A 55,775-nucleotide genomic window follows, 5' to 3' on the forward strand; every position below is an offset into this window, starting at 1 on the left:
CCCTTGCACGGGCGGGTGGGTGGGCGAACCCCCGGGGGCTGGGGCGGAGCCCCAGGAGGGCGGAGCTGGCCTGGGTGGAAATCCGGGCCCGCACGGCCCTTACCTTCCGCGGAGCGCGTGGCTACCATCCGGTAGCCCTCGTAACGGGCCCCCACAACACCCCCGCTGGAGCCGCCATGCGCCTCGCCACCGCCGCCACCGCGCTCGCCCTGCTCACCGGCACGATCGCCCTCGGCCCCGCCGCGCAGGCCGCCCCCGCCCCCGCCCCCATACCCGTCGTGTTCGTGCACGGCCGCAACGCCGACCCCGGGGTGTGGGGCACCATGAAGGACCGCTTCAGGCAGGCCGGTTACCCCGACGGGGACCTCTTCGCCTGGGGGTACGACTCCAGCCAGTCGACGAATGAGGTGCTGGCCGGCCAGTTCGCCGCGTACGTCGACTCCGTGCGCGCCCAGACCGGCGCCGCGCAGGTGGACATCGTCGCGCACAGCCAGGGCAGCCTCCCCACCCGCTGGTATGTGAAGTTCGGCGGCGGCGCGCAGGTGGTGCGGCACTGGGTCTCGCTCGGCGGGCCCAACCACGGGACGAGTCTGGCGTGGGCGTGTTCGATCTGGGACCAGGGGTGCCGGGACATGACGCCGAACTCGTACGTGGAGAGCCGTCTGGCGAGCGGCAACGAGACGCCGGGCCCCACTCAGTACGCCACGTTCTGGTCGGACTGCGACGGCTTCATCCTGCCCAACAGCAGCGTGCCGCTGTCCGGCGCGGTCAACACCGACGTCGGCTGCCTCGCCCACAACGACCTGCTCACCGACGCCCCCACCGCTGAGGGAGTCCTCAACTTCCTTGAACAATAAGAAAATTGATGTCACATCAGACCAGATCAGATCAGGTGCTTCGACTTCAGATAGTTCCTCGCCACGTCCTGCGGCAGCCGGCGCCAGCTGTCGACCTGTTCGTTCAGGGAGGCGAGGTCGGCCGTGGTGAGCACCGTGTTGAGCTTGTCCAGCGCGCCGGTCACCCCCGTGCTGCCGGCGCGTGAGCGGTTCACCACCGGCACGATGTAGTCCGCGTTCTGGAGGTGCTTGTCGTCGGCGAGCAGCACCAGGCCGAAGGCGGAGAGCGTGGCGTCCGTCGTAGTGGTCAGGACCATCTGGTCCTGACCACTCTGGACGGCCTGCTTGGCCTGTGTCGTGCCGACCCCCTTGGGGTCGACGGCGGTGACATCGATGCCGTACGTCCTCTTCAACCCCGGTTCGCAGTAAGGGCGTTGGACACATTCGTCGCCCGCCGCGAGCCGTACCGGAAGCTTCGCCGCACCGAGGTCGCTCAGGGTCTTGAGGTGGTGTTCGCGTGCGTACGGCTCCGCGACGGCGAACGCGTTCTGGTCCACCGCCCTGCCCGGGTCAAGGACCGTGAGGCCGCGCGGGGTGGCCAACGCCCGCAGCGCGGTCATCGTCCGGTTCAGGTCGGGTGAGCCGACCGGCTTGGCGTCGGGCCCATGGGCCTTGGCATTGAGCCAGTCGGCGAAGGTGGCCGCGTACTCGGGCACCACGTCGATCTGCCCGCTCTCCAGAGCGGGTTCATAGATCTCCCGGTTGGTCACGGAGAGGATCTTCGTGCTGTAGCCCGCCTCGCCGAGGAGCAGCGCGTACATCTGGGCGAGGACGTCGCTCTCGGTGAACCCGGCGGTGCCGATCGTCAGGTGCTTGCTGTCGCCGGGCGGTGCGGTGACCGAGCCCTGCTTCTCCAGGCTCGGTCCGGTGGTGCAGGCGGCGACCGCCGTCAGGGCGAGGGCGGCCATCAACAGGCGCGACCTCGACAGCCGCTGCCTCATCCGAAGCCGCCCCTCGCCCACTGCGGCGCGAACCGCTGGACCACCTCGAAGATGCCCTCCACCACCAGCGCGAAGACCGCCACGAGCACGGCGCCCGCCACCACTTGGGGCGTCGAGGCGAGGTTGAATCCGGCCGTGATGATCCGGCCGAGCCCACCGCCTCCCGCGAGGGCCGCCAGCGTGGCGGTGGCGACGAGCTGGACGGCGGCGATCCGCACGCCGGTGAGGACCAGCGGCAGCGCGAGGGGAAGTTCGACGCGGAGCAGGAGTTGGCGTCCGGTCATCCCCATGCCCCGGGCCGCCCGCACCACGTCGCGGTCGACCTCGCGCATGCCGACGTAGGCGTTGGTAAGCAGCGGCGGCACGGCGAAGAGGATCAGTGCGACGATGGTCGGCCACTCGCCGTAGGTGCCGAGCGGGGTCAGCAGGAGCAGCACGAGAACGGCGAAGGTGGGCACGGCCCGGCCCACGTTCGAGATGTTGACGGCGAGCGTCCCGCCCTTGCCGAGGTGACCGAGCACGAGCGCCACGGGGAGCGCGATGAGGCAGCTCAGGACGAGGCACAGCGCGGTGAGCCAGAGGTGTTCGCCGAGCCGGTGCCAGATGCCGTTCTCGCCGGACCAGTGCGCTGCGGAGGTGAGCCACGACCAGGCGTCGGAGAGCGTGTTCATGCGGGTTCCGCCCTCGTCCAGGGCGTAAGGAGCCGCTGGATGCCGAGCAGCACCAGGTCGGCGGCGACGGCGATCACCACGCACAGCACGGAGGCAGTGAGCACCTGTGCCTTGAAGTAGGTGTTCATCCCGGAGTAGATCAGGTTGCCGAGCCCGCCGTAACCGACGATGGCACCCACCGTCACCAGGGACACCGCGGAGACGGTGGCGATGCGAAGACCGGCCATGGCGGCGGGCACGGCGAGCGGGAGTTCCACGGCCAGGAGCAGCCGTACCGGCCCGTAACCCATGCCCCGGGCCGCCTGCCGGGTGTCCTCGGGGACGGCGCGCAGCCCGGCCAGGATGTTCCGGACGAGCAGCGTCAGCGAGTACAGGACCAGGCCCGCGATGACGATGGACGCCGAGAGCCCGTACACCGGGAGCAGCAGCGAGAACATGGCGAGGGACGGGATGGTGTAGAGCACCGTCGTGATGCCCAGTACCGGACCCGCGGCCCAGCGCCAGCGGCGGGCCGCGACGGCCAGTGGCACGGCGATGACCAGGCCGAGCAGCACCGAGACGGCCGTGAGGTGGAGGTGCTGGAGCACCGCGTCCCAGAGGATCTGCCGGCGGCTCGACAGGTAGGCGCCGCAGATCCATTCGTTGCGCGCGAGGCAGTCGTCGGGAGGCGCGGTCACCCGTTCATTGGAGCCCGCGGCCCGGGCCGGCCGCGCGTCCTGCTGGGCTGTCCGGGGCATACGCTGTGATACCTGGCCAAAAGGGGGACGCTTGGAGTCAGTGCGGCCTGGAGCCACCGGTGCGTCGAGGCCACCCGCCCGGTCGGGAACGGGGTGCGTTTCGCGAGGACCTGGAGCAGGGGCTCGCCGCCCTTGGCTGATCAGCGCCCGGCTTCCTGAGGCCGGACCACTGGGGTGGCCCGGCCCGCTCGGTCTAGAACCCCGCGTCGCAGCAGCCGTCGCGGCGCATCAGTCGGCCCACCCCCAGCCAGTCCTCGGCCTTCGCCGCCGCATGCCGCTCGTGCGGCTCGTAGGCGGAGACCAGATCTGCGGTCGTGTACGGCACGCCTCCCCTGAGCACGCCGGTGGTGCGCACCAGCGAGTCGAAGTCGGTGAACGGGTCGCCGTCGACCAGCGTGAGGTCGGCGAGCTTGCCGCGTTCGACCGTTCCGAGGTCCTTGTCGAGCCCGAACAGCCGGGCCGGTAGTACGGTCGCGGTGCGCAACGCCGCGGCTGGGGAGAGGCCTCCCAAGTGGAGGGCGCGCAGGCCCAGATGGAGGGAGAGTCCGACCGGGACGAGGGGCTGGTCGGTGCCCAGCGCCACGAGTCCGCCCCCTTCGAGCACGCGGCGGTAGACGTCGGTCTCCGTGCGCAGGGTGGCCAGTTGGGCGGGGCTCGGCGGCGTGCCCGCCGCCTGCTTAACGGCCGCCGAGTCCCATGGCGGCATCACGGTGGCGACCCGCGGGTCGTCGGCGAGACCGGGGTCCGCGCCGAGCAGCGGCGCGGAGGTGAACGGTGTGACGATGAGCGCGAAGTTGACGCCTCGGGCCGTGTAGATCTCGATGACGTCCTCGTAGGCCTTGCCCGTCGCGGAGGTGGCGTGGCCGAACTCGGCGCGCTGGGTGGCCAGTAGATGGGTCGTCAGATCCTGGCCGACCTCGACGCCCGGGGACACCAGGTGGCTGCCCGAGCGCACGCCGAGCCGTTCGTGGGCGAACCGGGCGGCCTTCTGCATGACCCAACTGGGCGCCCGTACATAGGTTTTGACGAAGTCCCAGTCGAGTGCGGCGCCACGCTCCAGCGATCGCTGGAGCCCGGCCTCGGTGCGGTGGGCGCGGCCCATGCTGTAGGCGACCCGGGATCCGTCGAGCAGCTCCCCGGTGGTCAGCAGACGTGGCCCGGCGAGCTGTCCGGTGGCCACGGCCTCACGGATGCGGGCCTGTTCGTAGGCGAACCCGCCGAGTGACACAGCGGTGGTGATCCCGTAGCTGAGCTGGCCGACGGTCTGGCGGCCGCCGTACGTGCTCTGCCACGGGTGGGTGTGGGTGTCCCAGAGCCCGGGGAGGACCGTGCGGTCGGACGCGTCGACGGTGCGCAGGGCGCCGCGCTTGCGGTGGGGTTCGACGGAGGCGATGCGTCCCGCGCGTACGACGATGTCGACGTCGTCCCGCACCGATTCGCCCGTGCCGTCCCACAGCCGTCCGGCGTGCACCACGGTGTCGGCGGGTGCGGGCCTGCGCTGGTCGAGCGCCACGCGCACGGTGCGGGCGGCGCCGCCGTCGACGCCTATGAGCCGCAGCTTGGCGCCGGACAGGTACAGGAGCGTCTTGGAGTCGCCGGACCAGGAGGGGTGGTCGGCGGGTTCGGTGGTGAGGGTGCGTGGCGGGCCTTGCGGGGTGCCGTCGGGGGCGACGGGCAGCAGGCACAGCGCGGATTCGACGACGACCGCCATCCAGCGGCCGTCGGGCGACCAGACGGGCCCCGAGTCGTAGCGGTCGGCGACGGAGACGTGCGGGGCCACGGCGTGCAGCCGGTCGGCGCCGGTGGTGGTGTCGACGACGCGGATGACGTTGTAGCCCTCGCGGAAGCGCAGGTTGAGCCGGTTGCGGTCGCACAGCGCGACGTAGCGCCCGTCGGGCGACCAGGTCGGGCGGCCGGGCAGCCCGCCCGCGCCGAGCGCGGTCACCAGGACGCGTTCGGTGCCGCTCGCCAGGTCGCGGACGACGAGCCGCCCCGACATGTCGATGGCGGCGAGGCGCTTCCCGTCGGGCGAGGGCGCCGGGTGCACCCGGCCGCCCGTCGCGAGCGCGCTCTCTTCGCCGGTGGCGAGCTCCCGCCGGTAGATGCCGAGCAGTCCGTCGCGGTCGTCGGCGTACAGGAGCGAGCGGCCGTCGCGGGCCCAGACCGGTCCGAGCAGATAGCGGGTCGCGGGTGACTGGCGCAGTCGCTCCGGCGGCCGCGAGCCCGACGTGTTGGCGATCCAGAGCGAGTTGAGGGCGGCGAAGGCGATGCGCCTGCCGTCGGGGGACAGTGCGGGCAGGTGGATGCCGCGCACCGGGCGCACCCGTTCCTCGCCGAGGTCGTACGACTTGACCTGGTAGCGCGGGCGGTCGACGGGCAGCTCGCCCGTGAACGGGATGACCTTGGGCTCCGCCGGGCTCTCAGGGCGTACGAGGGTGAACTGGCCGTCCAGGGTGAGGAGCAGCTCGCCGTCGGCGGTCCAGCGCGGGGGCATCGGGGCGATGTCCCCGGCGACCGGGACGGGCTTGCCGTCGACGACGAGTGTGCAGGAGGCGTTCGGTGCGGCGGTCGTGCGCAGGTAGGCGAGGCGGTGGCCGTCGGGTGCGAGGGCCGGGGTCATGACCTGGGCGTTCTCGGCTTCGGTGTGCTCTACGGTGACCGCGCCGGCGCCCTCGGCGGGGACGGCGGCGACGGTTCTGGCGTCGACGCCGAGTCCGAACGGCGTGGTGACGGCCTTGGCCCGGACGAACAGGATGCGCTTGCCGTCGGGCGACCAGGTGGGGTCGAAGTCCTCCCACCGGCCGTCCTGGAGCGGGCCGTCCTGTCCGGGCAGCCCGGTGAGCTTGGTCAACTGACCCGTGCGGAGGTCGAGTTGATGGATGCGGTACGGGCTGCCGGCTACCGGGTCGCCGCCGCGTTCGGAAGCGAAGACGATTCGGGTGCCGTCGGGCGACCAGGCGGGGCCGCGATCGTCCCAGGGGCCTTCGGTGCGCTGGCGCACGTCGGTTCCGTCGGGCCGCATGGTCCAGATGTGGTAGCCGCCGCCCTTGTACGCGCAGAACGCGACGAGTTCGCCATCAGGGGCGTACACGGGCCGGGTGGGTTCGAGTCCGGCCGGGGTGAGCGGCTCGGCCTTGCCGCCGGCGCGGGGCAGCGACCACAGGACGTCCTGGATCTCGGCGATCAGCTGGTCTCCCCCGGGCGAGAGGCTCGCCGCGCCGTTGGTGGAGGCCGTGAAGGAGAGCGAGAGTCCGGTACGCGGCGCGGCGAGGGCGGGGCCGGGCACGGCGCCGACGGCGGTGACGGCCCCGGCGGCGCCCGCGGCGGCGAGGAGTTGACGGCGGGAGAGGGAGAGGGGGGTGGCGGTGTTGTCACGGTCCATGACACAGCACGCTCGCGCACCGTGTGGCGCAGGGGCAACACCGCCTTTCCCGCCAAATGGGTACGACCTCCCGTCAAACCCCGTTGGAATCAGTCCACTTGGGCAGCCCGTCAGCCGGTGTGCACCTCCAGGACCGTTACCGAGTACGGCACGAAAGTCGCGGTGAAGGTGGGCGCCACGCCGTTGACGGTGCGGCCGCGCGGGACGACCGCGAGCGGGTCGGTGAGCGTGTTGGTTGCCTGCGGATTCGCCCCGGCGAGCACGGTGACGGCGGCCGAGGCATCGGTGCGGGCGACACCTTGCAGCGTGACGGTGGTCTTGCGGGCCGTGCCGCCCGTGTTGACGACCGCGAGGTAGATGCGGCGGGCGCCCGGGTCGTGGGTGGTGACGGCGATGAGACCCGGCAGAGCGCGCACCGCGGTGGGCAGGACGACGGTGCCGCGCCGCGTGAGCAGGAGCTGCTGTGCGTAGTAGCTCGGCGAGTTGTAGCTGGTCAGCGCGTCGTAGGCGATGAGGTTGGTGGCCCAGGTGTTGTCCCGTACGTGGCTGAACAGCGGGGCGTACGACTCCATCAGGACCTGGTCGGAGTTGCGGATGATCCCGGCGAGCCAGGAGGCGTCGCCCAGCGCGGCGTTGAGGTCGGGGGTCGGCCGGCCCTCCTGCGAGGCCCACTCCCCCACGAACACCTTCGGGCTGCTCCGGTCGCGCTGGTCGTACTTGTGGGAGCCGGCCTGGAAGGCGGACGGCGACTGGTAGTAGTGCTCGTCGATCAGGTCGTACGGGCGGGATGCCACCGGCGTCGTGGCGATCAGTTTCAGCGCGGGGAAGCGAGCCTTGATCGCGTCGTGGAACGCGGCGTAACGCTCCTCGTAGGAGCCGGACTTGTCGAACCAGTCCTCGTTGCCGATCTCGACGTACTTGAGGGGGAACGGCTCGGGGTGGCCGTCGGCGGCGCGGCGGGCGCCCCAGGTGGAGGTGGTGGGGCCGGTGATGTACTCGATCTGGTCGACGGCGTCCTGCACGAAGGGCTTGAGTGCGGCGCCGGTGACGTGGGAGCCCTGGAGCGAGTATCCGGCGTACACGCACAGCAGGGGCGTGCAGCCCAGGTCCTGCGTCATCTGGAGGTATTCGGGCAGGCCGAGGCCGTCCGTGGACCAGTAGCCCCAGGCCGAGTTGTGGTGGCCCGGGCGCTGTTCGACGGGGCCGATCGTCCTCTTCCAGTCGAAGCGGTCGGCGATGACGTTGCCTTCGAGGTAGTTGCCGCCGGGGAAGCGCAGGAACTTCGGTTCCAGGGCGGCGAGTTTCTCCATCAGGTCGACGCGCAGCCCGTTCTCGCGGCCCTTGTAGGTGGGAGGGAAGAGCGAGACCTGGCTCAGCCACAGCGTGCCGGGTGCGGAGGTGGTGACGACGAGACGGGCGTTCGCGGTGGTGGGGGCGCCGGCGGCGGTGCGCAGGGTGAGGTCGTACTTGCGCCACGATCCGGTGAGGGGCCCGGTGGTGCCGGTGGCGTGGGCCTTGCCGTCAGTGCCGGTGATGGCGACAGTCAACCTCCCTGTGGAACCGGCCGACTTGGCGTAGAGAGAGGCGCGGTACGTGGTGGACGGGCGGACCGGGATGCCCCAGTAACCCTCGTTGGCGACGCCGTCGCCCGCCTCCTTCGCGGTCACGCGCAGGGTTTGGGTGAGGGCGGAGTTGAGCGGCTGAGCGGTGTCGATGGCCAGGCATGCGGCGCCGGTGGCGCTCCAGTGGAGCGGGGTGGGCGGCCATGAAGCTGCGGTTGTTGACGAGTTCGGCGTAGAGGCCGCCCTCGCCGCTGTGGTTGATGTCTTCGAAGAAGATCCCGCCGAGTTCGGTGCTCACCTGCGGGCCGGGGTGGGTGGTGTCGACGGTCAGGAGGGGCTGGGTGGAGTCGACGGGTACGCCCGCGAGAGCTGCTGCATCGGCCGCGGTGAGGGCGGAGTCGAAGACCTGGACGTCGTCGATCAGGGCCTGGGCCTGGTCGACCCCGACCCCGCCGAACAGGCCCCGTCCGACCGCGGTCGCGCCAGTGGCGCGCCAGCCTCCGGCGTAGGGCACCTCGCCTTCGAGCACGCCGTTGACGTAAAGGCGTATGACCCCGGCAGCCGTGTCGTCGACGCCGAGCAGGTGGTACCAGACGCCGGTCACGGGCGCGGCAGCCGCCCCGGCGACACCCGCCCCGCCGTTGGCCGAGTTCGAGTCGGCCGACAGTCGGGTGAAAGCGAACGCCCCTGTGTCGTTGCGGAGTTGGAGGTAGAACCCGCTCACCGCGAACCCGTCGACCGACACGAAGGTCTGGTAGCCGGCGGTGCCGGTGAGCCGCACCCACGCGGCCACACTGAAGCTCTTCGACGTGTCCACCACCGGACCGACCGCCGACGCGTTGCCTCCCGCCGAGATGTCGAGGGCGGCGACGCCGGACTTCGCGGCGCCCCACTTCGCGCCGTCCGCGAGGGTGAGCGTACGGCCATGCCCTGAGCTGTCGGCGGCAGTCGTCCCCGCGCCTTCATCGAAGGCCCAGTGGGCAACGGGCGCGGGGAGCGCCGACTCGGCGGCTCGCGCGGGAGCCCCCGCGAGGGCGGGGCCGATCGCGCCGGCCAGCGGCAGCGCGCCGAGCGCGGTCACGATCGCTCTGCGACTGGGCCAGGAGGCCGGGGCTGGGGTGGGCTGTGTCATGCGGGTGCTCCTCAACTCTCGCCGTGGGTTCGAGATTTCGGACGACGTTCTGCATTTCGACGCCGGGAGCATTCCGCCTCCCCCGCCCCCGCGTCAATGCCCCTGGACCAGCTTGGAACGGTTCCTGTCCGACCCATTGACACCTTCGGCCGCACGTCATTACCGTCACGCCAGAATTTCGAACGCATGACGAAATATCGAACAACACGGACAGCGGCACCGGGAGCAACTGCCTTGCGAATCACGGGAATCAGCACCCACGTCGTCGGGACCCCCTGGCGAAACCTCACCTACGTCCAGGTCCACACCGACGAGGGCCTCACCGGCGTCGGCGAGACCAGGATGCTCGGCCGCACCGACGCGCTGATCGGCTATCTCCGCGAGGCCGAGGCCAACCACATCGCGGGATCCGACCCGTTCGCGATCGAGGACCTCGTGCGGCGGATGAAGTACGGCGACTACGGGCGGGCCGGCGAGATCGTGATGTCCGGCATCGCCGTGGTGGAGATGGCCTGTTGGGACATCAAGGGCAAGGCCCTCGGCGTCCCGGTGTGGCAGCTGCTCGGCGGGAAGGTGACCGACCGGGTCAAGGCGTACGCCAACGGCTGGTACACCACCGAGCGCACCCCGGAGGCCTACCACAAGGCGGCGCAGGCGGTCGTCGAGCGCGGATACCGGGCACTCAAGATCGACCCGTTCGGCACCGGCCACTTCGAGCTGGACCGTCAACAGTCCCTGTACGCCGTCTCGTTGATCGAGGCGGTGCGGGACGCGATCGGCCCGGACACCGAGCTGATGCTGGAGATGCACGGCCGGTTCTCGCCGGCCACCGCCGTGCGCCTGGCCCACGAGCTCGCGCCGTTCGACCCGGCGTGGCTGGAGGAGCCGGTGCCGCCGGAGAACCTCAAGGCGCTGGCGAAGGTCGCGGGCAAGGTCGACATCCCGATCGCGACCGGCGAGCGCATCCACGACCGCATCGAGTTCCGCGAGCTCTTCGAGTCGCAGGCCGCCGACATCATCCAGCCGGACGTCGGCCACGTCGGCGGCATCCTGGAGACCAGTAAGCTCGCCGCGACGGCCGAGACCCACTACACGCTGGTCGCGCCGCACAACGTGGGCGGCTCGGTGCTCACGGCGGCCAGCCTCCAAGTGGCGGGATGCACACCGAACTTCAAGATCCTGGAGCACTTCAACGACTTCGCAGACGCCGAGATCAAGAGAGTCGTCAAGGGCGCCCCACAGGTGGTCGACGGCTACTTCGAGCTGCCGGACGCGCCGGGTCTCGGCGTCGAGCTGGATGTGGACGCGGCGGCAGAATTCCCGCAGCAGCAGGCCCGGTTCGACCTGTGGGCCGAGGGCTGGGAGAAGCGCGACCCGTCCGGGGCGCGGGGATGAGCAGCCGCGCGATCGTCGTGGACGCGCCGGGCCGCCACCGCCTGGTCGCGGGCGAGCGCCCCGAGCCGGGCCCGGGCGAGGTCGTGGTGCGGGTCGCCGCCGCGGGGATCTGCATGAGCGACCGCGAGGTGTACGACGGCCACCGCGACCCGGGCTATGTGCGCTATCCGCTCACGCCCGGACACGAATGGGCCGGGACCGTCGAGGCGGCCGGGCCGGGCGTGGACCCCGGGCTCGTCGGGCGCAGGACGGTCGCCGAGGGCTTCCGCACCTGTGGCACCTGCGAGCGGTGCCGGCGGGGCGAGACCTCGCTGTGCACGGCCCCGTACGCCGAGACGGGGTTCACCCACCCCGGCGGCTTCGCCGACCATGTGGTGGTACCGGCGCGGCTGCTGCACCCGCTGCCCGGCGACGCGGACCTGAGCTCCGCCGCCCTCCTGGAACCGGCCGCCGTTGTCGCCGCCGCCGTACGGGCCGGCGCGCCCGAGCCGGGCGAGCGGATCGCGGTGCTGGGCGCGGGCACCCTGGGCCTGCTCGCCGTGCAGCTCCTCTCCAGCTACTCCCCCGGCGAGCTCGCGGTGATCGACCCCCGCTACGAACGGGCCGAGCTGGCCTGTCACATGGGGGCGACCGAGGCCCGTACGCCGGAGCTGTCCCACGACGTGCGCGGTCATTTCGACCTCGTGGTCGAGACGGCGGGCGCACCGTCCACCGCCGCCGACGCGACGCTGCTCGCCCGGCGCGGCGGCCGGGTCGTCCTCACCGGAATGTTCGCGCCGGGTGCCACCGGGATCGACCCCGTGCACCCCTCCCTGAGTCAGCTCACGGTACGCAGCGTCTTCGGCGCCTCGTCCGCGGCGTGGTCCTTCGCGGTGCGGGCGTACGTCACCGGGCAGCTCGATCCGGCGGCACTGATCACCCACGAGTTCCCGCTCGACCGGTACGCGGACGCGCTCGCTCTGGTGGGCGGAGGCGACCCCGAGACCGGAAAGGTCCTGCTGCGCCCGTAGCGACTGGCTTCCTCCTACCTCCATCACGTCATACCCAACGACCCGAACCACGTTCGATATACCGAACATCACGAAGGCCAGCTCACTCAAGGAATCCCGCCTGTGACCGACACTTCAGCCCCCTTCCTCACACCCGCGGGACCCCGCCGCCCCGGCGAGCGTGCCCTCACCGCGCTCGGCCTGGCCGCGCCCGCCGACAACCCCGCCGACTCCTCCCCGCACGTCTTCCCCGACGGCGGCTCCTGGCGCAGCGAGATCCCCTCCGTCGAGGGCCCCGAAGCGCTCGCGATCGTCCTCAAGGAGTCCTTGCGGCTCGACGTGCCGGTGCACCGGGTCAGCCAGGGCAGCGGCGTGTGGATGCTCTCCGACGCCGAGATCACTGAGATGGCCGAGGCCTGCGCGGACCGCGGCATCGAACTCTGCCTCTTCACCGGGCCCCGCGGCACCTGGGACATCGGCGCCTCGTCCCGTACCGCATCGGGCGGCGCGGGACTGCGCGCCCGGGGGCACGACGCGCTCGCCGGATGCGTCGAAGACGCCCTGCGCGCAGCCGAGTTGGGTGTCCAGTGCCTGCTCGTCGCCGACGAGGGGGTGCTGTGGACCCTGCACCGGCTGCGCGAGCGCGGCCTGCTGCCCTCGGACACCACTCTCAAGGTCTCGGCCCTGATCGGCCCGGTCAATCCGGCGTCGGTCTCGGTGTACGAACGGCTCGGCGCCGACTCCGTGAACGTGCCATCCGATCTGACGGCCGCTCACTTCACCGAGATCCGAAGGGTGTCGGGCGTCCCGCTCGACCTGTACATCGAGGCGCCGGACGACCTCGGCGGCTATGTGCGGATGTACGAGGCGGCCGAGCTGATCCGCCGAGCCGCCCCGCTCTACTTCAAGTTCGGCCTGTCCAAGGCGCCCGGCATCTATCCGTACGGCGCGCACCTGCGGGACGCCGCCCTGGACACGGCCCGCGAGCGCGTGCGCCGCGGCCGGCTCGTGCTCGACCTGCTTGCCCGGCACGGCGCCGACGGCGGCATGTCCCCGCTCGGCTCCCGCCTCCCCGGCCCTCTCAACCGCTTCTCCCTCAAGGACTGATGACCATGCGCCGCATCCGCAGAGCAGCACTCGCCCTCGTCGCCGGATCCCTCGCCCTCGCGCTCGCCGCCTGCGGGCAGAGCAGTGAGGGCGGCAGCAAGGACACCAAGAAGGGCGGCAAGGGCTCCACCATCGGCATCGCCATGCCGACCAAGTCGTCCGAGCGGTGGATCAACGACGGCAACAACATGGTCAAGCAGTTCCGGGACCTCGGCTACCAGACCGAGCTCCAGTACGGCGAGGACAACGTCGACCAGCAGGTCGCCCAGATCGAGAACATGATCACCAAGGGTGTGGACGTCCTGGTGATCGCCGCGATCGACGGCCGCGCCCTGAGCGACGTCCTGAAGCAGGCCGCCGAACAGCACATCAAGGTGATCTCCTACGACCGGCTCATCCTCGGCTCGCCCAACGTCGACTACTACGCCTCCTTCGACAACGAGAAGGTCGGCGTGCTCCAAGCGACTTACATCATCGAGAAGTTGGGGCTGAAGGACGGCAGCAGGAAAGGCCCGTTCAACATCGAGCTGTTCGCCGGATCGCCGGACGACAACAACACGCGCTACTTCTTCCAGGGCGCCCTCAAGACGCTCCAGCCCTACCTCGACAAGAAGCAGCTCGTGGTGCGCAGCGGGCAGACGAACCTCAACCAGGTGACAACGCTTCGCTGGGACGGTGCGACAGCACAGAAGCGCATGGACGACCTGCTGACCAAGGCGTACTCCTCGGCCCGCGTCGACGCCGTACTCTCGCCGTACGACGGAATCTCCATCGGCATCCTGTCCGCGCTGCGCTCCGGCGGCTACGGGACCGCGGCCAGGCCCTATCCCGTGGTGACGGGACAGGACGCCGAGGTGGCGTCAGTGAAGTCGATCATCGCGGGCGACCAGACGCAGACCGTCTACAAGGACACCCGGGCGCTCGCCAAGCAGGCCGTGCAGATGGCCGACGCCGTGCTGAACAACAAGACGCCCGAGGTCAACGACACCAAGACGTACAACAACGAGAAGAAGATCGTGCCGTCGTTCCTGCTCGATCCGGTGAGCGTCGACAAGTCCAACTACCGGGCGGAGCTGGTGGATTCCGGCTACATCAAGGCGAGTGACCTGAAGTGACCGCACCCGCACACGAGCCGCCCGCTGTCCTTGAGATGCGTTCCATCGTCAAGACGTTCCCCGGCGTTCGAGCCTTGTCCGACGTGTCGCTGACCGTCGCCCCGGGCGAGGTGCACGCGATCTGCGGGGAGAACGGCGCAGGCAAGTCGACCCTGATGAAGGTGCTCAGCGGGGTTCATCCGCACGGGAGTTACGAGGGCGACATCCTCTTCCAGGGCGAGCCCTGCGCCTTCAAGGACATCCGGGCCAGCGAGGCGCGCGGGATCGTCATCATCCACCAGGAACTCACACTCGTTCCCCATCTGTCGATCGCCGAGAACATCTTCCTCGGCAACGAGCACGCCACGCGGGGCATCATCAGCTGGCACGAGACCCTGGAGCACGCGTCCCGGCTCCTGAAGCGGGTGGGCCTGAGCGAGCATCCGGGGACCCGGGTCGCGGACATCGGCGTCGGCAAGCAGCAGCTGGTGGAGATCGCGAAGGCCTTGTCCAAGGAGGTGAAGCTGCTCATCCTCGACGAGCCGACGGCAGCGCTCAACGACGCCGACAGCACCCATCTCCTCCATCTGATAATGGAGTTGAAGGAACAGGGCATCACATCGATCGTCATCTCGCACAAGCTCAACGAGATCGCCGCGGTCGCCGACTCCGTCACCGTCATCCGCGACGGCCGCACCATCGAGACCCTCGACGTGAAGGACCCGGCGACGACCGAGGACCGGATCATCCGGGCCATGGTCGGCCGCGACCTCGACCACCGCTTCCCCGACCGCACCCCGTACGACGGCGACCCGGGCGCGCACCCCGCTCTGGAAGTGCGCGGCTGGACCGTGCACCACCCCATCGACCAGCAGCGCAAGGTGGTCGACGACGTCTCCGTGCAGGTGCGGCGGGGCGAGATCGTCGGCATCGCGGGCCTGATGGGCGCCGGCCGCACCGAGCTCGCGATGAGTCTTTTCGGCCGCTCCTACGGGCGCAACATCAGCGGCTCGGTGTGGAAGGACGGCCGCGAGATCCGGACGCGAACGGTGCCGGAGGCGGTGGGCCACGGCATCGCGTACGTCACCGAGGACCGCAAGCAGTACGGCCTCAACCTCATCGACAGCATCGCCCGCAACATCACCACGGCCGCGCTCGGCCGGGTGTCCCGGCGCGGAGTGGTCGACGAGCACGAGGAGCGGCGGGTCGCCGAGTCGTACCGCACGTCCATGAACATCAAGGCGCCCACCGTCTTCGAGCAGGTCGGGCGGCTGTCCGGCGGCAACCAGCAGAAGGTGGTACTCAGCAAGTGGATCTTCGCGGGTCCCGATGTGCTGATCCTCGACGAGCCGACCCGCGGCATCGACGTGGGTGCCAAGTACGAGATCTACACCGTCATCGACCGGCTCGCGGCCCAAGGCAAGGCCGTCGTCTTCATCTCCTCGGAACTCCCCGAACTGCTCGGCATGTGCGACCGCATCTACACGATGACGGCAGGCCGGCTCACCGGTGAGGTCCCGCGGGCCGAGGCAACGCAGGAAGTGCTGATGCGCCACATGACCACGAACGACATGACCACGGACAAGAGGTAGTCGCCATGGGTCCGGTCACCACCGACACCCCCCGGAGCGCCCCGCCGGCGCCCGGTTCCCCGCATCCGGCGCCCGCCACGCTGCTCCTTGACGCGGCCCGCCGCAACATGCGCCAGTACGGGATGCTCGTCGCGCTCGGCCTGATCATCGTGCTGTTCCAGATCTGGACCGGCGGGGTGCTGCTCAAGCCGAACAACGTCACCAACCTGGTGCTCCAGAACAGTTACATCCTGGTCCTCGCGATCGGCATGATGATCGTCATCGTCGCGGGCCACATCGACCTGTCCGTCGGCTCGTTGGCGGCCTTCGTGTCGGCCGCGTGCGCCGTGATGATGGTCGAGCACCATGTGCCCTGGGTGCTCGCCCTAGTCGTGGCCCTGATCATCGGGGCGGTCGCGGGCGCCTGGCAGGGGTTCTGGATCGCGTACGTCGGGATACCGTCGTTCATCGTCACCCTCGCCGGGATGTTGCTGTTCCGCGGCGGCACCCAGATCCTGCTCGGCTCGCGCTCGCTCGGCCCGTTCCCCGACGGCTTCCAGAAGATCTCCACGGGCTATCTTCCGACGGTCGGCCCGAACACCAACTACCACAACCTGACAATGCTGTTGGGGCTCGCCCTGACAGCCGTCGTGCTGGTCCAGGAGGTGCGCTCCCGGCGGCGCCAGCAGGCGTACGAACTCGATGTGCTGCCCCAGGGCCTGTTCATCACCAAGTGCGTGGCGATGGTGGCCGCCGTACTCGCCTTCACGATGACGCTGGCCAGCTACCGGGGTGTCCCGGTGGTGCTGCTCCTGCTCGCGGCGCTGCTCATCGGACTCGGTTTCGTGATGCGCAACGCGGTCGTGGGGCGTCATGTGTACGCGCTCGGCGGCAACCAGGCGGCGGCGAAGCTGTCCGGCGTCAAGGACAAGCGGGTCACGTTCTGGGTCTTCGTCAACATGGGTGTGCTCGCGGCGCTGGCCGGCGTCGTCTTCGCGGCCCGCCTGAACGCGGGTACCCCCAACGCGGGCGTCAACTTCGAACTGGAGGCCATCGCGGCCTCCTTCATCGGCGGCGCGTCGATGAGCGGTGGCGTGGGCACGGTGTTCGGCGCCGTCATCGGCGGCCTCGTGCTCGGTGTGCTCAACAACGGCATGTCCCTGGTGGGCATCGGCACGGACTACCAGCAGGTCATCAAGGGGTTCGTGCTGCTCGCCGCGGTCGGCTTCGACGTCTACAACAAGCGCAAGGTCGGTTCATGAGTCCCTCGGATGTCCCCCTCCCCGAACTCCCTCAAGGAGTCGCTCCATGAAGACCAGCAGACGTACGGTACTGGCGGCAGGCGCCGCCGGTCTCGCCGCGACGACGGCGCTCGGCGCCGGGATTGCCCAGGCCGGGCCGCGCCGCTCCCCTACCAAGAGGCATTTCGGCACCCTGGCCGACGGCACCGCGGTGGACCTCTGGACCGTGGCCAACGGCGGCACCCGGCTCCAGGTCCTGTCCTGGGGCGGGGTGGTCCACTCGCTCGAAGTCCCGGACCGCCGCGGCCACTTGGCGAACATCGCACTCGGCTTCGACAACCTCGCCGACTATGTCGCGAAGAGCCCGTACTTCGGCGGCCTGATCGGCAGGTACGGCAACCGCATCGCGGCGGGACGGTTCACGCTGGACGGCCACATCTACCAACTCCCCCTGAACGACGGGGCGAACAGTCTGCACGGCGGCACCCAGGGCTTCGACAAACAGATGTGGCAGGTGGAGCCGTTCACCCACGGCTCGGAGACCGGGCTCGTCCTGACCCGGGTCTCCCCCGACGGCGAGATGGGCTACCCCGGCGCACTGAAGGTCCGCGTCACGTACACCCTCACCGCTCGCGGCGACTGGCGGATCGACTACGAGGCGACCACCGACCGGCCGACCGTCGTGAACCTGACCAACCACACCTACTTCAACCTGACGGGCGAGGGCAGCGGCTCCGTCTACGACCACACCCTGGAGCTGGCCGCCGCGCGCTACACCCCCACCGACGCGGGCCTCATCCCGACCGGCGAACTGGCCCGGGTGGCGGGCACGCCCTTCGATTTCAGGCGTACGAAGCCGATCGGCCGGGACGTCCGCGACGGCGGCGAGCAGCTGGTCCACGCCAAGGGATTCGACCACAACTGGGCGCTGGACAAAGGCATTTCGACCTCGCCCGCCCACATCCTCACGCTCACCGACCCGTCGTCGGGCCGGGTGATGCGGATGTACACGACCGAGCCGGGCCTGCAGTTCTACACAGGCAACTTCCTCGACGGCACCCTGGAGGGCACCTCCGGCCGCACCTACCGCCAGGGCGACGCCCTCTGCCTGGAGACCCAGCACTTCCCGGACTCGCCCAACCACCCGTCGTTCCCGTCGACGGTGCTGCGCCCGGGCACGACGTACCGCACGTCGACGGTGCATTCGTTCTCGACTCGCTGAGGCTCGACGCGTGCGTGTGCCTCAGAGGAATCCCTCTGGGGCACACGGCCTTTGACGGCCCATCACCCAGCGAAAGGTGTGGCGGGCAGGCCACGCCCCGCCCCTGGAAGTACGAGCACCGAACCGGCCAGGGGGTGTGGTGCGGCCTGTCCCGCGCGGGCGGTGGTGATGTACAGATCGGTGAGGTCCGGGCCGCCGAAGGCACAGCCGGTGGGGCGCCGCACGGGCAGCTCGACGACCTGGTCGAGACTGCCGTCGGCCGCGTACCGCCGGATGGCACCGCCGCCCCACAGCGCTACCCAGACGCCGCCCTCCGCGTCCACCGTGAGCCCGTCGGGGTCCCCAGCAGCGGCCTCGACCGAGACGAACTCTCTTCTATTGTGGGCGAGTTGGCCGTCGAAGTCGAACACATCGATGGTCCGGGTCGAGGTGTCGATGTAGTACATGAGCCGCCCGTCCGGGCTCCAGCCGGTGCCGTTGCTGACGGCGACGTCACCGAGGATCTCGGCCGCGGTGCCGTCCGGGGCGATCCTCGTCAGGGTGCCGCCGCCGGGCGCCTCGTCGTAGCGCATGGTCCCGGCCCACAGCGCCCCGTCGGGAGCGACCGCCGCGTCATTGGCACGCCGGCCGTCCACGGGGGCGTGGAGGAGCCAGCGGAACCCGCCGTCGGGGCCGTACAGACCGACGCCGTCCCGGAGGTTGACGACAAGGCCGCCCCCGACGCGCGGCCTGGCCGCACCTACGTGCTGCTCGGTGGCCATGACCGTGCGGCGGCCGTCGGCCGGATCGTAGCTGTGGATCCGCGAGGAGAGGATGTCGACCCAGATCAGCCGTCCCGTCGCCGGGTCCCACGTCGGCCCCTCGCCGAGCTCGGCCCACTCCCGTACCGCGAGCTCGTACCTCACCGCACACCTCGGTGGCCGAGCCGCACGGAGAGGTCGCCCGCGCCCTTCTGAGCGAGTTCGGCGAGCTCGGCCTCGCGGTCGCCGCTCCACCTGATCATGGGAACGGAGATGGAGAGCGCGGCGACGACCCGGCCCGTGTTGTCCCTGACCGGCGCCGCCACGCAGCTGACGTCGGCATTGGACTCGCGGTGCTCGACGGCGGTCCCGCGGGCACGGATCTCAGCGAGGGCGGTGCGCAGGGCGGCGGGGTCGGTGATGCTGTCCGGTGTCATGGCGACGAGTTCGCGCCCTTCGAGGCGGGCGTCGAGCTCGGCCTCGGGCAGCACGGCGAGCAGCATCTTGCCGACGGAGGTGCAGTGCGCGGGCAGCCTGCGGCCGGCGGCGGAGACCATGCGGACGGCGTGGGTGGAGTCGACCTTGGCGATGTAGATGACGTCGGTGTCCTCAAGGATCGCGACGTGCACGGTCTCGTCACAGGTCTCCGCCACCTCGCGGGCCACCTGCTGCCCCTCGGCCGCGAGGTCGAGCTGCTCGGCGTACCGGCTGCCGAGCTGGTAGGTGCGTACGCCGAGCCGGTAGCGGCCGGGCTGCTCGGGCACCGGCGCCAGGTAGGAGCGGGCAGCCAGAGTGGTGAGCAGCTCGTGGACCGTGGTGCGGGGCAGCCCGAGCCGGCGCGTGACATCGGGCGCGGAGAGGCTCCCCTCGCTCTCCAGGAAGAGTTCGAGGACGTCCAGCGCCCTGGTCACCGCGGGAACCAGTCGGCCCATGCTCGGCCACCCACCCTTCTTGTTCGAAACTCCGGCCACCGACCGGAATGACGAACACAGGCTAACCACAGGGGTGTTCACCGGGCAATGGGCCTGCGGTTACGGCCGCATCTACAGCCCCAAGCGGACAGGCAGCTCCCTGAGGGCGTGCGAGCGGAAGGAGGTGCGCCAGGCGAGGTCGCCGGACGGGACGGCGAGGGCCAGCTCGGGGAATCGGCGTATCAGGGTGCTGAAAGCGCTGTGGAGCTGAATGCGGGCGAGTGCGGCCCCGAGGCAGTAGTGGATGCCATGGCCCAGCGCGAGGTGGGTGGTGTCCTCGCGGTGGATGTCGAAGCGGTCGGGGTCGGCATAGCGTTCCGGGTCACGGTGGGCGGCGGCGAGGCAGAGCAGGACGGTGTCGCCGGTCGGGACGGTGACCCCGCCGATCTCCACCGGCTCGGTGGGAAAACGGCGGATCGCCATCTGGTTGGGGTTCACGTACCGGAGCAGCTCCTCGACGGCCCGCGGCATGAGCCCCGGGTCGGCGCGCAGCACGGCCAGCTGGTCGGGGTGGTCGAGCAGGACGAGGAGTCCGCTGCTGATGACGTGCTGGGTGTTCTCGCTGCCCGCCATGAGGATGAGGAAGGCGAGCGAGACGAGCTCGTCCTCGCTGAGCCGGTCGCCTTCGTCACGTGCTGCGATGAGTTCGGACAGGAGGTCGTCGCCGCGCTCCGCGCGGCGGTCCGCCACCAGGTCCAGCAGAAAGCGGTGGATGTGCCCGATCGCCGCGACAAGCTCCCCCGAACTCCCCGGATCCAGCATGGTGGTGACCCATCCGGCGAAGGCGTGCCGGTCGGCCTCGGGCACGGCGAGCAGGTCACCGATCAGCGCCACGGGAAGGAGATTGGCGAACGCGGTGATCAGGTCGACGGCGCCGTCGGCCTTCAGCCGCTCGGCGAACGCGTCCGCGAGCTGCTCGGAGGCGTCCTCTATCTGCTGCCGCATTCCTTCCACATAGCGCGGCGTGAAGGCCTTGGAGACGAGCCGGCGAAGGCGCAAGTGGTCGTCGGGGTCGATGTTGAGCAGATTGGCGTCCAGGGCGGGCGGCAGCGAGAACCCCTTGTAGCCGTTGCCCGCGTGGGCCTTGTTGACCGAGAACCGGGGATCGGTGAGCCCCGCGCGGACGTCCGACTCCCTGAGCACCAGCCAGACCTCGGATCCGTCCGGCAGCCGTACGTGGTGGACGGGCGCCTCCTCGCGCAACCGCTCGTAGGTCGCGTACGGATCGGCGAAGTGGGCGGCATCGAAGGGCTGCGGGAGATCCGGGTTCAGTGTCACGCGGGGTCCTTGCGCTGGTCGGGGCGGGCATCCCCACCGATCTTCCCCCGAGGCGCACACCTCGCATCAGGCGGGGGTGACCTCCACCGGAAGCCGCTTGATGCCGTTCACGAAGTTGGAGCGGACGCGGGGCACCTCCCCGGTCAGGCGGATGTCGGCGATGCGGGGGATCAACTCCTCGAACATGATGCGGACTTCGGTACGGGCGAGGAGGTTGCCCAGGCACAGGTGCGGGCTGCCCTTGCCGAAGGTGACGTGGTCGTTGTCGGTGCGCGTGACGTCGAAGGCGTACGGGTCGGCGAAGACCCGCTCGTCGCGGTTGCCCGAGGCGTACCACATGACGACCTTGTCGCCCTCCCTGATCCGCTTGCCACCGAGTTCGACGTCGCGGGTCGCGGTGCGGCGGAAGTGGTAGACGGGCGAGGCCCAGCGCAGGAACTCCTCCACGGCGGCCGGGATGAGGGCTGGGTCGCGGCGGAGCCGGTCGAGCTGTTCGGGGTGCTCGATCAGGGCCAGCATGGTGTGCGAGATGGCGTGCCGGGTCGTCTCGTTGCCCGCGACGACGAGCAGGAGGAAGTAGTTGTCGAAGTCCTGGTCACTGAGCGGGACTTGATCGCGCGGGGTCTCGTTGACGAGCCGCGAGACGAGGTCGGTGCCCCGGCCGCCGCGGCGCTGCCGGGCGAGTTCGCGGCCGTACTCGAAGACCTCGATGGAGGCCGGTGAGCGGAACGGCAGGTCCCGGTACCGCTCGCTCTCCGCGCTGCCGAGGAGCACGTCGGCGTAGTCGGGGTCGGTGTGGCCGATGATGCGGTTTCCCCAGTCGATGAGCCTCCGGTTGTCCTCGGGCGGCACGTCCAGGAGCCGGGCGAGGACGTTGATGGGGAAGTCGGCGGACACGTGCTCCACGAAGTCGAAGGCCGGTTTCGCCAGGGCCGCGTCCAGGGTCCTGGCGGTCAGGCCGCGCAGGAAGTCGGCGTAGCCGTTGATCACGTGCTGCCCGAACTGGCGCTGGAGCAGGCCGCGCAGCGCACGGTGGCGCGCCCCGTCCAGTTCGAGGATGGAGGCCCGCTTCTTGATCTGGTCGTCGTCGAGCTCTTCGAGGTTGACGAATCTGGTGGAGGTGAAGGTGTCGGCGTCCCGGTCGACGCGGACGATGTCCTCGTGGCGGGTGACCGCCCAGAACCCCGAGTTGGGGGCCGGCTCGGGCTGCCAGTGGACGGGGTCCCGGTGGCGCAGGGTGTGGAACATGCGCCACGGGGTGATGCCGTCGGTGAACCGGTCGAGGTCGGCGAGGTCGACGTCGTCGAGGGGGATCGGGTCGTACGCGGCGGGGCTGGCCTCGGCCATCGGTGCTCCTTGAGCTGAGCTGCGGCGGGGGGACGCGTGCGGTCGGCGCGCCTGCGCGGGTCACAGGTGGTAGGCGTACTCCGTGAACTCCCAGTCCGTCACGTGCTGTTGGAAGCGCTCGACCTCGTTGCGCTTGTACGCGAGGTAGGCAGCGGTGAAGCCCTTGCCGAGGATTCCCGTGAGCGCGGTGTCCCCTTCGAGGGCGTCGAGCGCACTCGGCAGGCAGTCCGGAAGGAGGGCGGACCTGGCGGTGTCGTAGCCGTACCCCTCCAGCGGCGCGGGCGGCTCCTCGGCGGCCTGGATGCCGAGCAGCGCGGCGGCGATGGTCGCGGCGATGAGTACGTACGGGTTGGCACTGGCATCGCCGAGCCGCAGTTCGAGCCGGGCGCCGGAACCGCGCTCGGGCGGGATGCGGACCATCGCGCTGCGGTTGTCCAGACCCCAGTCGACGAGCCAGGGGGCCACCGTGTCCGGCCCGAAGCGCTTGTACGAGTTGATCGTCGGGTTGACCAGGGCGGCCAGCGCCGGGGCATGCGCGAGCAGACCGGCGATGGCGTGCCGGGCGGTGTCGGAGAGGCCGTAGGGGCCGGTGGGGTCGTCGAAGACGTTCCGGGTCTCCCCCACGTCACCGGCGGCGCCCCCCGCACGCGTCTCACCCTCGGCTCCCGCCTCGCAGGACAGGTGCAGATGGAACCCCGAGCCGCCCGCGTCGTTGAAGGGCTTGGCCATGAACGTGGCGAGCCTGCCCTCCTTGCGGGCGAGCTCCTTGACGGCGGCCTTCAGCCGGAAGGCGCGGTCGGCGGCGCCCAGCGCCTCGGAGTGCACGAGGTTGATCTCGAACTGCGAGCCGTCGAATTCGTGGTTGCCGTGGGTGATCCCGATGCCGAGATCTCGCAGCATCCGCAGGGTCCGCAGGAGGTGGTTGTCGGGGTCGGCGCGCAGTCCCGCGGTGTAGACAGCGCCCGCGGCCGCGCTGTACCGCCGCCAGCCGTCGGGTGCGCCGGGGTCCGGATCACACAGGAAGTATTCGAGCTCGGGGCCCGCGACCGGGCGCAGTCCGTGTTCCGCGCATCGGGCAAGCACCGCGCGCAGCAGGGCACGCGGCGATTCGGGGGCGGGCGCGCCGGTCGCCGGGTCGGTCACATCGCCCAGACAGGAGGCGACGCCGGGTTCCCAGGGCAGCGTGCGGAGCGTGTCGAGGTCGGGGCGCACGACGATGTCGGGGAGCCCCGCGTCCAGGCCGCCCGCGATCGGGACGACATCGCCCTGCGGGCTCGTGTGGTAGACCGCGCGGCAGAACGAGAGGCCGTGCGAGCAGGCCGCGGGCAGCTGGTCGACGAGCACGTCCCGGGCGCGGTCGGTGCCCATGAGGTCTGGGTAGGTCACCCGGACCACATCGATACCCTCGACGGACAGCCGCTCCATGAACTGCCTTGCATCTGACGGAACTTGAGCACTCACCGACGTCTCCTCGGGCTGAGCGCACGCTATTGGTTTGGCTTCAAACGGTATGGACGCGAGGCGGCATCCCGCAAGGGTCCGGGCATGAACTCCCCATCACGGCAGGGGCATTGACCCCTCGGCGACACCTCTCTATGTTGTTTGGTATCAAAGTTGTTTGGTATCAAACGAGTTCGGTCGAGCCGAGCGGCGCCGGTCGAGCGGTTTGGTCATACGGCTCGGTTACGCAGGTCGGTCACAGGGAGTCGGCCCATGAAGGTCGCCGTCGACATGAACAAGTGCCAGGACCACGGGCAGTGCGTGTTCGCCGCCCCGGATGTCTTCCGCCTCGACGACAGCGGACACCTCGCCTACCTCGGCGATCCCGGTGAAGCGTTCCGCGCCGACGTGGAGGAAGCCGCCGACGTCTGCCCGATGCAGGCCATCCGGATCGAGGCCTGAGCGCCGTGACCGCGCGCGTGGTCGTGGCCGGGGCGTCGCTGGGCGGCCTGCGCGCCGCCGAGCAGTTGCGCGCCGCCGGCTGGACCGGCCCGATCACGGTGGTCGGCGACGAACCCCACATGCCCTACAACCGGCCCCCGCTCTCCAAGCGGGTCCTCGCGGGGACGGCGCCGTTCACCTCGCTGCCCCTCACCCCACGGGCCAACACCGCCGATGTGGAGTGGAGGCTGGGGACGCGGGTGGCGGGTGCCCGGCTGCGGGACCGCGTCGTCGTCCTTGAGGACGGCGAAGAGCTCGGCTTCGACGGCCTGGTCGTCGCGACCGGCCTGCGCTCTCGGCGGCTGCGCTGCCCCGGACCGTCCGGGCCGGGCAGCGGCCGCCATACGGTCCGTACGCTCGCCGATGTGCGCGCGTTGCGGGCCGAACTGAGCCTGCCCGGCGTGCGGTTGGTGGTGATCGGAGCCGGGTTCATCGGCTGCGAGGTGGCCGCCACCGCAGTCGGTCTGGGTGTCGCCGAGGTGACCGTCGTCGATGTAGAGCCCCTGCCGATGCTGCGCCCCCTTGGCGGGCTCCTCGCCGGGGCGCTGCTGCGCAGGCACGAGGAACGCGGAGTGCGCTTCGCGCTGGGCACGGGGGTCGCCGGGTTCGAGGGCGGACACCGCGTGACCGGGGTCGCCCTGAGCGACGGGCGGGTCCTGGCGGCCGATGTGGTCGTGGAGTCGGTCGGCTCGGTCGCCAACACCGAGTGGCTGGCGGGGAACGGTCTCGACCTGTCCGACGGCGTGCTCACCGACGAGCACCTGCGGGTGCGGCGCGCCGACGACGGTGCGGGCGGCACGGAGGCCGCTGGGGCGGGACTACCGTACGTGGTCGCCGTCGGTGACGTCGCCCGCTTCCCCAACGCCCGCTACGACGGGGTGCCGCGCCGGGTCGAGCACTGGTCGATCCCCGGCGACACGGCCAAGCACGCCGCGCAGGTGCTCGCAGCCCAACTACTCTCGCATTCAACCGACTTGGCACCCTTCGCTCCCCTCCCCTCCTTCTGGAGCGACCAGTACGACTTCCGGCTCCAGTCCTTCGGCTCGCCCGAGCTCGGACACGACGACGTCCGGCTGCTCGACGGCGAGGCGGACGACGACATGCTGGTCGGCTACCACCGCGACGGGCGCCTCGTCGGCGTGGTGGGGCTCGGCGGACCGGCCGCAGGCGCGGCCGCCGCCCGGCGCCGGCCGCTCCTCCTCGAAAGCCCCGCCCTCAGCCCGCAAGGAGTCGCCCCGTGAGCAGCGTCCGCGGCTACTTCCATCCCAAGACGGCGACCGGCGAATCGTCCATCGCCCCCGCGCCCCCATGGCTGTACTCGGGCGACGTCCTCACGGTCGAATACCGCACGGATCCGGAGCGCGTACGCGAACTCCTGCCCCACCCGCTGGAGTTGGCACCCGAAGACCCGGGGGCGGTCGCGCTCGTCTGGGCGGACTGGCAGTCCTGTTCGGCGTCCAAGCGGGAGCTCCTCGACCCGGTGCGGGCCCAGTACAAGGAGGCGTTCGCGGTCGTGCGCTGCTCCTACCGGGGGCAGGTCTACTCGCGCTGCGTCTACATCTGGGTCGACAAGGACTTCGCGGTCGTACGCGGCTTCCACCAGGGTTATCCGAAGAAGCTCGGCTCGATCCACCAGACCCGGCCGCACCCGTTCGGGCCGGCGCCCCGGATCGAGGCCGGGGCCCGCTTCGGGGCCACCCTGGCGGCGGCCGACCGCCGGCTCGCCCAGGTCGTGGTGACGCTGCGCCAGCCCTCGCCGACGGGTGGCTTCGTGAACGGGCACCCGATGGCGCACCACCGCTGGCTGCCCTCCATCGAGAAGGGCAAGGGCCTCGCCCTCGACGAGCTCATCGAGTCCGGCGCCGCCTCCTCGGAGGCCGGGCAGGCGTGGCTGGGGGACGCGGACCTCGAACTCTTCGCATCACCCACCGAAGAGCTGGCCCGCCTCGCGGTGCGGGAGCCGATCGCGGCGTACTACCGGCAGGTCGGCGTCGTGTGGGACGGAGGCCGACTCCTCGAATCCGACACCTCGGGAGCCGAGTAACTCCCGTTCCAGGCCGACCAGTTGGAGGATGCCCCGTGCCGAACAGTCGAAGGACGGACATGATGTCATGAGTGAGTACATCGCCGCCGTCGCCGGGGTCGCCGTCGACACGCGGCACTGGATCGGCGGGGCCCGCGTAGGCTCCCCCACCACCTTCGCCGATGTTTCCCCGATCGACGGCCGCGCGCTCGCGGGGGTGGCGCGCGGCTCCTCCTTCGAGGCCGGCGCGGCGGTGGCGGCCGCGAAGGCCGCCTTCCCCGGCTGGGCTGCGACGCCCCGCGCCGAGCGGGCCCGCATCCTGCACGCCATCGCGGACGGCGTGCAGAAGCGGTCCGAGGACCTCGCCCAGGTCGAGACCCTCGACAACGGCGCGCTGCTCCGCTCCCACCGGCGCGGGGTGATGCCGAGGGTGGCGCACAACTTCCGCTTCTTCGCCGGCCGGCTGCTCACCCTGGACCTCGACGACTTCACGACCCCGGCCGGCGCCGTCAACCACGTCTCCTGGGACCCGGCGGGGCCGTGCGTGCTGATCACGCCGTGGAACGCGCCGCTGATGCTGGCCACCTGGAAGGTCGCCCCGGCGCTCGCCGCCGGGAACTCGGTGGTCCTCAAGCCCGCCGAGTGGTCGCCGCTCACCGCCTCGCTGCTCGCCGACATCGCGGCCGACGCGGGACTCCCGCCCGGGGTCCTCAACGTCGTCCAGGGCTACGGTGGCGAAGCGGGCAGCGCGCTGGTCTCCCACCCGGACGTGCGCCGCATCAGCTTCACCGGTTCGGTGCCCACCGCCCGCCGCATCGCGGCCTCGGCGGCCGAACGCCTCACCCCGCTGAGCCTCGAACTGGGCGGAAAGTCACCGCTGTTGGTGTTCGCGGACGCCGATCTCGACCTGGCCGTGGAGCTGGCCGTGGAGCAGTACGACAACGCGGGGCAGGTGTGTCTGGCCGCCACCCGGCTGCTCGTCGAGGAGTCCGTCGCGGCGGAGTTCACCGCCCGGTTCGTGACGAAGGCCGCCCGGCTCCGGCAGGGCGACCCGCGCGACGAGGCGACCGGCATCGGGCCGCTGATCCATCCCGCCCAGCTGGAGAAGGTCGACGGATTCGTACGGCGCGCGATCGCGTCCGGCGCACGAGCCGTGATCGGCGGCACGCCCAACGCCGAGCTCGGCGGCACCTACTACCGCCCCACCCTGCTCACTGATGTGGCACAGGGCAGCGAGATCGTCCAGGAGGAGGTGTTCGGCCCGGTCCTCACGCTCCAGGCCTTCGCGGACGAGGACGAGGCCCTGGAGCTCGCCAACGGCACCCGCTTCGGGCTCGCCGCGATCGTCGTCACCTCCGATGCCGGGCGGGCCCGCCGGGTGACCGAACGGCTCGTGGCGGGCACGGTCTGGGTGAACTGCTTCTTCGTACGCGACCTACGGGCCCCCTTCGGCGGCTCGCGCGCGTCCGGCATCGGCCGCGAGGGCGGCACATGGAGCTTCGACTTCTTCTGCGACGTCAAGAACACCGTTACGGCACCGGGGAGTTGAGGGACCATGGGCGAGATCGTCGGGGCGGGCCTGCTCGCACACGTGCCCACCATCGTGCTGCCAGAGCCGGTGCGGCGCGAGCTCAACGAGGGCGAGGAGATCAGCCTCGTCACCGGACTGCGGCAGTTGCGCGCGGGAGTCTTCGAGAGCGACCGCTACGACACGGTCGTTGTCCTCGACTCGCACTGGGCGACCACGGTCGAGTTCGTCGTCACCGCACAGAGCCGGCGCGCGGGCCTGTTCACCTCGGACGAGCTGCCCCGGGGCATGTGCCGGATGCGGTACGACTTCCCCGGTGACCCCGAACTCGCCCACCACATAGCCGAGTTCGGGCCCCGGCACGGCACCTGGATCACCGCCGTCGACGATCCGTACCTTCCGGTGCACTACGCCACCGTGAACCTGTGGAAGTTCCTCGGCGAGGGGCTGCCCGACAAGCGGTGGCTGTCCATCGGGGTGTGCCAGACCGGTGACATGGAGGACCACCTGCGGCTCGGCCGGGCGCTCGCCGACGGCATCGCCGCGACACCCGGCCGCAGGGTCCTCCTCATCGCATCCGGTGCCCTGTCGCACACCTTCTGGCCACTGCGGGAACTACGCGGCCACGAGGCGAGCGACCCCGCCCACATCCGTACGCCCGAGGCCCGCGCGGCCGACCTCGAACGCATCGCCTGGTTCAAGGAGGGCCGCCACGCCAAGGTGCTCCACACCATGCCGGAATTCCGGGAGTTCAGGCCCGAGGCACGCTTCACGCACTACCTGATGATGGCGGGCGCACTCGGCGGCGACGCGTGCACCGCGCCCGGCCGCCAGTACGGCGCGTACGAGAGCTCCATCGGCACCGGACAGGTCCACCTGTGGTTCGACCGTCCTGCCGACGGCTGGACCGGCACGGGTCCACCCTCGTCAGCCGCCCCGCGCCACCCGCACCGACGCGACCGGGAGGCCTGACGTGAGCGAGTACCGCCGCATCCTGCTCGACGGTTCCGCCGTCCAGGTCGTGCGCGAAGGCGAAGAGCTCGTCGCAGGCGACGGCCGCCGGGTGAAGGCTGCGGAGGCCGCGCATCTGCCACCAGTCATGCCGTCGAAGGTAGTCGCGGTCCACCTCAACCACCGCAGCAGGGTGGCGGAGTTCGGGGCCCGGCTGCCGGCCGCACCCACCTACTTCCACAAACCGGTCTCGGCCCTCAACTCCCACCGGGGCGCGGTCGTGCGCCCGGCGGGCTGCAAGTGGCTCAACTACGAGGGCGAGGTGGCCATCGTCATCGGCAGGACCGCCCGCAACATCGCCCCCGACGAAGCGGCCGCGTACATCGCGGGCTACACCGTCGGCAATGACTTCGGGCTGCACGACTTCCGCGACACCGATGCCGGTTCGATGCTGCGCGTCAAGGGATCCGACACGCTGTGCCCGCTGGGCCCCGGCCTCGTCACCGACTGGGACTTCCGCCACAAGCACCTGCGCACCTACGTCAACGGCAGGATGGCGCAGGACGGTTCGACCGACGAGATGCGGTGGGACATGCACTACCTGGTGGCCGACATCGCCCGCACCATCACGCTGCTGCCCGGCGATGTGCTCCTGTCGGGGACCCCGGCCAACTCCCGTCCCGTACAGCCCGGAGACGTCGTCGAGGTCGACGTCGAGGGGCTCGGGCGGCTCACCAACCACATCGTCGCGGGTCCGACGCCCATCCGCTCCGACGTCGGCGCACAGCCCACCGCGTCCGAGGAAGTGCTGTCCACGGCGCTCGGCGGGGACTGGGAGTTCCGCGGCATCCGGGCGCCGCGCCGATAGGGCGCACCCCTACGGGCACCGCACCGGGCATGCCACGGGGACGCCCGGCGCGGTGCTGCACCACCTCGGAGTCCGTGTCCGAACCCCGCCCGGGCCTGCGACGCCCGACGGAGTTCGGCCTCTGGCTCTCACCCACCCGCAGACCGAGCCCCTGACAGGTGATCCTCGTGGACGGCAGGACGGCCGCAAGACAACCCATCGAGCAGGACTCCCCCGCCTCCGGACGGCTCAAGCCGAACGCGCTCGGTGTCCTCGGCATCCTCTTCCTGGTCCTCTCGGCGCAGGCACCGCTGACCGGCATCGCGGGGGCGGTCCCGCTCTCCGTCGGTCTGGGCGACGGGCCGGGCGTGCCCGCCGCCTACGTGGCCGCGGGCGCGGTGATCCTGCTGTTCTCCGTCGGCTTCGTCGCCATGGGCCGCCACGTGGTCGACGCGGGGGCCTTCTACACGTACATCGGCCGGGGCCTCGGCCGCACCTGCGGCGCGGGCAGCGCGGCGGTCGCGGTGTTCGCCTACTGCACCGTCCAGGCCGCGATGTACGGCCTTTACGGAGCGACCGTGAGCGGCATCGTCAAGGAGCACACGGGGGCCGAAGTGCCGTGGTGGATATGGGCGTTGGCCACCATGGCCGTCGTGCAGGTGCTCGGCGCGACCGGCATCGAGATGGGCGCCAAGGTCCTCGCGGTGTTCGTCCTCGCGGAGATGAGTGTGCTGCTCGCCTTCGGCCTGGTGACGCTGTTCCGGGGCGGCGGCCCGGAGGGGCTCGGCTTCGCGCACAGCTTCTCGCCGGGCGCGGCACTCAAGGGCGCTCCGGGGGTGGCGCTGATGTTCGCGGTGGCATCGATGTTCGGCTTCGAGGCGACCGCGATCTACGGCGAGGAGGCGCGCGAACCACACCGCACCGTGCCGCGGGCCACCTACCTGTCGATCGTCGTGGTCACCGCCTTCTTCGCCTTCACTTCGTGGATGGTGGTCAGCTCGTACGGTGCCTCCGGCGCCACCGGGGCCGCGAGCAAGGCGCTTGCGGGCGGGGACGGATCGGCGTTCGTGTTCGCGCCGATCGCCGAGCGGTTCGGCGGCTGGGCGAACGACGTCCTGCCGGTGCTGCTCGCCACCTCGCTGTTCGCGGGCATGCTCGCCTTCCACAACTCGGCGAACCGCTACCTGTTCTCGCTCAGCAGGGAAGGCCTCCTCCCGCGAAGCCTTCGCACCCTGAACCGGCGGCACTCCCCCTGGGTCGCGGGCAGTGTGCAGACGGCGGTCGCCGTGCTGCTCGTCGTGCCGTTCGCGCTGACCGGCAAGGACCCGGTGCTCACCCTGTTCTCCTGGTTCAGCGGGGTGGCGGTGCTCGCGATGATGCTGCTGTACTTCCTGACCTCGGTCTCGGTGATCGTCTTCTTCCGCCGCGAGCAGCTCGACACCCGGCTCTGGAACACGCTGATCGCCCCGGCGCTGGGCGCGCTCGGCCTGGCGGGCGCCATCTGGCTGATCCTGGCCAACCTGACGACCCTCATCGGCGGCGACCGGACGACGGCCACCTGGCTCGCGCTCGCCGTCCCGGTGGTCCTGGCACTGGGCGCGGGGGCGGCGTGGATCATCCGTGGCAGAGCTCGGTGAGTTTCGCCGGCCGGCCGCTGATCACGATCCCGGGCCGGCCGATCCGGGACGGAACGCCGTGAGCTTCGCCGCGCGCCCGCTGATCGCGATCCCGGCCCGCTTCGCGGCCTCCACGTCGGCACTGCGGTACGCGGCCGAGGTCAACGCCCGTGCGCTGATCGAGGCGGTGTGGCGGGCGGGCGGCGAGCCGGTCACCCTGCATCCCCATGCGCCGGGCGGCCGGGCGGATCCGGCGGAGGTGGGCGCCCGGCTCGCCCGGTTCTACGGCGTCCTGCTGCCCGGGGGTGGTGACGTCGCGCCGGGCCGGTACTCCGCCGAACCCCATGCGAGCGTGTACGACGTCGATGCCGAGCAGGACGGCTTCGACCTCGAAGTGGCGCACCAGGCAATGGAGTTGGGGCTTCCCCTCCTGGCGATCTGCCGCGGCATGCAAGTCGTCAACGTCGCTCTGGGCGGCACCCTGCACCAGGACATGGGCGGCCCCGAGCGCTCGCACCGGCACTACGTGCACCGGGTGGCCGTCAGGCCCGGGACGCTTCTCGCGCGGGCCACGGGTGCGACGCAGGTGACCGCGTCCTGCTATCACCACCAGCGGATCGACCGCGTCGGCATGGGCCTGACGGTCACGGCCCGTGCGGCCGACGCCACGGTGGAGGGGCTCGAACTCCCCTGCCACCGGGGTTGGTTCGTCGCGGTGCAGTGGCATCCGGAGGACACGGCGTGCGGTGATGCTGCGCAGCGGGGGGTGTTCGGGGCGCTCGTACGGGCGGCAGCCCACACCGGGGGCTGAGAGACTCTGGGGGTTTGCCCCAGCCCCCGGCGAGTTCGCCCACCGGCCCGCCCGTAGGCGCAGGGGTTGGACGGCCCTGCCCCTGGGGCTGCGCCCCAAACCCGCTGCGGATTTGCCCACCCGCCCACCCATGACCGAGCCCTGGGGCCGAGCCCCAGACCCCGGCGGGGACTTCGTCCCCTGCACCCCCCTCGGGGGCTCCGCCCCCAGACCCCCGTTCGCGCCTGAACGGCGCTCGTCCTCAAACGCCGGACGGGCTGGGGGTGCCCGCATCAGCGGCACGCGAAGCGCCAGACAGGCTAGGGGTCCGCGCATGGGAGCCACCCGGGGAGGCGAACAGGTGGGGTGCCGCATGGGCCGGCACCAAGTTGGGAGGGACGCGGTCGGGATGCCTGCGTGGCCGGCTCGAAATCTGGGACGGGCGGGGCGCCTGCACCACACCCTGCCAGGGGCGCGGGGAGCTGCGCGACCAGCCCCCACTGGCCCGCAGCCGAACAACCACACACCCCCGCACAACAGCTCCCCCAGCGCATCTCATCCCGCAAGGGGCGCGGGGAACTGCGCAATCAGCCACCTACCGGCCCGCAGCCGACCGGCAACACACCCAGCGGAGCTCCCAGCACCCCCCAACCCCCGGAGGGTTTCGGGAAGGGGTGGGTGGGGGCCGAATCGGGGGGGCTGGGGCAAAGCCCCAGCAACACCGGGCCCCCCGACAGGCCGAGCCACTCAACCCTTCGGCCGGCGCCCACTACGCCGCGGCGCCGGATCCGCCCCGCCCAGCAGCTCGCGCCGCCGCTCCTCCCCCCGCTCCTCCACCTGCAGCACCACCCGCCGCAGCCCGTCCGCCACGCTCCGGCACTCCGCGTCACCCAACTGCCCGGTCACGAATGCCTCTTCCTCGTTGAAGCGCGGGAAGAGGCCCTGCATCAACGCCTCCCCCTCGTCGGTGAGGCTCAGCAGTACGAGCCTGCCGTCGGTCGGATGACCGGCCCGTTTCACCAGGCCCCTCGCCTCCAGCGTGCGGGCGACGCCGGTCAGCGTGCCCTTGGAGATGCCCGCCTCCTCGGCGACGTGGCGGGTCTCCGACTCGCCCCAGATCCACACCACCCACAGCACGACGAACGCGGTCCACGTCAGATCGCAGCCGCGCAGCACGGAGTTCTCCAGGTGCTGGCGGACTGCGGAAGCCGCCCGGTAGATGTTGGCCACCACGGCCATCTGGTCATGGCGGATCGGCGCACCGCCGAGCTTCGCCTGCGCCAGCTGCTCTGCTTCGGTGATGGATCGCCGGCCGGGCACGGGCCACACCCCTTCGACGCCGCGGGGGCGGCATGGTTCGAGGACATCGTTCGGACTCAAATTGTACGAACGACGTAACGACGTCCGGAAGCCGTCTCGCCCCCCGAGGGCGCCAACTCGCCCTTCTGCGGGATGACTTCCTCACCGCCCGACCCCGACGACTTCCGCCCCCTACCGCGCGGGACGGCCTCCGCACCCCCTCCCCTGAGCCCGCGGTCAGCCGAATCGCACGCTCAGCGGCAGCCGTACGCCGAAGCTCAGGGTCTGTCCCGGCTGTGCCGCATCGAGGAATTGATTCGGGTCGCAGTCCGCGTCCTCGTACAGAATGGCGGTGCTGTTCGTTCCGTTGTGGACACTCAGTGCCTCACCGCTGAGGATGAAACAGAAATGGTCGGGCGGATTGTCGATCGTGGTGATTCCCCCGGTGTCCGCGCGTAGATAGCTGAAGCTGCCCGTGGCTGCCTGGGCATCGGTGAAGAGCCCGGCCATCGCGGTGAAAAGCGAAAGCGCCGCGCCGGCGACCAGAACCGACCTGGTCACCCTCTTGCCCGTGATTTCCCGCCCGAGTGCACGCATGAGTACACGCATCTGCGACCTCTCCCTGGCTGCGTCCAACTCTCCCTGTAGCTGGGCCATTTGAGCGTGCTGCACCGGCATGGGAACGGAAAGCGACTCACCCCCGTCGTCACTCGGACGGCGCAGCGCGCACCTCGACGCGCGGGCGCGGGCGGGCGCCCGGCAGGTCGGTACGCGCCCATTCGAGCGGTTGTCAGCGGCATTTTTCCTGAGGAACCATCGAGGGACCCAGAGGGGGGTGCCTATGCACAGGCGAATAACGCCACGAAAAACTCTGCGGAAAGCCACGCGCAAAGTGACGTCCGGAAAGCGCGCGGCTCCCATTCGGCGGCTGGGAACGGTGGTTGGCGGGGCTCTTCTCCTGATCGCCCTGCTGCCGTCCAGCGCCCAGGCGGCCGATGGAAAGTTCCCGTACATCCGGTTCGACACCGGAACATTCGACGAGCTCGACAATCCGCCGAACGGCCTGTGCCTGCCACTTACCGGCGGAGCGGCCCACGCGGGCAACGACACCGACGCCACCGCGTTCGTCTACGCGGACACCGGCTGCCAGCAGCTTCTCGCGATCGTGGGCGTGGGAGGGACGTGGGACGAGACCGGCCCGCCGCCGCTGCCCGCCCGCAGCGTGGGTTTCGGATCGGGCTAGCACCTGCCCGTCCGGCCATCCCAAGTCACCTCAACAGCACGGGAGTTGATTCATGAACGTACTCCGGCGGGCGAGCAGGGTCCTCGTGACCGCGGCCGCCATCGGAGCCACCGTCCTCGTCCTCAATCCCGCGACGGCCTCGGCCGACTCCCACGGGAGCTCCGTTCGTTCGGGCGTCGCGGCCGACTACAAGTGGTTCACCTGGGACGACCTGAGCGTCGGTGACTGCCATCAGACGGGCGGGCACCTGCAGCTCTACTCCGACGGCAAGCTCACGTTCAACGCCACGACCTGGACGACCCGCACCATCAGCGGGGACATCTGGCACTCGCGGTTCAAGCTGAACAACGGCGCGGGCCAGACGATGTACACCACCGGGACCTACGACAGCCCGACCATGTGGCCGAGCAAGCGCCACACCTACACGGTGCAGGGCACCTTCGAACCCAGCGTCTACAACGCCATCGCGAGGGTCGTCCAGCACTCCGAGTGCTGAGACCCCGTACCCACGAGCGGCGGCACCGTGCTCTGCGAAGCACAGCGCCGCCGCCTCTTCATGTGCCGATCGGGATGCGCGGGTGCCGCTTACTGGGGCTTGAACGAGCGGATCTGGTAGTTGCCCTGGAGGTTGCCGCCCTTGCCCGCTTCGGTGGATCCGACGCGAGCGTGGTAATTGGTCCCCGTGTAGTACTGGACGCGGTGCCCCGTCTTGTTCCACACGGAGCGCACGTTCTGGCCCTTCTGGATGAAGGAGCAGTTGTCCGCCGTGTTGGCGAGACTGGACTGCGACCACTGACAACGGGTTCCCGAACCGTTCCAGCCGCTGTAGATGCAGAAGTATCCGGGTGAGCAGTTGTAGGCCGCCGCCCGGGCGGGCGCCGCGGGGGCCGCGGTCGCGGTGGGTACGACGCCCAGCGCGGCGGCCAGGGCCACGGAGGCGACGGCGAACGAGTGGATACGACGCATAAGGAGCAACTCCTCTTTCTCGTCGGCGGTCCGGGCCGACCACACCTCGTGGGCCGGCCGCACAGGACCGCATGGGCGCGGGGAAGCCGGGCCGAACGGTGGCACCGATGGGCTCGCCCCGCGAAAACACCGCCCAGTATTTCGTCGCCCACAGTGCACCAGCAGGGCATTTCTCGCCGACCGGGCAAGGCTGGAAGCACGGCGGCGCACGCTCCGGTCGTGCGCCGGGGGGCCGCCCCACGCGCCCCGGGGCCTGTCGCGTTGGGGCGGACGGGTGATATTCGGCGGGTCTCTCGGCGGGGCGTCTGCGCGGCACCGCGCAGGTATGAAAGGGAGTCGGACAGAGCTCCGTTTTGTATGACAATCATCCGACCCAGAGGACTGTGCATGCCTGCCCCAGCACTCCATGCCTTCACGAGCCCGCGCACGCGGGTCGCCGCCGTCGCGGCACTCACCCTCGCGGGAACCGCCCTGGGCGGCACACCGGCCGCTTTCGCCGCCCCGGGCGACAACGGCGACGTGAAGATCCACGCGATGGGAACGCTCTTCACCGACCAGAGCAACAACCCGAAGGTCTGCGGCTTCTACCTCGACGCCTTCAACTTCGACACCGTCCAGGGCGTCACCTGGAACATCAGCCCCCAGCCCGCCAGGGCCGGCGGCGCCACCCTCACCGGCGCCGTGCGGCTCACGGCCGGCACCGGATACACCAGCCCGCTGACGCTGCCCGACGGGGAGTACAAGCTCGTCTGGAACATCGCAGGCGGCAACGGTGCGGGCAAGCAGAAGGTCTTCAAGGTCGACTGCGCGCCGGCCTCCACGTCCAGGGCCGGCACGCCGGTCGGCGGGGTGCCCGCGGGCGGCGGCGGCCTCGCTCAGACTCCGGGCGTCACGCAAGCCGGAGCCGCGGCGGGCGTGGGACTGGTCTCGGTCGCCGGGGTGCTCTACATCCGCCGACTCCGACGCCGCACCGATGGCGCAGCGTAGACGCGCCCCCATCGCCCGGCACCGGACGCGCGCCTACCGCCTGACGAGGACGGCGGCTCTGGCCCTGGCCCTGGTGGTGGGCGGCGTCTGGTGGGCCCAGGACGACGGGCCCACCCCGGCTGGCGCCGACGGGCCCCGGTTCACCAAGGTGGCGTCCGCCCCGGTCGGTGACAGCCGGGGCCCGGCGTCTCCGCGTCCGGCGTCCCCACGTCCGGTGGCGCCGCGTCCGCTGCCCCCGTCCCCGGCGGTCTCGCTCGCGATCCCGTACCTCGGCGTCACGGCGCCGCTCATCCCCCTGGGCCTCGACGCGCAACGGCACCTCGCCACGCCGCCCGTGGACAACCCCAAGGTGGTGGGCTGGTATCAAGGCGGGGCGACTCCGGGCGAGTTGGGCACGGCCGTCGCCGTCGGGCATCTCGACACCAGGACCGGGGCGGCCGTCTTCGCGGGCCTCAAAATGCTGCGCCCCGGCCGCCTGATCGAGTCCCGCCGCGCCGACGGCAAGGTCGCCGTGTACACCGTGGACAAGGTCAAGACGTACGACAAGAAGCGCTTCCCCGACCAGGTGGTGTACGGCCCGACAGGTCGCCCCGAGCTCCGGCTCATCACGTGCGCGGGCCGGTTCAACGCGAAGACGGGGTACGAGAGCAACCTCGTCGTCTTCGCCCACCTCACCCAGGTCCGGACGACCTCCGCCCACCGGGGCCACAGGGTCTAGCGCACCGCTCGCCTCAGCTCGCGGCCGGAAAGCACCCCTTGGGGTTCCGGTGACGTTCCGTGGCTATTGACACTCCCGTCAATGACATGGACATTACTAATCGCTCATCCGGCTCCCCCGCCGCCCCACCCGCGCGGCCGGGAGCCGTGCTCCACCCCCCACCCTCGTCACATCCATGACGCACGGTCCTGGAGGAGCCACCATGAAACGACGCAGAACCGCCCTGGCCGCAGCCCTGCTCACCGCCACCGCCGGCCTCGCCTCGATGCAGAGCGCCCAGCCCGCCACCGCCCACCCCGCCACCACGCCCTCCCCGGACGCCCCCCACCGCGGCACGGTCGCCGGGGCCCGCACGCCGGACCACAACCCGGCGAGGGACCGCGCCGTAGCGGCGCTCAAGAAGGGCCGCAGCACCACGTTCCGCAAGAACCAGGCCGACCCCACCCACAACTGGTGGGGCGTGTTCCCCCAGCCGGGCACCCACGACGGCATCACCGCGACCCACACCGTCGATCCGTCCTACCGGGTCAGCGACGCCGACAACTTCACCTACGCTCCCACCACCAAGGCGCAGAACTCCTGCATGGAGGTGGTCACCGCCTACTGGAACAGCGGCAACGAGATATGGGCCTGGGACTGGTGCGGGGCGGGCGGTCCGGCCAAGACGGTCGCCGTGGACGCGGACTTCAAGGCGAAGTACACCCAGCCCTCCGGAGACGAACTCGCCTACAGCGTCCAGCTGGTGCGCGACAGCGGGTCCGGCAACAGCTGGTCGTCGTACCTCTACAACTACCAGTCGGCGCAATGGGAGTTGCTGTACCGCAAGGCCGGCCAGGACCAGAGCGGGCTCGACCACGGCTGGGACATGTTCGAGATATACGCGAGCGTGAACCCCTCGACCGGCACGGGCTACTACTGCACCGAGGCGCGCGACACCGTCTTCGACAGCAGCGCCATAGAGCTGCGCCGCAACGGCACGTGGAAGCCCGCGAGCCCGTCCGACTCGCCGTGGACCGAGGAGAATCCGTCCGGACAGGACTTCCTCTGCCCGCGGTTGAACTTCATCCGGGCAGGGGCCGACGACCACTGGACCGTACGCCAGTAGGCGCAGGGCCTGCCTCGCACAAGGCGCGCATATTTTTCCGGGCACGGCACTAGGAACCTCGGGGCCGTCTCGCTACCCTCCGCGCATGATTTCCACGGTTGTCTGGGGTACCGGCAATGTCGGCCGTGCGGCGATACGTGCCGTCGAGGCCCATCCGGCGCTGGATCTCGCGGCCGTCCTGGTCCACGACCCGGCGAAGGTCGGCCGCGACGCCGGTGAACTCGCCGGTGTCGACGGCCAGTTGGGCGTCGCGGCGAGCGACGACATCGAGGCCGTGCTCGCCGAGCGCCCCCGGGCCGTGGTGTACGCAGCGTCCGGCGACATCCGGCCCGACGAGGCCCTCGCCGATGTCACCCGCGCGATGCGGGCGGGCGCCGTGGTGGTCACCCCCGCGCTGTATCCGCTCTACGACCACCGCGGCGCCCCGCCGGAGTTCCGGGACCCGGTGCTCGCCGCCGTCGCGGCGGGCGGCGGGTCCCTGTTCGTGTCCGGTGTCGACCCGGGCTGGGGCAACGACGTACTGCCCCTGCTGATCAGCGGGCTCGGCAGCACCGTGGACGCGATCCGCTGCCAGGAGATCTTCGACTACTCCACGTACGAACAGGAGGAGTCGGTGCGCCAGCTGATCGGCATGGGGCATCCGATGGAGTACGAGCCCCTGATGCTCGCCCCGTCCGTCCCGACCATGGTGTGGGGCGGCCAACTCAGGCTGATAGCAAGGGCGTTGGGCGTCGAGCTCGACGACATCCGCGAGACCATGGAACGGCGCGCGCTGGATGCGACGGTGAGCACCCGCACGATGGGCACCTTCGATGCGGGCACGCAGGGCGCCGTGCGCTTCGAGGTGCAGGGCATCGTCGAGGGCGAGCCGCGCATCGTCATCGAGCACGTCACCCGCATCCATCCCTCCTGCGCCCCGGACTGGCCGGTGCCGCCCGACGGCGGTGACGGGGCGCACCGGGTCGTCATCGAGGGGCGCCCGCGCATCGAGGTCACCGTCGAGGCGAGCGACGAGGGCGAGAACCGGTCCGCGGGCGGCAACGCCACCGCGGTCGGCCGCCTGGTGAACGCCATCGACTGGCTGGTGGCCGCGGAACCCGGCCTCTACGACGCGCTCGACGTCCCGCTGCGCCCGGCAGTCGGCAGACTCGGAAGGAAGCAACGATGAGGATCGACATCCCCGAGGGCCAGGAGCCGATCGGGTACGTGTGGGGCGACATGGTCCCCGGCATCGGCATGGCCGCCGCGAACTTCTCCCTGTCGGTGTACGCCCATACGACCCTGGGACTGCGGGAGTTCGAGGCCGCGCGGCTGCGCATCGCGCAGATCAACGGCTGTCAGTTCTGCCTGGACTGGCGGACCGACCGGGACGGCGAGAAGGTCGAGGAGACGTTCGCCGACGCGATCACCGAGTGGCGCACCACCGACGCCTTCGACGACCGCACCCGGCTCGCCGCCGAGTACGCCGAGCGGTACGCCCTTGACCACCACGGTCTCGACGAGGAGTTCTGGGCGCGAATGACCGCGCACTACAGCCAGGTCGAGATCGTGGAGCTGAGCATGAGCATCGGCTCGTGGCTGGCGTTCGGCCGGCTCAACCACGTGCTCGGCCTCGACTCGGTGTGCGTACTGCCGACGCACTGAAAGACGCACCGAAAGGGCCGTCCGGCGTCCCGGGCGGCCCCGCGTTCGCGCCGTCACGTGAGATCGGTGGCGATGATCTTCTCGATGTTCCGTTCGGCGAGCGCCGTGATGGTGACGAACGGATTGACGCTGGTGTTGCCGGGGATCAGCGAGCCGTCGATGACGTACAGGCCCGGATAGCCGTACAGGCGCCCGTAGTTGTCGGTGGCCTTGTTCAGGACCGCGCCGCCCAGCGGGTGGTAGGTGAGCGTGTCGTTCCAGATCTTGTACACGCCGAACAGGTCGGTGCGGTAGATCGTCCCCTCCGTCGCATTGATCTTGTCGAAGATCGTCTTGGCCATGTCGATGGACGCCTGTTTCCAGGCGGTCTGCCAGTCCAGGTCGACCCGGCCCGCGACGGGGTTCCAGGAGAACGTGCCGCGGTTGGGGTTCTTGGTGATCGACAGGTAGAACGAGGCGTACGTCTCGATGCCGGTCGGCAGCGGCGCGACCTCGGCGAACGCACCTCCGGCGGTCCAGTTGTCGATGCCGCCGCACGGGATGGACGCCTGGACCTTGCCGGTGGGGTCCCACATGTAGTTGGCCCGGCCGCACATCACGTTGCCGTTGTCGCCCCAGCCCCGGCCGATCTCGCCGTTGAGGTTGGGCAGGGCGCCGGTCGCCTTCAATTTGACGAGGAGCTTGCTGGTGCCGACGCTGCCGGCCGCGAAGAACACCTTGTCCGAGGTGACGGTCTTGGTGGCGGTGACATCGCCGTTGGTGTTGAGCTGCTCGATGACGACGGTGTAGCCGCCGGAGCCCGGGGAGACCGAAGTGACCCTGTGCAGCGGGGAGATGGTGACCCTGCCGGTCGACTTGGCCTGCGCCAGGTAGGTCTTCTGCAGCGACTTCTTGCCGTAGTTGTTGCCGTACAGGATCTCGCCCGCGACGGCCGACTTGGGGACGGTGCCGGCCGACTCCTGCTTCATGTAGTCCCAGTCGTACACGTCGGGCACGAACACGAACGGGAAGCCGGAGCGTCCCGCCTGCTTGCGGCCGACACGGGCGAACTGGTAGCAGTCCACTGTGTCGAACCAGGCCGGGTCGATGAGTCCGGACCCGAGTCCCGCGTTGGCGCGCGGGTAGTAGGTGTTGTACATCTCGTCGGGGTTGACGGACGGGAGGATGGCGCCGAAGTTCTCGCGCTTGGGCGTGACCGCCATGCCGCCGTTGACCAGCGAACCGCCGCCGACCCCGCGGCCCTGGTAGACGGTGATGCCGCTGAAGTCCTCGGCGTCCAGGATCCCGGTGTAGCGGGGGATGTCCTTGTCGATCGGGATGCCGAAGAAATTGCTCAGGGGCTGCTTGGTCTTGGTGCGCAGCCAGTACGAGCGGTAGTCCGGCGCGGTGGTGTTGCAGAAGATCTTGCCGTCCGAGCCGGGCGTGTCCCAGGCCATGCCCATCTCGATCATCTGCACGTCGACGCCCGCCTGGGCGAGCCGCAGCGCGGCGACCGAGCCGCCGTATCCGGTGCCTATGACGAGCGCCGGGACATGGGCGCCGTCTCCGATCGGGGCGGCCTGGGCGACGGACTGCGCATGCGCCGCAGTGCCGTGACCGATGAGGGCCGCGGTGCCAAGAATAGAACCCGTTCCAGCGATGAATCTTCGCCGCGAAACACCCTGGGAACCCGAAGTTTGCATGGTAGTGTCACTCATGTGACATTCCTCACTCTCGATGGAGTGAGAACAGGTTCTACTGGCGGTTGCGTGATAAGTCACTACATACCTAGAGGTAACTTGTGGCTCATTACGCGCTCTTGAACGGGGGCGCGGGCGCCGGTTTGCGGTTGATCGGGGTCACGGGGGTGCGAATGGCGACCGGGGTGCGGCGCGGCCCGGACCACGGCGCGGGTACGGCGTCGATGTCACGCGCGATGCGCATGGCCAGCGCCTCGTAGTTGACCCGCCACCCCCGGAAGTGCGGCCACGCCTCCTCGGGGGCGCGCTCGGCGGGATAGCCCTGCTCCTGCATCCGCGCCACCCCGACCAGGAAGTCCTCGTAGGTGAGCTGAAGCGGGCCGTCCGGGTGCGGATCGGGGTCGTACGGGATGCCCTGGAGGTCGGCGATGTCGCGGAGGCAGACGAATCCGGCGCGCAGCGCCATCCGTACGTCGGACTGCGGTTGGGAGGGGTTGAAGGCGAGTTGCAGCGCGGCCGCGTCCATCACCGCAAGGAGTGCGATCAGCCAGTTGCGGGTCGCCTTCGGGGAGCGGAAGTGGATGAGGACCGGGTAGGTGGTGTGGCTCTCGCCCACCTCGGCGCTCCACCGCTCCCAGCCGACGAACAGTTCGCCGACGCTGCTCACCAGGTCGACCTGGGCGTACCGGGCGAGGATCTCCGGGCCCCAGGGCGGGCTGCCGGCGCGCGCCTGGAGCAGGGTGACCTCGGTTTCGCGGCGCTGGTAGGCGGCGTACAGGGTGGGCAGATAGCCGATCTGAAGGCCGATCACGATGGGCCCGGTGGCCGCCGCGCAGAAGTCGATCGCGTTCAGGCTGGCCCGGTTGCCGGCGGCGAAGCCGAGGGTGAAGAGCGAGGAGCCCGACTCGGTCATCGACTCCCGCAGACCGAGCCCGCTCACCGCCGCTTCGAGCAGCCCGTAGCCGATCATGAAGAAGAGCAGCCAGCCCATCAGGGTGACCACGATGGACAGCGGCGCGACCGGCGCGAGCACCCGGTCCTTGGCCTCGGCCCCGTGCAACAGGTCGGCCACCCGTTGGAAGGGCCAGCGCACCGCTTGCTGGACGATCCGGGTGAAGCTGGATCGGGTCGGCCGGGGAATCACCAGGGTGCGCAGCACCGAGGAGAAGATCCCGAGCACGAGGACGGCGCCGAGCACGCCGAACACTGCTCTCACCTGGACGTTGTTCCTTTCCGGTACGCCGGGCGGCGGCTGCCCCCGCCCGGCCACAGGAAGGTTACGTCGCCCCGGAGTCAGGGCGCGGAAGGCGCCCTCCGGCGCTCCCCTCCTCGGGTCGGCGCAGCCGCCTGCCAGCCCTGTTCGAGAAGCGCGAAAGCGCCTCGCACCGCTTCGCGCGAATCGCTCGCCGCCCTCGCCAGGCCCAGGGTCTCCAAGGCGAAGCGCGCCAGGGCCGCGCACACGGGGTCGTCCTTCGCGGCGCCGATGTCCTCGGCGATCGCCTGGGCCAGGGCCACCTCGTGGCGCAGCCACATGCGGTGCGCGTAGTCGCGCAGCGCCGGGGTGCCGTCCACGAGCGCGATGAACCGGGCGAATTCCGAGTCCCCGGCACCGGCGTCGATCTTGTTCTTCAGGATGTGCTCGCGCAGGGCCGCGGGGATGGACCGACCCTTCGGGCGTTCGCGCACCGCGGCCACGAGGGCCGCCTCCTGCCCGGCGTCGTCGTCGAAGACCAGCGCCTCCTTGCCGGAGAAGTGCTTGAACAGCGTCGTCGTCGACACATCGGCGGCGTCCGCGATGTCCTTGATGCCGACCTGGTCGTAGCCCCGCTCCAGGAAGAGCTTCAGCGCCGCGTCGGCCAGCGCCTGCCGGGTGGCCGCCTTCTTGCGCTCCCGGCGCCCCATCGTCTCGGTCATGACGGCCAGCCTACCCCTGAGTTGTCGCGATAGGAAAGTTCACTCGTTGCACTTTTTTATTGAGTGTGGTTTTTTGGGAGTGACCGGGCACGGCGCTCCGCCCCCTTCCGCCCGGCTCACCCGCACCCCTCGTGGAAGGAGTGATCAGCCATGTCCGCATCCGTACCCGAACAGGCCGCCGCGCCCCGGAACGTCCGCTGGGCGCTGCTCGGCGTCATGCTCGCGATGCTCCTGTCGATGCTCGACAACATGGTCGTCGGCACCGCGATGCCGACGATCGTCGGCGACCTCGGCGGTCTGGAGCACATCGCCTGGGTCGTCACCGCGTACACCCTGGCCACGGCCGCCTCGACTCCCGTGTGGGGGAAGTTCGGGGATCTGTACGGCCGCAAGCACATGTATCTGGCCTCGGTCGCCGTGTTCGTGGTGGGATCCGCGCTGTCCGGGGCCGCCCAGTCGATGACCCAGCTGATCGCCTTCCGGGCGCTCCAGGGTCTGGGCGCCGGCGGTATCGGCGCCGGCGCCTTCGCCCTCATCGCCTCCCTCGTGGCGCCGCGCGAGCGCGGCCGCTACCAGGGCATGACGGCTTCCGTGATGGCGATCGGCACGGTCGGCGGCCCGCTGCTCGGCGGCTTCGTCACCGGCCACCTCGGCTGGCGCTGGGCGTTCTACCTCAACCTGCCGCTCGGCGCGGTCGCCTTCGTCTGGTGCCTGCTGATGCTGCATCTGCCGGCGCGCCGCACCCCGGCCCGCGTCGACTGGCGGGGCATCACCTTGATGACGGCCACCATCTGCGCTCTCGTCCTGACCGCGACCTGGGCCGGATCGACATACGCCTGGGCCTCGTGGCAGATCCTGGGACTGTTCGCGCTGGCCGCCCTGGGCACGGCCGCTTTCATCGCCTCGCAGATGCGCGCCCCCGAACCGGTGCTGCCACCAAGGGTGTTCACCGGTCACCGCAACTTCCCGCTGGCCTCCGCGCTGATCCTGGTGGTCGGGGTCGTCATGTTCGGCTGCGCCCTGTACCTGCCGTTGTTCCAGCAGACCGTCCAGGGAGCCTCGGCGGCCGACTCGGGGCTGCTGCTCCTGCCGATGATGATCCCGGTGGTGTTCGTCTCGCAGCTCGGCGGCAGGTACATGTCGGCCACCGGCAAGTACAAGATCTTCCCCGTGGTGGGCGCGGCCTTCATGGCGGCCGGGCTGTTCCTCCTGTCCACGATGGACGTCAACACCTCGCGCACGGTGACCGGTTGCTACATGGCCCTGGTGGGCATCGGGCTCGGCGCTCAGATGCAGATGGTGATGACGATGGCGCAGAACAGCGTCGAGATGCGCGACATGGGTGCCGCCTCGGCCGCGATGAACCTGTTCCGCACCATCGGCGGATCACTGGGCGTCGCGGTCTTCGGCTCCCTGTTCACCGGCGCCGTCACGGCCCACCTCTCGGGCACGGAGTCGGGCGGCCGTCCGGATGCCGGCACGCTCGCGCACCTGCCCGCCGCGGCCAAGGACGCCTACCTGCATGCGGTGACCCGGGGGACCCATCAGATCTTCCTGACCGCGGCCGTGCTGTGCGCGGCCGCCTTCGTCGCCGCGCTCTGCGTCAAGGAGGTCCCGCTCCGGGGCAAGCCGCAGCCCGCTCGGACGGACGCGCCGAGCAAGGCCGCCGTGTAGGGGCTACGGGCGGCGGGGCTTGCCGCGCTTGGCGGCGCCCTTCGCGGCGCCGGAGCCGCCGCGCGGGTTCTTGGCGCCGGGCTTGCCCGCCTTTCCGCCCGCCTTGCCCGCAGCGGGCTTGCGCTGGGCGCCGCCCTTGTCGGACCGCTTCTGCTTCGGCTGGGGCGGCGTCGGCGTACGGCCCCGGGAGCTGTTCACCGTACGACCGCGAACGATCCCGATGAACTCCTCGACCAGGTCGGGGGTGGTCTCCTCCTCCGGCCACGACAGCGCGACGCGGGACTCGGGGACACCCGTGATCGTCCGGTACGTCAGGTCCTTGCGGTGGTAGAGGCGGGCGAGCGACTGCGGCACGACAAGGAGGCCCACTCCGGCCGCCACCAGCTCGATGGCGTCCTCCGTCGTCGCGGGGCGCTCCAGGGCCGGCCGGCCCGGCGGGCGCTCCCAGTCCAGGGTGTCGTCGAGGGGGTGCAGCACGATCTCGTCGGCCAGCTCCTCGGCGGACACCTCCTCGACCGCCGCGACGAGGTGGTCCTTGGGGACCACCACGACCGTCGTCTCGGTGTAGAGGGGGATCGCGCTGAGATCCGTACGGTCGATCGGCAGCCGCACGAATCCCGCGTCCGCGCCACGGCCGCGCAGCACGCCGGGCGCCTCGGCGGCGGTCACCGTGCTGAGGGTCAGGGGGACGTCGGGCAGCCGCTCGTTCCAGATCCGCACCCACTTGCTCGGCGTCACACCCGGAACGTAGGCGAGCCGGAACGATGGGGGTTCTTCCGAGCCTGTCACTCCGCCAGGTTACCGGTCGTGGTCAGCGGTATCGCACACGCTCGCTACTCTTGACACATGACGTCGCACCAGACCACCCAGACGATGAAGCCCGCGACCGCGGCGAAGAAGCTGGGTGTGTACCTAGAGGCCACCCCCGCCGAGTTCCAGGAGGGTGTCGTCTCGCGTACCGAACTGAACGCCCTGCAGGCCGACCCGCCCCAGTGGCTGCAGGACCTGCGACGCACCGGCCCGCACCCCCGGCCGGTGGTCGCGGCCAAGCTCGGCATCTCCATCGCGGGTCTCGCGCGCGGCGGGGTCACCGAGGCCCTCACCACGGAGCAGATCGACGCGCTGAAGCAGGACAACCCCGAGTGGCTGCAGAAGGAGCGCGCCACCCAGGCCGAGGTCCGCAAGGAAACGGTCCGCATCAAGGAGAAGCACGAGAAGGACAAGGCGAAGAGCGCGCAGCAGGCCGACGAGTCCCGCGGCCCCCGCTCCTGACCCACCCCGGCGTCCGCCGACGCCGAGCGGTTGTACGAGAGTGCCGCTGACCGGTTGCCAAGCACCTGGCCAGCGGCACTTTTGCGTCGCCATGGCCCCGGCCTGAGCATCAACTCCAGTAACCCTGAACACCAACTCCCTTAAAAGCACGGCGAATTGCCATTCTTGACGCAGCGTCACCATCGGCGCGTCCGGCCATCGGATCGGGGTTGCGCAAGACGGGGGTCGGGCGGTGGCGGTTGGGGCATGATGCCGCCATGGCTGAGATCAGCGGAGAACTGTGGAACGGGGACGTCACCGAGTCCGACTACCGCGCGGACAAGGCGACCTACCGTGCGGCCGTGTTCGAGCAGTACAAGCTGTGTGTCGAGATGGCCGACCGGGTCAGCGCCCGCCGCAACCTGGCCAACACGTTCTTCCTGACGCTCCACAGCGGCCTGGTCGCCTTCCTCGGCGCCTGGCTGTCCCAGTCGCAGCACGGCAGGCTCTCGGTCCTGCTGCTCCTCGCGGGCCTCCTGGTGCTGCTCGCCCTGTGCGCCACGTGGTGGTTCACGCTGCGCTCCTACCGGCAGCTGAACGAGGGGAAGTTCCTGGTGATAGGCGCCCTTGAGGAGCGCCTTCCGGCCCGCGTCTTCCAGCGGGCCGAATGGGAGGCGCTCGGCAAGGGCCAGGACTGGCGCGCCTACCTGCCGCTGACCCACGTCGAACGCTGGATCCCCGTCATCTTCGCCGGCACCTACTTCCTCGGATTCATCGGCCTCGCGGTGTGACGCGCACCGGGCCGCGCCCCAGCGTGACCGTCAACCACCCCGGCCCGGAAGGAAGTTGCCACGTGACCACGATCGCCGTCACCGGCCACATGGACCTGGCCCCGGAGGCGGCCGCACCCGTACGGGCCGAACTCCGCAAGCTGCTCGGGGAGTTCGAGGGCGACGACCTGGTGGGGCGCTCGTGCGTCGCCCGGGGCGCCGACACCCTCTTCGCCCAGGAAGTACTGGCCCTCGGCGGCCGACTGTCCGCGATCATCCCGTCCCGGGACTACCGGGAGGCAGAGGTGCCCGAGGAGGATCTCGTGCGCTTCGACGCCCTGCTCGACGCCGCCGAGGAAGTGCTGGTCATGCCGTACGAGCACGCGGGCCGCGACGCCTACGAGGCGGCGAACCGCCGCCTGCTCCAGGGGGCGGACCGACTGGTGGCCGTATGGGACGGCAGCCCGCCCTCGGGCCGCGGCGGAGGAACCGCGGACGTCGTGGCCTCGGCGCGGGCCGCCGGGGTACGGGTCGACGTGGTGTGGCCGCCGGAGGCCGTGAGGACCAGCGCCCGGCCCTGAGCAGGCTCGCGCACCTGTTCAGCCAAAACTGGACAGTCTTGACTGAAGAACTTACGGTGGGGGCATGGACGACACCCCGCAAGGCATCTCCGCGTCCGCCGTCCGAGCGGCGCGCGACCTGCGGGTGGTGTTCAGCAGGCTGCGGCGCCGGCTCCGGGAGGTCGCGGACACGCAGGACCTCACCCCCTCACAAGTGTCCGCGCTCACCCTCATCGACAAGGGCGGGGCCGCCTCGGCCAGCGCGCTCGCCGCCATCGAGGGGGTGCGCCCGCAGTCGATGGCCGCCACCCTCGCCGCGCTCGACCAGCAGGGGCTGATCCAGCGCAGCCCCGACCCCGAGGACGGCCGCCGTCAGCTGGTCACCCTGACCGGGGCCGGCCGCGAGCGTGCCAAGGGCAATCGGCAGGCCCGCGCGGAATGGCTCACCCAGGCCTTCCAGGACCGCTACACCGAGGAAGAGCGCGCCACCATCACCGAGGCGATGGCCCTGCTTGAACGCCTCGCCCAGCCCTGATGCGCACAGCGGCCGCCCACCCGGCTCGTACGACGCACGCCGAGACCACCTCAACCCCCTGAACAGCGCGCAAGAAAGGCACCACCATGGCTCTCACCACGCTCGACCCGAACACGGCACTCGTCGTCATCGACCTCCAGCGGGGCATCGTCGCCGCGCCCACTCAGCCCCACACCACCGCCGACGTCGTGGCCCGCACGGCCGAGCTCGCCGACGCCTTCCGCTCGCACGGGCTGCCCGTCGTCCTGGTCCGCGTCTCGTTCGCCGCCGACGGAGCGGACGCCACCCCGGGTCGCACGGAGGCCGGTCACGGGGGTGGCGGCCAGCGCCCCGAGGGCTGGGACGTCATCGTCGACGAGCTGTCCGGGCACCCCGAGGACATCCGGGTCACCAAGCGCAACTGGGGCGCGTTCCACGGCACCGACCTCGACGTCCAGCTCCGCCGCCGCGGCATCACCCAGATCGTGCTGACCGGGGTGGCCACCAGCATCGGCGTCGAGTCGACCGCCCGTGCCGCACACGAGCACGGTTACCACGTCACGCTGGCCACCGACGCGATGACCGACCTGACCCCGGAGGCCCACCTCAACAGCGTCGAGCGGATCTTCCCCCGCCTCGGCGAGACCGGCACGACGGCGGAGATCGGCGAGTTGCTGGCCAAGACCCGCACCAGCTGACACCCGCTCTTCAGCCGACCCACGTTCCGGTAAGGGCCTGCACGGCCGAGCCGTCGAGGTCGGCGAGCTTGGTGCCGGTGAAGTCGCGGGCCCAGTCCGAGGTCTGGATCCGGAAGGGCGGCCGGTCGGCGGTGAGCGCGGCGACGATCGGAGCCGCGGCTTCGTCCGGAGTCTGGGCGCTGGTGAAGGTCTTGGTGGCGCGCTCGATGTAGGCCCGGAGCGCCGGGGCGTACGGACCCGCGGCCTCCAACAGGGCTGGTACGTCCAGCTCTTGGCTGGCGACGAACTCGCTGGCCACGGCGCCCGGCTCGACGACGGTGACACGCACTCCGAGGGTGGCGGCGACCGGCGCGAGCGACTCCATGAAGCCCTCGACGGCGAACTTGGCCGCGCAGTAGGCCTCGTTGAAGGGCTGCCCGACCACACCGCCGACGCTGGTGACGGTGATGACGCGGCCCTGCGAGGCGCGCAGATGGGGCAGGGCGGCGCGGGTCGCCTCGACGACGCCGAAGAAGTTCACCTCCATCGTGGCGCGCACCGGGTCCATGCCGTCCTGCTCGACGGTGCCGACGTACCCGGCGCCCGCGTTGTTCACCAGCGCGTCGAGCCGCCCGTACTCGTCGATCACCTCGCCCAGGCAGGCGACGACGGATCCGGCGTCGACGACGTCAAGGCGCTTCACGGCGACACGGTCGACGACCTGCGCCTCGGCCGCGGCCTCCCTCAGCGGGCCCTCCTTCCCCGTGTCGCGCATGGTGGCGACGACCCGCAGGCCGGCCCGGGCCGCGCCGACCGCGGCGGCCAGGCCGATGCCCGAGGACGTTCCGGTGATCAGGACAGTGCGTTCGGCGGTCATGCGGTTCTCCTCGACTTTTCGGCGAGCGTACGCATCCTCATGCACCCGGCACCGGATGACCGGCCTCGATGCCCTCGCTGTCGCTCAGCCGGAACGGCTGCCAGTCGGACGGGCGCGCGGCCGGGACCGCGGCCTCCAGCGGGCTGAGCAGAAACCCGACGTGGTCCCCGCCGTCCGTACGCCGCTCGACGCGCCCCACGAACCAGTCCGGGACCTCGTCGAGGAGGACCGTGCCCGCCGGGCCCTCGCGCCAGGCGACACCGGCGAACTTGTCGACCTCGTCGCCGGTCCGGCCACCGAAGTGCGCGGCCAGGCCGTACTGGGCACGGCCCAGCAGGTGCACGGCGAGGAAATCGGCCGAACGGGCCACGCGATACGTCCTGTTGGCCGTGGACAGCCACACCATGAACCGCACCGGCACCATCGAGCACTGCGAGGCGAACCCCACCAGGCATCCGGAGCGCTCCGCACCGGCCGCCGCCGTCACGACGTACATCGGATAGTCGAGGCGGTCGAGGAACTGCTGCACGGCACTCACGCTGCTCAATCCCTCACCTCGTCGTCCGCGGGCTGCGACCAGCCGACCACAGGAACCGGCCCACGGCACGCCCCGGATCGGCCGATCGGCCGAAAGCTGCGGCCGACCCGCCGGGCGGAGTGTGGGAGCGGAGGCCAGGGGAACCCGGGCGGTGCGCGGACCCGCGGTGCCGTGCACCTACGGCGCTCGCCGTCCGCACCCCGCACCCACCGTCCGTAGGAAGGGATTCCTTCACCATGGAGAACATCTGGGCCTACCTCCAGGCAGCCGCGTACCAGCCGGGTACCGACCTGACCGGGTTCAAGGTCGAGGCGACCGACGGAAGCATCGGCAAGGTCGACAAGTACTCCGAGGCGGTCAGCTCCTCGTACATCGTCGTCGACACCGGCCTCTGGATCTTCGGCAAGCACGTCCTGCTGCCGGCCGGGGTCCTGACCCGCATCGACGCGGTCGAGAAGAAGATCTACGTCGCCTGCACCAAGGAACAGATCAAGGACTCCCCCGAGTTCGACAAGGAGAAGCACCTCGGGGACCCGGCCTACCACGAGCAGATCGGCGGCTACTACGGACGCCCGCACATGTGAGGCGCCCGTTCCCGCGATGCCCGGCCGTCAACTCCGGCCGGGCATCAGCCGGTTGAGACCCCCCGACGGTCGCTGTGTCACCGTGCCGCGAGCCACTCTTCGAGCACGGCCTCCCGGCCGCGCGAACGCAGGACACCCGGCTCCGCCGAAGCCCACCAGTCGCTCAGGGCGGCGGGCGAGCACGTGCCCTCGACGAAGCGGGCGAGCAGCGCGTGGGACAGGTCGACCTCACGGCGGCTGTACGCGGTCGCGGCGCCGGACAGCACGGTCGTCTCGATACGGCCGCCCCCCGCGCTCACCGCCACGGTCATTTCCTCGGGGCTGCCCGGGTTCCACACGTCCAGGGCGACAGCGGCGACCGATGCCGCGCGACTGGCCCACCGTCCGCCGGCCGAACGGACGGGGGCGCCAACCACCTCGACGGCGGTCACATCCGACCAGGGCCACTCGCGTGGCTCGGGTCCGACGAGCCGCAGCGAGTCAGGTGTGAGCAGCACGTCCGATGCCGTCGTGGCGCTGGGTGTGCCCAGGCGGACGTTGTCCGCGTCGATCCAGAAGAGGCCGACCATGCAGCCCTGCTTCTGCGCACCGGGAGACGCGGCGGGGGACGTGCCGGGGGGCGTAGGTGTCGATTCCAAAGCGAACTCCATGGTGTGGGCATGGGTGTTGTCCATGGTTTTCTGATCGACCCTAGATCACCTGTGAACGGCCCTTGAACGGCACCGACGAGTTCCGGGCAGCGTCAGGTCGATGCGGGCCGCGACGAGCGTCGAGTCGAGGCCCAGGCCTTTCAGACCAGGCGGCCGGTGACCATGTGCAGGTCCATGCCCGCCCCGCGAGCAGGAAGACCTCGTTCATGCTGTCGGCCAGCGAGTGCGCCGCCTCGGAGAGCAGCGCGGGCGACCCCCAGGGCTCCGGCGCCCGCCTTGGCGGCGGCGACGAGCAGGTTGGCCCCGAGCGCCACCAGGACGGTCAGCCAGGTCCTGCGGTCACTTCCCATGTCCTCGCGACAGCAAGACATTTGACGGTTTATCAGGCAGTGCTCATTCGGGCGATGGCGCGCGTGGCCGGTCAGCGGCGGCCGTTGCTCCGGGAGCCTGCGTAGGAGCGGCGCTTGCGCGCGGACGAGGCCTCCTCCGGGTCCTCTTCCTCCTCTGCCCGGTCCGCGTCGTCCTCCTCGTACTCGCCCTCGTCATCACCTTCGCCTTCGGCTTCGTCCTCGTACTCGTACTCCTCGTCGGGTTCGGCCTCCGGTTCCTCTTCCTGCTCGGGCTCGGGCTCGCCCGTGTCCTGGTCCTCGGCCTGGTCCTCCTGGTGCCCGGCCTGCTGTTCGGGCTCCCGTTGCTCCTCCTCGGCGATCGCGTCCTCGTGGCTGACGACGACCTCGCCGTCCCTGATCTCACCGCGCCAGCCGCCCTCGGCCTCGCCGCGCAGCGCGATGTGACGCGCGAAATTCTTGAGGTCGAGCCGGGCGCGACGGCCCTGGGAACGCCATATGTTGCCGGTCTTCTCGAACAGACCCTTGGGGTAGTACTCCATGACCAGCAGGACGCGGGTGATGTTCTCGCCGAGCGGGTGGAAGGTGACGACGCCCTTGGCTGTGCCCTTGGCGCCCTCGGAGGTCCAGGCGATGCGCGCGTCCGGCACCTGTTCGGTGGTGTGCGCCTTCCAACTGCGGCTGGACCAGAAGACCTTGACCTTCCAGTCCGATGTGGTGTCATCGGCGACGGTCGCGCTCTTGACGCCCTTGGCGAAGGTGGCGAACGACTGGAACTGGGTCCACTGGTCGTAGGCCTCGCGCACCGGGACGCCCACGTCCACGGACTCCATGATGACGGTCGGCCTGCGCCCCGCCCCGCCCTTCTTGCGCTTGCCACCGAGCCCCTTGAGCAGCTCTTTCGCGTTGTCCTTGAGATGCGAGGCACCCATTTCCACCGCGGCACGGACCGGGCCCTTGCCCTCGGCGACCTTGCGGCCGCCTTCGAGCGCCAGCTTGGCGAAGCCGGGGCTGCGGCCCTCGGCGATGTCGTTGAGCTTGACCGTGGTTTCGCCGAGCTTGTGGCCCACGCCCATCAGAAGGCGCTCCCCCTGCGCGAGCAGATACCCCTGGAGCTCCTGCTTCAGGCGGTCGGCCGCGGGGCTCCGCGTCAGCGGATTCTTCGTCTCAGCCACGGCGGTCACCACCCTGGCCGCTCCGCCGGCTAGCCGTCTTCTTTGCCGGCGCCCTCTTGGCCGTACGCTGCACGGACTTGGCGGTCTCCTTGGCCGAACTCGCCTTGACTGACGGGGACTTGGCAGACGCCGACCTTGTCGGTCGAGATCGCGAAGACGCCCTGGCCGAGGCCTTGTCCTCGTCGTTCGCCTGACCTTCACCTTCGTCTTTTTCTTCGTCCTCGTACTCCGCCGAACCCGGAACATCGGGCACCACGCCCGAGATGCGGTCCTGGACATCCAGAGTGCGGTCGTGCAGCCGGTCGGCGATGCCCTCGATCTGCCGGTTGAGGAGGGCGCCCGTCGCGGCCTTGCCGACGCCGCGCAGGTCCTCCCGCAGTTGGTCGCCGATCTCCTTGAACTGCGGGTTGTCGGCCAGTTGGGCCGCCGCGAAGTCCGCGATCGCCCGCGGGCTCAACTGCAGCCGCTTGCCCATGACCAGTGTCCCGATGCCGAAGGCGAGCTTCGCCTTCTTCGTCCGCCCGAGCAGATAGCCCGCGCCCACCGCGAGCCCCAATCCCAGCCGATTGTTCATGCCTTGACCCGTCCTCTAGTCGTCCCGTCTCGCGAAGGGGAGCCCGTGGAGGCTTCATCACGCCGGGTAGCCAACATGGCCAGAGCCAAACCCCGGCCGTGGGATGCTCCGGGGTGGGTGTTCGTCGCCGTACCGTGCGAGGGCCCGGACTCCGCGCAGGTCAGGGCGGGGGCATCGCCCCAGCGTCCCAGATCCGCCAGAGCGGCTTGTGCGGCGGGCGGGATCCCGCGGATGCTGCCGATCTGCCCACAACACCTCGATGACGACAGGGAGTTGGGCCGGAATCGGAGGTAGCACAGCCATGGCCAACCGATGGGGGAACGGGCGGAGCCGGGTCAGGCCGGTCGCCCTGGGAGTGGCGGCGCTGTTCGCCGCCGCGGTCGGGTTCGCGCCCTCCGCGCACGCGGGGTCCTCGTGCACGAGCGCGGACCCGCGACCGGGCGCCTCGGCGAAACCGGGCGGCGCCGCGAGCAGCGCGAAGCCTTCGACGCCGGCCAAACCGGCCACGGTGTCGACGAGTTGCACCGGCTGGAGCCACCAGGACCCGGCCCCGGGCTCCTACGGCTACATGGCCGGGGACTACCACCTGGAGACCGGCCCGTACCAGAGCTGCCCGGCCGTCTCGCTGGCCAAGTCCGGCACGAAGCTCTGGTACCACTGCTACGTGACCAACGCCCACGGCAACAAGTGGACGTACGTCCGCATCGCGGGCTCCAGCACGGCGGGCTGGATGTCGAACGACAACATCACCCGCCAGCACGGCGCTTCGACCCCCTGTTGGTCCATCGGCTTCTTCGAAGGTGAGGGCTCAGCCCCTGCGGCGCAGGACCGCCGACAGGTGGTGTTGCAGGGGGTGGCCGACCGCCGCGAGGTCATGGGTGAACGTCAGCGTGTCGTCGTCGGTCAGCTCGTAGCGGCGGCGGGTCGCGTCGACCTCCTTCGCGGTGGGCGTGAGGGCCACGTCGTTGGTGGAGAGGTCGACCGTCTTGCCGTCAGCGGCGCCGACCGCGATCTCCGCGATGCCGGTGGGCTGGGTGATCAGGGCCTCCACCCGCCCGTCGGCCTGGAGCCGCCACCAGCCACTCTCGCGCGCCGAGGGACGCTGGGGCGCGCCGTCCTCGTCGAGCAGCCACGCCCGGGCCTCGTACCGCAGGAAGGGCCGGCCGTCGTGGCTGAAGGTGACCTCCTGCGCGTACGCGAAGTCCCCGGTGATCGTCGGATATCCGCCCTCGCCCCGGCCGAACCAGGTGCCCAGCAGGCCGGTCACGGGCGCGAGCAGGGCGTGCGGGGCGGGCGCCTCGTCGGGCCGGTGCCCGTCGGGGTAGGGGTAGTCCGGTGCGGGGTCGAACACGATGTGCGCTCCTGAGGTCGGGGGCCAATGCCAGACGGAAGCCTAGGCCGTCGATCCTCCACAGGTCCCGCTCCACCACCCGTCGCTCCTGCTCAGGTAGGGCCTGGCCGGCCCGTGTGGTGGATGTCGGGCCGGGGGCTCGGCGCTATCGTCGAGTGCGGTCGGCGAGCGACGCGGAAGGGCTCACATGGTGCGCGTAAGGACGGTCGCCCGAGCGGCGGCGATCGGGATGGCCCTGGCATTGACCGTCGGCGCGGCCGGGGCTGCGCCCGCCGCCGGGCTGGGGGCGCTCGACGGGGTGTGGCGCATGGACGGCTACGGCACTGTGGTGACGATCGCGAGCGGGAAGCTCACGACGTACGACACCACCCGCGTCAGCTGCCTGCCGGGTGCCGTCGCGGCCGAGCAGGTCGGCAGTCCGGGCCCGGGCGGGGCGACCCGCTACGGCGAGGGCTCGGTCGGTTCGATGACCCTCACGCCGAAGGGTCGAGGGCACGCGGTCCTCGCGCCGGACGACGCGGCCGGCGTACGGCACCTGAAACGGCTGCCCGCGCTGCCGCAACCGTGCGGGAAGCCCGCCGAGCAGGGGCCGCTCGCCGTGTTCGACCGGTTCTGGGCCACCTTCGCGGAGAACTACCCCTTCTTCGCCGCCAAGGGCATCGACTGGCGGGCGATCAGGGACCGGTACCGCCCGCTCGTCACGCCG

55 protein-coding genes and 2 pseudogenes (1 of these 57 running past the window's edge) are annotated in these 55,775 nt (G+C 70.6%); 31 read left to right on the forward strand and 26 right to left on the reverse strand.

Annotation, left to right across the window (positions count from 1 at the left end; all coding sequences use genetic code 11):
- Positions 1-176 precede the first annotated feature (176 nt).
- Positions 177-857 (forward strand): esterase/lipase family protein, encoded by a 681-nt coding sequence (locus tag ADK54_RS27320; protein WP_053728392.1) that lies wholly within the window; start codon positions 177-179, stop codon positions 855-857.
- Positions 858-883: 26 nt separating this feature from the next.
- On the opposite strand, the gene ADK54_RS27325 is transcribed toward ADK54_RS27320, so the two are convergent.
- The 6 genes and pseudogenes from ADK54_RS27325 to ADK54_RS47715 form a co-directional block, all read right to left on the reverse strand.
- The gene (locus ADK54_RS27325) at positions 884-1,837 is read right to left on the reverse strand and encodes an ABC transporter substrate-binding protein (RefSeq protein WP_053728393.1); all 954 of its coding nucleotides are present in this window, start codon (positions 1,835-1,837) and stop codon (positions 884-886) included.
- Positions 1,834-2,508: an ABC transporter permease gene (locus ADK54_RS27330; protein WP_053728394.1), complete on the reverse strand. Its 675-nt coding sequence runs from the start codon at positions 2,506-2,508 to the stop codon at positions 1,834-1,836. Before ADK54_RS27330 ends, ADK54_RS27325 begins: the two co-directional genes overlap by 4 nt.
- Positions 2,505-3,185: an ABC transporter permease gene (locus ADK54_RS27335; RefSeq protein WP_053728444.1), complete on the reverse strand. Its 681-nt coding sequence runs from the start codon at positions 3,183-3,185 to the stop codon at positions 2,505-2,507. Before ADK54_RS27335 ends, ADK54_RS27330 begins: the two co-directional genes overlap by 4 nt.
- 253 nt (positions 3,186-3,438) lie before the next feature.
- On the reverse strand, positions 3,439-6,627 hold the full coding sequence (locus tag ADK54_RS27340) for an amidohydrolase family protein (RefSeq protein ID WP_053728395.1): 3,189 nt from the start codon (positions 6,625-6,627) through the stop codon (positions 3,439-3,441).
- Between the two features lie 110 nt (positions 6,628-6,737).
- Complete coding sequence (locus tag ADK54_RS47710) at positions 6,738-8,348, reverse strand: alpha-L-arabinofuranosidase C-terminal domain-containing protein (protein ID WP_324610199.1); 1,611 nt, start codon at positions 8,346-8,348, stop codon at positions 6,738-6,740.
- 277 nt (positions 8,349-8,625) lie between these two features.
- A pseudogene (locus tag ADK54_RS47715) lies at positions 8,626-9,393 on the reverse strand (LamG-like jellyroll fold domain-containing protein); the annotation flags it as partial.
- A gap of 162 nt (positions 9,394-9,555) precedes the next feature.
- Here ADK54_RS47715 and ADK54_RS27350 point away from each other — a divergent pair.
- The 7 genes from ADK54_RS27350 to ADK54_RS27380 all read left to right on the forward strand — a co-directional run bounded on the left by ADK54_RS27350 (position 9,556) and on the right by ADK54_RS27380 (position 17,940).
- Positions 9,556-10,716: a mandelate racemase/muconate lactonizing enzyme family protein gene (locus tag ADK54_RS27350; RefSeq protein ID WP_053728396.1), complete on the forward strand. Its 1,161-nt coding sequence runs from the start codon at positions 9,556-9,558 to the stop codon at positions 10,714-10,716.
- Entirely contained in the window at positions 10,713-11,726 is a 1,014-nt protein-coding gene (locus tag ADK54_RS27355; protein ID WP_053728397.1) for a zinc-dependent alcohol dehydrogenase, read from the forward strand. The genes ADK54_RS27350 and ADK54_RS27355 overlap by 4 nt, the downstream gene beginning before the upstream one ends.
- A 102-nt stretch (positions 11,727-11,828) precedes the next feature.
- Positions 11,829-12,812: a hypothetical protein gene (locus tag ADK54_RS27360; RefSeq protein WP_053728398.1), complete on the forward strand. Its 984-nt coding sequence runs from the start codon at positions 11,829-11,831 to the stop codon at positions 12,810-12,812.
- A 5-nt stretch (positions 12,813-12,817) separates the two neighbouring features.
- Entirely contained in the window at positions 12,818-13,927 is a 1,110-nt protein-coding gene (chvE, locus tag ADK54_RS27365; protein WP_420717408.1) for a multiple monosaccharide ABC transporter substrate-binding protein, read from the forward strand.
- Positions 13,928-13,962: 35 nt separating this feature from the next.
- A complete protein-coding gene (gene mmsA / locus ADK54_RS27370; protein WP_053728400.1) occupies positions 13,963-15,498 on the forward strand; it encodes a multiple monosaccharide ABC transporter ATP-binding protein in 1,536 nt (511 codons plus the stop codon).
- A 5-nt stretch (positions 15,499-15,503) separates the two neighbouring features.
- Complete coding sequence (gene mmsB / locus ADK54_RS27375; protein ID WP_053728401.1) at positions 15,504-16,739, forward strand: multiple monosaccharide ABC transporter permease; 1,236 nt, start codon at positions 15,504-15,506, stop codon at positions 16,737-16,739.
- 46 nt (positions 16,740-16,785) lie between these two features.
- Positions 16,786-17,940: an aldose epimerase family protein gene (locus ADK54_RS27380; protein WP_053728402.1), complete on the forward strand. Its 1,155-nt coding sequence runs from the start codon at positions 16,786-16,788 to the stop codon at positions 17,938-17,940.
- A 62-nt stretch (positions 17,941-18,002) separates the two neighbouring features.
- Here the strand turns inward: ADK54_RS27380 and ADK54_RS27385 are convergent, their stop codons facing one another.
- From ADK54_RS27385 to ADK54_RS27405, 5 genes are all read right to left on the reverse strand, one after another.
- Positions 18,003-18,845: an SMP-30/gluconolactonase/LRE family protein gene (locus ADK54_RS27385; RefSeq protein WP_053728403.1), complete on the reverse strand. Its 843-nt coding sequence runs from the start codon at positions 18,843-18,845 to the stop codon at positions 18,003-18,005.
- The gene (locus ADK54_RS27390) at positions 18,842-19,612 is read right to left on the reverse strand and encodes an IclR family transcriptional regulator (protein ID WP_053728404.1); all 771 of its coding nucleotides are present in this window, start codon (positions 19,610-19,612) and stop codon (positions 18,842-18,844) included. Before ADK54_RS27390 ends, ADK54_RS27385 begins: the two co-directional genes overlap by 4 nt.
- A 111-nt stretch (positions 19,613-19,723) precedes the next feature.
- A complete protein-coding gene (locus ADK54_RS27395; RefSeq protein ID WP_053728405.1) occupies positions 19,724-20,929 on the reverse strand; it encodes a cytochrome P450 family protein in 1,206 nt (401 codons plus the stop codon).
- A 66-nt stretch (positions 20,930-20,995) separates the two neighbouring features.
- Positions 20,996-22,276, reverse strand: coding sequence for a cytochrome P450 (locus tag ADK54_RS27400; RefSeq protein ID WP_053728406.1), 1,281 nt, complete (start codon positions 22,274-22,276; stop codon positions 20,996-20,998).
- Positions 22,277-22,336: 60 nt separating this feature from the next.
- On the reverse strand, positions 22,337-23,701 hold the full coding sequence (locus ADK54_RS27405) for a glutamine synthetase family protein (RefSeq protein ID WP_107090624.1): 1,365 nt from the start codon (positions 23,699-23,701) through the stop codon (positions 22,337-22,339).
- A 288-nt stretch (positions 23,702-23,989) separates the two neighbouring features.
- On the opposite strand from ADK54_RS27405, the gene ADK54_RS27410 reads away from it, so the two are divergent.
- The 8 genes from ADK54_RS27410 (at position 23,990) to ADK54_RS27445 (ending at position 31,993) form a co-directional block, all read left to right on the forward strand.
- Positions 23,990-24,178, forward strand: coding sequence for a ferredoxin (locus ADK54_RS27410; protein ID WP_053728408.1), 189 nt, complete (start codon positions 23,990-23,992; stop codon positions 24,176-24,178).
- A gap of 5 nt (positions 24,179-24,183) precedes the next feature.
- On the forward strand, positions 24,184-25,458 hold the full coding sequence (locus ADK54_RS27415; protein ID WP_053728409.1) for an NAD(P)/FAD-dependent oxidoreductase: 1,275 nt from the start codon (positions 24,184-24,186) through the stop codon (positions 25,456-25,458).
- A complete protein-coding gene (locus ADK54_RS27420; RefSeq protein WP_053728410.1) occupies positions 25,455-26,261 on the forward strand; it encodes an acetoacetate decarboxylase family protein in 807 nt (268 codons plus the stop codon). Before ADK54_RS27415 ends, ADK54_RS27420 begins: the two co-directional genes overlap by 4 nt.
- Positions 26,262-26,328: 67 nt before the next feature.
- Positions 26,329-27,789: an aldehyde dehydrogenase gene (locus ADK54_RS27425; RefSeq protein ID WP_053728411.1), complete on the forward strand. Its 1,461-nt coding sequence runs from the start codon at positions 26,329-26,331 to the stop codon at positions 27,787-27,789.
- A 6-nt stretch (positions 27,790-27,795) separates the two neighbouring features.
- Positions 27,796-28,740, forward strand: a complete 945-nt coding sequence (locus ADK54_RS27430) for a 3,4-dihydroxyphenylacetate 2,3-dioxygenase (protein ID WP_053728412.1) — start codon at positions 27,796-27,798, stop codon at positions 28,738-28,740.
- A 1-nt stretch (position 28,741) separates the two neighbouring features.
- Positions 28,742-29,587: a fumarylacetoacetate hydrolase family protein gene (locus tag ADK54_RS27435; protein WP_053728413.1), complete on the forward strand. Its 846-nt coding sequence runs from the start codon at positions 28,742-28,744 to the stop codon at positions 29,585-29,587.
- Between the two features lie 167 nt (positions 29,588-29,754).
- On the forward strand, positions 29,755-31,203 hold the full coding sequence (locus tag ADK54_RS27440; RefSeq protein WP_053728445.1) for an APC family permease: 1,449 nt from the start codon (positions 29,755-29,757) through the stop codon (positions 31,201-31,203).
- A gap of 58 nt (positions 31,204-31,261) precedes the next feature.
- Positions 31,262-31,993, forward strand: a complete 732-nt coding sequence (locus tag ADK54_RS27445) for a gamma-glutamyl-gamma-aminobutyrate hydrolase family protein (RefSeq protein ID WP_053728414.1) — start codon at positions 31,262-31,264, stop codon at positions 31,991-31,993.
- Between the two features lie 726 nt (positions 31,994-32,719).
- On the opposite strand, the gene ADK54_RS27450 is transcribed toward ADK54_RS27445, so the two are convergent.
- Together ADK54_RS27450 and ADK54_RS27455 are read right to left on the reverse strand one after the other, a co-directional pair.
- Positions 32,720-33,292, reverse strand: coding sequence for a MarR family winged helix-turn-helix transcriptional regulator (locus ADK54_RS27450; RefSeq protein WP_053728415.1), 573 nt, complete (start codon positions 33,290-33,292; stop codon positions 32,720-32,722).
- Between the two features lie 216 nt (positions 33,293-33,508).
- Positions 33,509-33,880: a hypothetical protein gene (locus tag ADK54_RS27455; RefSeq protein WP_053728416.1), complete on the reverse strand. Its 372-nt coding sequence runs from the start codon at positions 33,878-33,880 to the stop codon at positions 33,509-33,511.
- Positions 33,881-34,208: 328 nt separating this feature from the next.
- Between ADK54_RS27455 and ADK54_RS27460 the strand changes: the two genes are divergently transcribed.
- Entirely contained in the window at positions 34,209-34,514 is a 306-nt protein-coding gene (locus tag ADK54_RS27460; protein WP_053728417.1) for a hypothetical protein, read from the forward strand.
- Positions 34,515-34,566: 52 nt separating this feature from the next.
- Positions 34,567-35,010 carry a DUF6294 family protein gene (locus ADK54_RS27465; protein ID WP_053728418.1) on the forward strand — a complete coding sequence of 148 codons (444 nt, stop codon included), beginning with the start codon at positions 34,567-34,569 and terminating at the stop codon, positions 35,008-35,010.
- A gap of 89 nt (positions 35,011-35,099) precedes the next feature.
- Here ADK54_RS27465 and ADK54_RS27470 read toward each other — a convergent pair whose 3' ends face one another.
- Positions 35,100-35,480, reverse strand: coding sequence for a peptidase inhibitor family I36 protein (locus ADK54_RS27470; RefSeq protein ID WP_053728419.1), 381 nt, complete (start codon positions 35,478-35,480; stop codon positions 35,100-35,102).
- A 387-nt stretch (positions 35,481-35,867) separates the two neighbouring features.
- Here ADK54_RS27470 and ADK54_RS27475 point away from each other — a divergent pair, with 387 nt between their 5' ends.
- The 5 genes from ADK54_RS27475 to ADK54_RS27495 all read left to right on the forward strand — a co-directional run bounded on the left by ADK54_RS27475 (position 35,868) and on the right by ADK54_RS27495 (position 39,934).
- Positions 35,868-36,467, forward strand: coding sequence for a hypothetical protein (locus ADK54_RS27475; RefSeq protein ID WP_053728420.1), 600 nt, complete (start codon positions 35,868-35,870; stop codon positions 36,465-36,467).
- Complete coding sequence (locus tag ADK54_RS27480; RefSeq protein ID WP_053728421.1) at positions 36,454-37,185, forward strand: class F sortase; 732 nt, start codon at positions 36,454-36,456, stop codon at positions 37,183-37,185. Before ADK54_RS27475 ends, ADK54_RS27480 begins: the two co-directional genes overlap by 14 nt.
- Before the next feature lie 202 nt (positions 37,186-37,387).
- Complete coding sequence (locus ADK54_RS27485) at positions 37,388-38,290, forward strand: carbohydrate-binding protein (RefSeq protein WP_234392216.1); 903 nt, start codon at positions 37,388-37,390, stop codon at positions 38,288-38,290.
- Between the two features lie 85 nt (positions 38,291-38,375).
- On the forward strand, positions 38,376-39,458 hold the full coding sequence (locus ADK54_RS27490; protein ID WP_053728423.1) for a dihydrodipicolinate reductase: 1,083 nt from the start codon (positions 38,376-38,378) through the stop codon (positions 39,456-39,458).
- Complete coding sequence (locus tag ADK54_RS27495; protein WP_053728424.1) at positions 39,455-39,934, forward strand: carboxymuconolactone decarboxylase family protein; 480 nt, start codon at positions 39,455-39,457, stop codon at positions 39,932-39,934. The genes ADK54_RS27490 and ADK54_RS27495 overlap by 4 nt, the downstream gene beginning before the upstream one ends.
- Positions 39,935-39,987: 53 nt before the next feature.
- Here ADK54_RS27495 and ADK54_RS27500 read toward each other — a convergent pair whose 3' ends face one another.
- From ADK54_RS27500 to ADK54_RS27510, 3 genes are all read right to left on the reverse strand, one after another.
- Positions 39,988-41,631, reverse strand: coding sequence for a GMC oxidoreductase (locus ADK54_RS27500; protein WP_053728425.1), 1,644 nt, complete (start codon positions 41,629-41,631; stop codon positions 39,988-39,990).
- Positions 41,632-41,722: 91 nt separating this feature from the next.
- Positions 41,723-42,829, reverse strand: coding sequence for a hypothetical protein (locus ADK54_RS27505; RefSeq protein WP_053728426.1), 1,107 nt, complete (start codon positions 42,827-42,829; stop codon positions 41,723-41,725).
- A 77-nt stretch (positions 42,830-42,906) separates the two neighbouring features.
- A complete protein-coding gene (locus ADK54_RS27510; protein ID WP_053728427.1) occupies positions 42,907-43,527 on the reverse strand; it encodes a TetR/AcrR family transcriptional regulator in 621 nt (206 codons plus the stop codon).
- 150 nt (positions 43,528-43,677) lie between these two features.
- On the opposite strand from ADK54_RS27510, the gene ADK54_RS27515 reads away from it, so the two are divergent.
- Positions 43,678-45,201 (forward strand): MDR family MFS transporter, encoded by a 1,524-nt coding sequence (locus tag ADK54_RS27515; RefSeq protein WP_053728428.1) that lies wholly within the window; start codon positions 43,678-43,680, stop codon positions 45,199-45,201.
- Positions 45,202-45,204: 3 nt separating this feature from the next.
- Here ADK54_RS27515 and ADK54_RS27520 read toward each other — a convergent pair whose 3' ends face one another.
- Positions 45,205-45,990, reverse strand: a complete 786-nt coding sequence (locus ADK54_RS27520; RefSeq protein ID WP_078966672.1) for a LysR family transcriptional regulator substrate-binding protein — start codon at positions 45,988-45,990, stop codon at positions 45,205-45,207.
- A gap of 57 nt (positions 45,991-46,047) precedes the next feature.
- Here ADK54_RS27520 and ADK54_RS27525 point away from each other — a divergent pair, with 57 nt between their 5' ends.
- The 5 genes from ADK54_RS27525 to ADK54_RS27545 all read left to right on the forward strand — a co-directional run bounded on the left by ADK54_RS27525 (position 46,048) and on the right by ADK54_RS27545 (position 48,994).
- Entirely contained in the window at positions 46,048-46,473 is a 426-nt protein-coding gene (locus tag ADK54_RS27525; RefSeq protein WP_053728430.1) for a DUF5997 family protein, read from the forward strand.
- A gap of 257 nt (positions 46,474-46,730) precedes the next feature.
- Positions 46,731-47,243 carry a RipA family octameric membrane protein gene (locus ADK54_RS27530; protein ID WP_053728431.1) on the forward strand — a complete coding sequence of 171 codons (513 nt, stop codon included), beginning with the start codon at positions 46,731-46,733 and terminating at the stop codon, positions 47,241-47,243.
- Between the two features lie 62 nt (positions 47,244-47,305).
- Positions 47,306-47,803 (forward strand): hypothetical protein, encoded by a 498-nt coding sequence (locus ADK54_RS27535; RefSeq protein ID WP_053728432.1) that lies wholly within the window; start codon positions 47,306-47,308, stop codon positions 47,801-47,803.
- Between the two features lie 64 nt (positions 47,804-47,867).
- Positions 47,868-48,317, forward strand: a complete 450-nt coding sequence (locus ADK54_RS27540; protein WP_053728433.1) for a MarR family winged helix-turn-helix transcriptional regulator — start codon at positions 47,868-47,870, stop codon at positions 48,315-48,317.
- An 86-nt stretch (positions 48,318-48,403) separates the two neighbouring features.
- Positions 48,404-48,994 carry a hydrolase gene (locus ADK54_RS27545; RefSeq protein ID WP_053728434.1) on the forward strand — a complete coding sequence of 197 codons (591 nt, stop codon included), beginning with the start codon at positions 48,404-48,406 and terminating at the stop codon, positions 48,992-48,994.
- A 10-nt stretch (positions 48,995-49,004) separates the two neighbouring features.
- Here the strand turns inward: ADK54_RS27545 and ADK54_RS27550 are convergent, their stop codons facing one another.
- Together ADK54_RS27550 and ADK54_RS27555 are read right to left on the reverse strand one after the other, a co-directional pair.
- The gene (locus ADK54_RS27550; protein ID WP_053728435.1) at positions 49,005-49,850 is read right to left on the reverse strand and encodes an SDR family NAD(P)-dependent oxidoreductase; all 846 of its coding nucleotides are present in this window, start codon (positions 49,848-49,850) and stop codon (positions 49,005-49,007) included.
- A 37-nt stretch (positions 49,851-49,887) separates the two neighbouring features.
- On the reverse strand, positions 49,888-50,388 hold the full coding sequence (locus tag ADK54_RS27555) for a flavin reductase family protein (protein WP_053728436.1): 501 nt from the start codon (positions 50,386-50,388) through the stop codon (positions 49,888-49,890).
- Positions 50,389-50,624: 236 nt separating this feature from the next.
- On the opposite strand from ADK54_RS27555, the gene ADK54_RS27560 reads away from it, so the two are divergent.
- Positions 50,625-50,972 (forward strand): PRC-barrel domain-containing protein, encoded by a 348-nt coding sequence (locus tag ADK54_RS27560; RefSeq protein ID WP_053728437.1) that lies wholly within the window; start codon positions 50,625-50,627, stop codon positions 50,970-50,972.
- Between the two features lie 77 nt (positions 50,973-51,049).
- On the opposite strand, the gene ADK54_RS27565 is transcribed toward ADK54_RS27560, so the two are convergent.
- The 6 genes and pseudogenes from ADK54_RS27565 to ADK54_RS27585 all read right to left on the reverse strand — a co-directional run bounded on the left by ADK54_RS27565 (position 51,050) and on the right by ADK54_RS27585 (position 55,069).
- Positions 51,050-51,610 (reverse strand): hypothetical protein, encoded by a 561-nt coding sequence (locus tag ADK54_RS27565; protein WP_234392217.1) that lies wholly within the window; start codon positions 51,608-51,610, stop codon positions 51,050-51,052.
- Between the two features lie 196 nt (positions 51,611-51,806).
- A pseudogene (locus ADK54_RS46255) lies at positions 51,807-51,993 on the reverse strand (cation transporter); the annotation flags it as partial.
- Positions 51,994-52,043: 50 nt separating this feature from the next.
- Positions 52,044-53,144 carry an SRPBCC family protein gene (locus ADK54_RS27575; RefSeq protein WP_234392218.1) on the reverse strand — a complete coding sequence of 367 codons (1,101 nt, stop codon included), beginning with the start codon at positions 53,142-53,144 and terminating at the stop codon, positions 52,044-52,046.
- Entirely contained in the window at positions 53,137-53,718 is a 582-nt protein-coding gene (locus tag ADK54_RS47720) for a hypothetical protein (RefSeq protein ID WP_063802064.1), read from the reverse strand. The genes ADK54_RS27575 and ADK54_RS47720 overlap by 8 nt, the downstream gene beginning before the upstream one ends.
- A gap of 660 nt (positions 53,719-54,378) precedes the next feature.
- Entirely contained in the window at positions 54,379-54,504 is a 126-nt protein-coding gene (locus tag ADK54_RS48345; RefSeq protein WP_267887040.1) for a hypothetical protein, read from the reverse strand.
- A gap of 22 nt (positions 54,505-54,526) precedes the next feature.
- Positions 54,527-55,069, reverse strand: coding sequence for an FABP family protein (locus tag ADK54_RS27585; protein WP_053728441.1), 543 nt, complete (start codon positions 55,067-55,069; stop codon positions 54,527-54,529).
- 187 nt (positions 55,070-55,256) lie between these two features.
- On the opposite strand from ADK54_RS27585, the gene ADK54_RS27590 reads away from it, so the two are divergent.
- Positions 55,257-55,775 carry the 5' portion of a S41 family peptidase gene (locus tag ADK54_RS27590; protein WP_053728442.1) on the forward strand. Its footprint extends 885 nt past the window's final position, so the window shows 519 of its 1,404 coding nt (coding positions 1-519); its start codon is at positions 55,257-55,259; its stop codon lies off the right edge, out of view.

The sequence above is a fragment of the Streptomyces sp. WM6378 genome (genome assembly GCF_001279695.1).
Classification (GTDB): domain Bacteria; phylum Actinomycetota; class Actinomycetes; order Streptomycetales; family Streptomycetaceae; genus Streptomyces.

What these genes read in the sequence shown, in the direction of transcription:
- ADK54_RS27320 (WP_053728392.1), top strand. Translation starts at nt 177, where the DNA reads ATGCGCCTCGCCACCGCCGCCACCGCGCTCGCCCTGCTCACCGGCACG.
- ADK54_RS27325 (WP_053728393.1), bottom strand. Translation starts at nt 1,837, where the DNA reads ATGAGGCAGCGGCTGTCGAGGTCGCGCCTGTTGATGGCCGCCCTCGCC.
- ADK54_RS27330 (WP_053728394.1), bottom strand. Translation starts at nt 2,508, where the DNA reads ATGAACACGCTCTCCGACGCCTGGTCGTGGCTCACCTCCGCAGCGCAC.
- ADK54_RS27340 (WP_053728395.1), bottom strand. Translation starts at nt 6,627, where the DNA reads ATGGACCGTGACAACACCGCCACCCCCCTCTCCCTCTCCCGCCGTCAA.
- ADK54_RS27355 (WP_053728397.1), top strand. Translation starts at nt 10,713, where the DNA reads ATGAGCAGCCGCGCGATCGTCGTGGACGCGCCGGGCCGCCACCGCCTG.
- chvE (WP_420717408.1), top strand. Translation starts at nt 12,818, where the DNA reads ATGCGCCGCATCCGCAGAGCAGCACTCGCCCTCGTCGCCGGATCCCTC.
- mmsA (WP_053728400.1), top strand. Translation starts at nt 13,963, where the DNA reads ATGCGTTCCATCGTCAAGACGTTCCCCGGCGTTCGAGCCTTGTCCGAC.
- mmsB (WP_053728401.1), top strand. Translation starts at nt 15,504, where the DNA reads ATGGGTCCGGTCACCACCGACACCCCCCGGAGCGCCCCGCCGGCGCCC.
- ADK54_RS27380 (WP_053728402.1), top strand. Translation starts at nt 16,786, where the DNA reads ATGAAGACCAGCAGACGTACGGTACTGGCGGCAGGCGCCGCCGGTCTC.
- ADK54_RS27390 (WP_053728404.1), bottom strand. Translation starts at nt 19,612, where the DNA reads ATGGGCCGACTGGTTCCCGCGGTGACCAGGGCGCTGGACGTCCTCGAA.
- ADK54_RS27400 (WP_053728406.1), bottom strand. Translation starts at nt 22,276, where the DNA reads ATGGCCGAGGCCAGCCCCGCCGCGTACGACCCGATCCCCCTCGACGAC.
- ADK54_RS27405 (WP_107090624.1), bottom strand. Translation starts at nt 23,701, where the DNA reads ATGGAGCGGCTGTCCGTCGAGGGTATCGATGTGGTCCGGGTGACCTAC.
- ADK54_RS27410 (WP_053728408.1), top strand. Translation starts at nt 23,990, where the DNA reads ATGAAGGTCGCCGTCGACATGAACAAGTGCCAGGACCACGGGCAGTGC.
- ADK54_RS27425 (WP_053728411.1), top strand. Translation starts at nt 26,329, where the DNA reads ATGAGTGAGTACATCGCCGCCGTCGCCGGGGTCGCCGTCGACACGCGG.
- ADK54_RS27430 (WP_053728412.1), top strand. Translation starts at nt 27,796, where the DNA reads ATGGGCGAGATCGTCGGGGCGGGCCTGCTCGCACACGTGCCCACCATC.
- ADK54_RS27455 (WP_053728416.1), bottom strand. Translation starts at nt 33,880, where the DNA reads ATGCGTGTACTCATGCGTGCACTCGGGCGGGAAATCACGGGCAAGAGG.
- ADK54_RS27465 (WP_053728418.1), top strand. Translation starts at nt 34,567, where the DNA reads ATGAACGTACTCCGGCGGGCGAGCAGGGTCCTCGTGACCGCGGCCGCC.
- ADK54_RS27470 (WP_053728419.1), bottom strand. Translation starts at nt 35,480, where the DNA reads ATGCGTCGTATCCACTCGTTCGCCGTCGCCTCCGTGGCCCTGGCCGCC.
- ADK54_RS27475 (WP_053728420.1), top strand. Translation starts at nt 35,868, where the DNA reads ATGCCTGCCCCAGCACTCCATGCCTTCACGAGCCCGCGCACGCGGGTC.
- ADK54_RS27480 (WP_053728421.1), top strand. Translation starts at nt 36,454, where the DNA reads ATGGCGCAGCGTAGACGCGCCCCCATCGCCCGGCACCGGACGCGCGCC.
- ADK54_RS27485 (WP_234392216.1), top strand. Translation starts at nt 37,388, where the DNA reads ATGAAACGACGCAGAACCGCCCTGGCCGCAGCCCTGCTCACCGCCACC.
- ADK54_RS27490 (WP_053728423.1), top strand. Translation starts at nt 38,376, where the DNA reads ATGATTTCCACGGTTGTCTGGGGTACCGGCAATGTCGGCCGTGCGGCG.
- ADK54_RS27495 (WP_053728424.1), top strand. Translation starts at nt 39,455, where the DNA reads ATGAGGATCGACATCCCCGAGGGCCAGGAGCCGATCGGGTACGTGTGG.
- ADK54_RS27500 (WP_053728425.1), bottom strand. Translation starts at nt 41,631, where the DNA reads ATGAGTGACACTACCATGCAAACTTCGGGTTCCCAGGGTGTTTCGCGG.
- ADK54_RS27510 (WP_053728427.1), bottom strand. Translation starts at nt 43,527, where the DNA reads ATGACCGAGACGATGGGGCGCCGGGAGCGCAAGAAGGCGGCCACCCGG.
- ADK54_RS27515 (WP_053728428.1), top strand. Translation starts at nt 43,678, where the DNA reads ATGTCCGCATCCGTACCCGAACAGGCCGCCGCGCCCCGGAACGTCCGC.
- ADK54_RS27525 (WP_053728430.1), top strand. Translation starts at nt 46,048, where the DNA reads ATGACGTCGCACCAGACCACCCAGACGATGAAGCCCGCGACCGCGGCG.
- ADK54_RS27530 (WP_053728431.1), top strand. Translation starts at nt 46,731, where the DNA reads ATGGCTGAGATCAGCGGAGAACTGTGGAACGGGGACGTCACCGAGTCC.
- ADK54_RS27540 (WP_053728433.1), top strand. Translation starts at nt 47,868, where the DNA reads ATGGACGACACCCCGCAAGGCATCTCCGCGTCCGCCGTCCGAGCGGCG.
- ADK54_RS27545 (WP_053728434.1), top strand. Translation starts at nt 48,404, where the DNA reads ATGGCTCTCACCACGCTCGACCCGAACACGGCACTCGTCGTCATCGAC.
- ADK54_RS27550 (WP_053728435.1), bottom strand. Translation starts at nt 49,850, where the DNA reads ATGACCGCCGAACGCACTGTCCTGATCACCGGAACGTCCTCGGGCATC.
- ADK54_RS27560 (WP_053728437.1), top strand. Translation starts at nt 50,625, where the DNA reads ATGGAGAACATCTGGGCCTACCTCCAGGCAGCCGCGTACCAGCCGGGT.
- ADK54_RS47720 (WP_063802064.1), bottom strand. Translation starts at nt 53,718, where the DNA reads ATGAACAATCGGCTGGGATTGGGGCTCGCGGTGGGCGCGGGCTATCTG.
- ADK54_RS48345 (WP_267887040.1), bottom strand. Translation starts at nt 54,504, where the DNA reads ATGGACCAACAGGGGGTCGAAGCGCCGTGCTGGCGGGTGATGTTGTCG.